Genomic DNA, 47,592 nt, shown 5'->3' on the forward strand with positions numbered 1-47,592 from the left:
GGCACCGGCAATGTCGTGATCAATGGCGTGGGCGCCAATCTGACGACCACGAACTACGCCTATATCACCAAGCAGCTTTCCCTGACGCAGGGCTCCTACACGTTCTATTGGGCTTATGCCGCGCAGGATTACCTTCCCTTTACGGACGGTGTGTTCTTTTCGATCGCGGGCAACGGCCTCAACACGGTCGACCTGCTGGCCCGCAACGGCGCTGCGGGAATCACGGCGGGGTCCACCGGCTACCCCACGAACACCGTCATTCTGCAAAGCTATGGCAGCACGACCTTTATCGCCCAGACCTTCACGATCGCCAGCGACGGCACATATCAACTGGGGTTCGGCGATTTCAACGCGATCGATACCGCGCTCGATCCCATACTCTTCGTGGCATCGAAGCTGGGGACGACCACGGGCACCGTCGTGATCACCAACCCGCCCGCACCTCCCGCCATTCTCGACATCGACACGGCGGTCAGCTATTACAGTTCCACTGATCTGGCCAACAACGCCGTCCACCCGGTCTTCGCTGGCGGAACGCTCAAGATCGTCTCGGGCGGAACGATCGGCAACAATTTCACCGTGCAATCGCTGGGCGGGTCCATCGATACCGATGGCAACGCCATCACCCTGACCGGAACGCTGAGCGGTTCGGGATCGCTGGTGAAGCGGGGCGATGGCACTTTGCTGCTAATGGCCAACAACAGCGGCTTCTCGGGCGATCTCTATGTCAACGGCGGCACCCTGGCACTGGGAGATACCGGTGCCGCGGGGACGGGCGTGATCCACGCCGTGGACCCGACCATCGCCTTTGCCGCAGGCGGCACCTACGCGAACAATGTGTCTCTCGACGTGGCGTCGCCCGCCAGTGCCGACCCGACCGTGTTCCAGAACACGTCCGGGAACGTGGTTACTCTTTCCGGCGCGATCACCACCGGCACGGGCAACAACATCAATGGCGATGCGATCGCCGCCAACCAGCACGTGACCTTTTCAGGCGGGGCTTTCGCGCTGACCAATGCCGGCAACAATTGGACGGGCGATACGACCATCACCAGCGACGCGGCACTCGCCCTTTCCGGCGGAGCGTCGATCGCGCATTCCGCACGTCTGGTGGACAACGGCATTTTTGACATTTCCGCAGCAACCAGTGAGTCGTCGGTTGCCTCGCTGGCGGGCAGCGGCGTCGTCACGCTGGGCGACAATACGCTGACGATCACCAATGCTAACGATAGCTTTGCCGGTGCGATCGCCGGAGCCGGCGGTCTTGTGCTGCAGGCCGGCACGCAAACGCTTGCGGGCATCAACAGCTACACTGGCGGCACCCTCGTCAACGGCGGTACGCTGGCCCTCGCCGGCAACGGCACCCTGGGCGACGCCAGCGGCAGCGCCACCATCAACGCCGACGGCACACTCGATCTTGGGGGTACCACCCAGACCCAGAACGGCGGCGTCACGCTCGCCGGCGGCGCGATTGAGAACGGCACGCTTTCCTCCTCCGGCACCTTCGCCCTGCAGGGCGGCACGGTCAACGCCACACTGGCGGGTACCGGCGGCGTCCAACAGTCCAGCGGCACCACCACGCTGTCCGGCACCAACAGCTACACCGGCGGCACCGTCGTCAACGGCGGTACGCTCGCCCTAACCAGCGACGGTACGCTCGGCGATACGAGCGGCAGCGCCACCATCAACGCCGACGGCACGCTCAATCTTGGGGGTACCAGCCAGACCCAGGACGGCGACGTCACCCTCGCGGGCGGCACGATTGAGGACGGCACCCTCGCCTCCTCCGGTAGCTTCACGCTGCAGGGCGGCACGGTCAACGCCACACTGGCGGGTACCGGCGGCGTCCAACAGTCCAGCGGCACCACCACGCTGTCCGGCACCAACAGCTACACCGGCGGCACCGTCGTCAACGACGGTACGCTGGCGCTGGTGGGCAACGGCACGCTCGGCGATACGAGCGGCAGCACCGTCGTCAACGCCGACGGCACGCTTGACCTTGGCGCTACCAGCCAGACCCAGGACGGCGGCGTCACCCTCGCGGGCGGCACGATTGAGAACGGCACCCTCGCCTCCTCCGGCAGCTTCACGCTGCAGGGCGGCACGGTCAACGCCACACTGGCGGGTACCGGCGGTGTCAACCAGTCCAGCGGCACGACCACGCTATCCGGCGCGAACAGCTACACCGGCGGCACCATTGTGAACGGCGGCACGCTTGCCCTCACCGGCAACGGCACCCTGGGCGATGCCAGCGGCAGCGCCACCATCAACGCCGACGGCACGCTCGACCTCGGCGGCACCAGCCAGACCCAGAACGGCGACGTCACGCTCGCCGGCGGGACGATTCAGAACGGCACGCTTACTTCTTCGGGCACCTTCGCACTGCAAGGCGGCAAGGTTAGTGCTGCTTTGGCCGGCACCGGCAGCGTCAACCAAGCCAGCGGCATCACCACGCTGTCCGGTGCCAACAGCTACACCGGCGGTACCGTCGTCAATGGCGGTACGCTGGCGCTGGCGGGCGACGGCACACTGGGCGACGCGGGCGGCAGCACCACCGTCAACGCCGACGGCACGCTTGACCTTGGCGCTACCAGCCAGACCCAGGACGGCGGCGTCACGCTCGCCGGCGGCACGATTGAGAACGGCACGCTCACCTCCTCGGGCACCTTCGCCCTGCAGGGCGGCACGGTCAGCGCCACGCTGGCCGGCACCGGCGGCGTCAGCCAGTCCAGCGGCACGACCACACTGTCGGGCGCGAACAGCTACACCGGCGGCACCGTCGTCAGCGGCGGCACGCTTGCGCTGGCGGGTTCCGGGGCGGTCGCTTCTTCCTCTCTGACGATCGACGGGACGTTCGATATTTCGGGCATCGCGGATCAGGGGACCAGCGTGGTCGATCTCGAAGGATCGGGCTCGGTCGTGCTGGGAAGCAAGGCGCTGACCGTCTCGGCCGGAACCGGCACCTTTTCGGGCGTCCTATCCGGAGCGGGACAGTTCAGCCTGAGCGGCGGCACGCTGACGCTCACCGGCGCCAACAGCTACAGCGGCGGCACCACGATCGCAGGCGGCACGCTGAAAGGCACCAGCATTTCGCTGCAAGGGCCAATTTTGAACGACGGCGCGCTCGAATTCGTCCAGACGACCGACGGCACGTATGCCGGGTCGATCACCGGAACCGGCACCCTTGCCAAATCGGGCAGCGGCTCGCTCGTCCTGTCGGGAACCAGCGCGATCCAGGGTGCGACCACCGTTTCCGCCGGACGGCTGGCGGTCAATGGCATTTTGGCGACGGGCGGGCTGACCGTGGCCAATGGCGCCGTGCTGAGCGGTTCGGGCACGATCTCCATGGCCGGCAACGGCATTCTGGCGATCGCCGACGGCGCCACGCTGGCGCCGGGCAATTCCCCGGGCACCCTGATCGCGAACGGTTCCGTCACGCTGGCATCGGCGTCCACCATGGCCGTCGATATCGACGGGGCCAGCTGGTCCGCCGGCGGTGGGGCGGGCAGTTATGACCGGCTGGTGGTCAATGGCACGGTGACGCTGGGCGGCACGGTCGTGCCCACGCTGCGCGGGATCACCGGTTCCGCCACGAACAGCTATACGCCGGCGCTGGGCAGCCGCTACACCATCGTCTCGGCAACGGCGGTGCGGGGCACGTTCGACACCGTCATCCAGCCTGCCAGCGGTCTGGCGGCGAACACCCGCTTCGATGCGCTCTACACCGATACCACCGCGCAGCTGATCGTGACTCCCGTGAGCTTCGGCACGCTGGGCGCGAACAGCGGCTGGAACAGCAATACGCGGGCCACGGCCAACGCTCTCGACAGCCTGCGCGGCAATGCCGCGAACGGCGGCCTGTTCAACAGTCTCTATGGGCTTGATGCGGCCGGCTATGAACGGGCCTTCTCGCAGATCAGCGGCCAGATCTATGCCGATGCGCTGCAGGGCTATGCCAGCGCGGCAAATACCGCCCTTGGCACGGTGCGCGATCAACTGAATCAGGGGGGCTATGTCGGAGCGCGCGGCGAGCAGGGCGTCCAGCTGTGGACGCGCTACATCAACAGCCACGAGGCGCCGGGCGACAGCGCGCGGGGCAACGGCAATTCGGCAACGACGCGCGGCTTCATCGCCGGGGCCACGCTGGTCAACACGCCGCGCCTGCGCTTTGGCGTGGCGGGCGGCTACACCCACACCCGGATCAACACCGGACTCGGGGCGGAAGCCAGCGGCACGGGAGCGGTCGGTTACTTCTACGGCCGCTATGCGCCGGCGGCTTTCGTCGATCTCTCCGCGATTGGCGGGTTTGCTTCCGGCACGATGAACACCAGCCGGACCATCGCCACCGCCCGCGAAACCGTGCGGGCCAGCGGAAACGCGCGTGTCACCGTGGCGCAACTGGCGGTCGATGCACGGCTGCGGGCAGTGCAGGCCGGCGGATTTGCGGCCTATGCGCTGGCCGGGGTGCAGCTTGGCAACGCGTCCTCCGGGCAGGTCAGCGAAACTGCATCGAACAGCGCCTTCGCCCTGACCCTGCCCCACAGCGGCTGGAACACGCTGGACAGCCGCATCGGCGGCCAGGTGGTGCAGACGTTCGCGTCCGCCAGGCTTTCCGCTTATGGAACCTGGCTGGCTCAGCTTGCGGATGCGCCAACGGCTTCGCGCAAGGCGGTGCTCGGCGGGGCGGCATGGACGGTGCAAAGCACGGGTCTTGCCAGGAACGGCGTGAGCTATGGCGCCGCCGCCAGCGCAAATCTGGCGCGCAACCTGTCGATCCAGGCCAGCTACGACGGCGTGGACCGTGGCAAGAGCTATCGCAATCACCGGATATCGGCGGGGGTCAGCTTCGCGTTCTGACCCTAGGGTCAGGACCCCTTACTGGCGCGGTCGAAGTTTGAGGCAAAATGGCCCGGCGCAAGGAGGAGGGGCGCAGGAATATGTCGATATTTCAAGTCCCTCCGACGCAGCGCTGGGCCATTTTGGCCAAATCCCTGCGGGACGTCCAAATGNNGAAAGGCGCTTGCAAAGGCAACCAGCCTTCGCGGCGCGCCTTTCGGCCCGATATGTTCGCCATTTGGACGCCTCGATCGCGCCAGTAACGGGTCCTGACCCTAGCGCCGGTGAACCTTGAAGAAATCCCAGATCACCTCGGTGGCATTGATCTGCGTGTAAGGATCGTTCCCGAGCATCCCCCGGCTACGGGTATCGCCCGGCCAGCCATGACCGGCGCTTGCCAGGCTGTAGAACAGCACTTCCGATCCACCGGAGCATCCTAAGGATCGCGCGCCGGTCACATCGCCGCCCGTGGTGACGGCCGGCGCGGCGCGGCAGCCATCCGCATCCCGCCAGAACGCAACGGTGCGCTCCACCGGCAGGAACGGTGCGGATTGGGCGCGTGCAACAAAACTGGTCGGGCTCATGCCCCCGTCATAGCCGACGACATTGTCCTTCCTGCCATGCATGATCAGCATCGGAACCGGCGTCGCCGCCGGTTTTTCATCGCCAAACATCGCCCCGGAAACAACGGCGGCGGCGGCGATCCGGTCTCCGTGCGCGATCGCGAAGCGATGGGTCAGCATCCCGCCGTTGGAAAAGCCGGCCACGTAGATCCGCCGCGTGTCGATACCGCCCTTGCGCGTAATGTCATCGACCACGGCGTTGACGAAGGCCACGTCATCCAGTCCGCTGGTCATGGCCTCGCCACAGCAGCCGCCGGCATTCCAGGTTCCCATGCCCTGCATACGGCCCACGCCATCGGGCGCCGCGACGACCAGCCCCTCGGACCGCGCCTTGTCGGCCCAACGTGGCAGCATCGTACTGCCATTGCCGCCGCCGCCGTGCAGCACGATCACAAGCGGAGCAGGAGTGCCGCCCTTGTGCGCATCGAGCAGCGCATAGCTCCGTTCCCGCCCCGCGAACATCAGCGTCTGGCGCGTGGCGCCATCGACATCCGCAGAGGCTTGCTGTCGCGCCGCGCGCAATTCACGCAGACGTTCGCCAAAGCCGGGGCGTTGCGCAGCGGCGGCGCCGGAAAACAGCGCCATAACCACCAGTCCGCCCGCGATCATCCGATAGCCCGCCATTCGCGTTCTCCTCCTCTCCACCAGCATGTAACCGACGAGTTACACCCCTATCCCGCAGAGTTCAAGGCGGAGCGCCGTCGGGCCGGCAATCAGGGCGCGAGGCCTCGCCAGTAATAGACTGTGGCCCGGACCGAAGACGTGATCCAGGCGAGGAACTGCTCATCCCGAGCCGGATCGCCGTTCTCCATCCAGCGCACATAGGCGTCGAGCAGGAAGGCGGTGACGGATTCGGCCAGGATGCGCACATCGCCCGGCGTGTCGCTGCTTTCCGGCCCCAGGATTGCGGCCTGACGCTCTTCCACACGTCCCACCAGCGCCTGCGTGAGCCGGTCGAAATGAATCCCGAATTCCGGATCGTGCGAGGCGTGCCGCACCAGCAGGCACATCGCGGCGGCATGCGAGCGGGCGACCGCCAGCGTCCGGTGCAATCGCTTGGTCCACCAGTCGACGTCCACGTCGTCGGCGCGCAACAGCGCATCCACGACATCGGACAGCACTTCGTGCACCAGCCGGTCCTTCGATTCGAAGTAGCGATAGAGCACGACCTTCGAGACACCCGCGCCCTGCGCCACCTGATCCATGGTCGTCTGGCGCAGGCCCCGCTCGTTCAGCACCGTCGCCGCCGCGAGCAGCAGCGTCTCCCGCCTGCGGGCACGATGCGCGTCCAGCATTTCCGAATAGCTCTGCGTCATCGCGCCACGTTCTCCCGCCGCCGGCCGGATTGCAACCGGGCATCTCCCCTTCCGTCCCGGCGGCGCAAAGCGCAAGCCTATTTACTCACCCGGAACTAGATGTTACTCATGAGTTACAGAGGTGGCGTCAGGATGAATCGCCACCCGTTTGGAGAGAAGGGGATGGAGATGAAAGGTATGGAGCGGCAGGCGCGTGCGTTGAGGGCGGGAAGCGCGCTGGCCATTCTGGCGATCGCGCTGGTTGGCGCACCGGCTTACGCCGAGGATGCGCCGCAGGACGGTTCCGGCGAAATCTTCGTGGTTGCCCGCAAGCGGGCCGAAACGATCGAATCCGTGCCGGTGTCCGTCGGCGTCCTGTCGGATAGCGATCTCAGCCGCCTCGCGATCAAGGATGTTGCCGACTATACGCGACAGACCCCCGGCGCGATTCTGATCGGTTCCGGCCCTGAATATCTCAACGATATCGCCTTGCGTGGCCAGGGCGGCGGACGGCTGGGCTTCTCGGAATCGAGCACCGGCATCTATCGCGATGGCATCTTCGTGGCCGGCGGCGGTTTCGGCGGTCGCAGCTATAGCCGCATCGATTTTCACGACGTCGAACGGGTCGAGGTTTACCGGGGACCGCAGGGCGCGCTTTACGGACGCAACGCAGTGGGCGGGGCGGTCAATGTCATCAGCCGCAAGCCCGTGCTCGATACCGAGGTACGCGGCAAGGTCGGGTACGATTCGGTCAACGAACTGGATACGTCGTTGACGGTGAACGTGCCGATCGGCGGTACCGCCGCGGTTCGCGTGGGCGGTTACTACGTCAACCAGACCGGCGGGTTCTACAAGGACCAGGTGAGCGGCAAGACCATCGACACGTCACGCGACTGGGGTATTCGCGGCGCGATCGGCGTGGGCATCAAGACCGACAGTACCGCGACGCTGATGGTCGAACATTCCCGCTCCGAAGCGCCCGGGTTCACGGCGCTGGGGCAGAACCAGGTGCTCGATCCCGATCCCTTCGTGCGCACCGGGCTCGACGCGGTGGACCGCGTGACGATCAACCAGACGCAGATGATCGGCGAATTCACGCATGATTTCGGGACGAGCGAACTGACGCTGCTGGCGAATTACAAGGGACGCGATGGCGCCCGATCGGGCGCGGATTTCGACCACTACCTCGGCATCCGGCTGCCTACGGCGCAGTTGTACGACGCGCAGGGAGAGGACTTCAAGCGCTACGGCACCGAAGCGCGCTGGGGATCGACCGGAAAGACGGGCTTCACCTGGCTCGGCGGCGTGGATTTCATGACCTACACGTCGAACGTCTATTCGCTGCGCACCGGCACGGTCACCGGCAGCAACGCGACGGCGATCTCGCTCAAGCGCCAGCTTCGCCGGCAGGAATCCCAGGAAACGCTGGATTCGTATTCGGCCTATGGGCAATTGGGCTTCGATCTGACGAGCCAGTTGAAACTCTCGGTCGAAGCGCGTTTCCAGATCGACCGGAAGAACTTCCGGTTCCGCCAGATCGATCTCGATCCGACGACCAACGAAACCATTCCGCTCACCACCTTCCGGCGGACATGGCACCGGTTCCTGCCCACCGCGTCCCTGACCTACACGGTCAACCCCGATCTCACGTTCTATGGCCGCGTCGCGACAGGCTACCGGCCAGGCGGTTTCAACCAGAGCCCCGCGCAGGGCTTCTTCGACCGCGTTCCCTACAATCCCGAAGACATCACGTCGGGCGAAATCGGCGTGAAAGGCCGCTTCCGGATCGGCAGCGCGGTCTTCCGGAGCCAGCTGGCGGTGTACTACAGCGTGACCCGCAACGTGCAGCAAACCACCACGCTGTCTGCTACCAACCCCGCCTTCACGCTCGAGAACGTCGGCACCGACGACATCTTCGGCGGCGAGTTCGAACTGAGCGGCACCATTCCGCTGGCGGGCGGACAGCTCGTGACCAGCCTGAATGTCTCGGGCGAGCGCGGTCGCTGGCACGACGGGGCCTCGATCATCAACGCGGGCGTGCTCATCGACCTTGCGGGCAAAACCACGCCCCGCACGCGCGATTACATCATCAATCTCAACGCGATGTACGATCATCCGATCGGCGGCGGCATGGACGCGATGTTCACGGCCAGCTACCAGACCGCCGCCGGAGGGTTCGACGATGCCTCGCTCGCCCGGCCCAGCCAGAATTACTCGATGGTGGACCTTTCGGCCGGCATCAGGACGCCCCACTGGACGCTGATGGGGTATGTGAAGAACCTCACCAACGATTTCTACCGGATCGTGTCGGTGGGCGGGAATTCCTACTACAACACGCCGCGCACCTATGGCGCGACGCTTTCGTTCAACTGGTGAGCCGCGCCGTGGCCGGTTTCGACAGGCGGACGACCATGAAGGGGGCGGGCGCCGTTGCGGCGCTCGCTCTCGCCCCCGGCCTCGCCGCGCGTGTCCATCCAACGCGCAACGCCGCCGAATGGCCGGTCTATGGGGCGACCAACGCGGCGACGAAGTATTCGCCGCTCGACCAGATCGACGCCTCGAACGTCGCCACGCTGGAAGTGGCGTGGGAATGGACATCACCGGACGCCACCATCCTGGCGGCGCACCCCGAATTGCAGCCCGGCGAATTCCAGGCAACGCCGATCATGGTCGATGGCCGCCTGTTCACCTCCACGGCGATGAGCCAGGTGGCGGCGATCAATCCCGCTTCGGGACGGACGCTGTGGGTTTACGACCCCGGCACCTGGCGGCACGGCTATCCCACCAGCAAGGGTTTCCAGCATCGTGGCGTGGCCTTCTGGCGCGCGGGGAAAGATGCGCGCGTTCTGATCGCCACGGGCGACAACCGCCTGATCGCGCTCGACGCAGCCAGCGGAACGCCCGTTGCGGGGTTCGGGGAAGAAGGGGAAGTGGACCTGCTCCGCTCCTCGGGAGAGCCGGTTCCCGACGCCCCCGCCCGATTGATCGGCGCAACCTCGCCGCCGGTGATCTGCCGCGACACCGTGATCGTGGGCCAGTACATCAACGACGTGCCGAGCCGTCCGGTCATGCCCGTGGGCGTCATCCAGGGTTTCGACGTGCGCTCGGGGCGCCACAAGTGGACGTTCCGGATGATCCCTCGCGCTGGTGAAGCGGGTGCTGAAACCTGGCGCGAAGGCTCGGCCGAACACACCGGCAACGCCAATGCCTGGGCACCGATGAGCGCGGACGATGATCTCGGCCTCGTCTATGTCCCCGGCACCTGCCCGACCAACAACTTCTTCGGCGGAGACCGGCCCGGCGACAACCTGTTCGGCAACGCGCTGGTGGCCCTCGACGTCGAAACGGGCTTGCGCCGCTGGCACTACCAGCTCGTGCACCACGACATCTGGGACTACGACATTCCCTGCGCCGGCAATCTCATCGACATCATGGTCGAAGGGAAGCGCATCCCCGCCATCGCGCAAGTCACCAAGCAAGGCTTCTGCTTCGTGTTCGATCGCCGCGACGGCAAGCCGGTCTGGCCGATCGAGGAACGGCCGGTGCCGCAATCGACCATCGCGGGCGAACGCACTGCCGCGACGCAGCCCTTCCCCACCAAGCCGCCGCCGTTCGACCGACAGGGCATCGGCGAAGACGACCTGATCGATTTCACCCCGGCGCTGCGTGAGGAGGCCAGGACCATTCTGGCGAAGTATTCCGCCGGGCCACTGTTCACGCCGCTGGGTACGCAGCCGACCATCGTGCTGCCGAGCTGGGTGGGCGGAGCGAACTGGTGGGGCGCCGCCGCCGATCCCGAAACCGGGATGCTCTATGTCCCGTCGCTGACCGCGCCGGTGTCCATGGCGCTGGACGGGGACGGCAAGCGCACCGACGCGGCCGACGGCGACAGCGAGATCGCCGGCCGCGCCAGCGTCGTGCGCGGACCGGGCGGCCTGCCGCTGCTCAAGCCGCCTTATGGCCGCATCACCGCGATCGATCTCAATCGCGGCGCGATCGCGTGGACCCGCGCCAATGCGCCGGGCGCGCGCGACCTGCCGATGTTCCGGCCCTACAATCCCGGCTGGATCGGCACGACCAGCCGCACCGGTCCGCTGCTGACGCGGACGCTGCTGTTCCTGGGCGAAGGCCCGCACAGCCCGGCGCAGTCGCGCAAGATGCTCTGCGCCTACGACAAGGCGACAGGGGCGCTCCGGGCAGAGATCCCGCTGCCCGATCACACGCTGGGGCCGCCAATGACCTACATGGCCGGCGGCCGGCAGTTCATCGTGTGCGGCATGGGCTTCCGCAAGGCGCCGCACAGGCTGGTCGCGCTGGCGCTGCCCTCAACCAGGAAGGAACCATGATGGCCGACCATCTTTCCCGCCGCCAAGCCATGGCCGGTGGCGCCGCGGTGCTGGCCGCGCTGGCTGTGCCGCAACCCGCCCTGGCGACCGGCGCGATCAAGCACTACATCCTGATCGAGCTGCTGCCAGGGGCCGATCAACTGGCGCTCGACCGCTGGTACATGACCTTTCACGCACCCCAGGTGCGGCGGGCCTATCAGGCTTGGCAGCGCGATTACCTCTCGTTTCGCGCCTATCTGCCGCCGGAAGAAGCCGTGCGTCGCTTCCATGTCGCGTTCGGGCGCATGACCGAAATCCACTTCGACAGCATCGACGATTTTCGAGAAAGCCGCCGCAACGGTCTCTATGGCGGCGATCTCGCCTCGTTCACCCCGCCGCCGGGGGGCTGGGCCGGCAACCGGCTGTTCCGCAGCACCACCGCGACGATCCCGGTCAATCCGGACACGCTTTACCTGTCGAAACCCACCCCGCCCAGGGACATGCCCTACCTGCGCTGGATCGTGTTCCTGCGCTATCCGGCCAATGTTCCGACGGCAGACGCGGATGCCTGGTTCGACAAGGTTGCCGCGCCGGAAATCGTGGTGCGGCCGGGTCTGCGGCGGTTCGGTCTGTACCGCGCGGTCAGCGAACGATCGGAATATCCCCGCGTGATGGAACTGTGGTTCGACAGCTATGCCGACTGGCGTGCCGCGTTCCTCGATCCCGAACTCCGGTTCACGCCACCGCCGTGGGGCAGCGCGTTCCCGTTCGCCGACACGCTTTCCATGTTCGTCGGGGAAAATCCCGACATCGATTTCATTCATGACGATCGGGTAGTGCCTTGAATACCTTTGCCGCCGATGCCGTTTCCCACGAGAACGAAAGCCACCTTCTCGATGATCTGCTGCGCCGTATCGCGGCCAGGCATCCACACGCGCCGGCGCTTGGAGAATGCGAGACGGCAATCGATTTCGCCACGCTCGACGGGCGCGTTCACCGCGTCGCCAACGGTCTCGTCGCTTCCGGCAGCGCGGGCGATCGGATCGCCATCGTCGGGCGCAATTCGGCGGAACAAGTCGAGCTGTTGCTGGGCATCGCCCGCGCCGGGCAAGTAGCCCTGCCCGTCAACTGGCGTCTCGCCGCGCCGGAAATCCGGTATATCCTCGGCCATTCCCGCGCGACGCGCGTCTTCGCGGACCGGGAGTTCGCCGGCATAGTGGCGCAGGCGATGGAGGGAAGGCCGGTGCCGCTGATCGTGCTCGACGAGGCGGGGGCGGAGGGTTTCGCGGCCTGGCGTGACCGCCAGCCGGACACGCCGGTCGAGCGCCCGGGAAGCGCCGAAGACGTGGTGCTCCAGATGTACACCAGCGGCACTACCGGACTGCCGAAGGGCGTGATGCTCACCAACGCGAGCGTCATGGCCTCGATCGCCCTGTTCAGCCGCCCGCCGCTCGATCTCGACACGTCCGACGTGATCTATGCCCCCGCTCCGATGTTCCACATCACCGGGATCGGCCCGGTGCTGCGATCGGTTCAGTCGGGTGCGCGGCTGGTGCTGGCCAGCCAGTTCGTGCCGGACGAGGCGGTGCGCGTGATGGCGCGCGAAGGCGTCACCTATACCACGCTCGCCCCCGCGATGATCCAGGCCTGCCTTGCCGCGCCATCGTTCCGCGACGCCGCGCCCACCGCGTTGCGCATGATCGTCTATGGTGGCTCGCCCATTGCCGAATCCGTCCTGCGCGAAGCGCGCGAGCGGATGGGGTGCGCTTTCGCGCAATGCTACGGCCTGACGGAAACCACCGGCCCGGTCACGCTGCTGACGCCGGAGGACCATGCGCCGGGCGCGCAGCGGCTGCTGTCGTGCGGGCGCGCGGCCGACGGAATCGAAATCGCGGTGATCGACGCGGACGGCGCACCCCTCGCGGCCGGGGAGACGGGCGAGATCGTAGTGCGCGGAGACATCGTCATGTCGGGCTACGCCGATGACCCCGAGGCCACCACGCAGACGATCCGCGCGGGATGGCTGAAAACGGGCGACGCCGGTTATCTGGACGACGAAGGCTATCTCTTCATCCGTGATCGCGTGAAGGACATGATCGTTTCCGGCGGCGAAAACGTCTATCCGGTGGAAGTCGAGAACGCGCTGCTTGATCATCCCGCCATCGCGGACGCGGCCGTCATCGGCGTGCCCGATCCACGCTGGGGCGAGGCCGTGCTGGCGATGATCGTGCCCGCCTTCGGACATGCCCTGACCACGGACGAGGTTACCGCCTTCTGCCGCGACCGGATCGCCGGATACAAATGCCCGCGGGAATTCCGTTTCGTCGACATGGTGCCACGCAACGCCGCCGGCAAGATTTTGCGTCGCGAATTGCGCGCGCCCTTCTGGGAAGGCCGGGAAAGACAGGTAGGATGAAAAACGGCGATGACGTCCGTCAAAACTCCCCGCTCGAAGCGGCGGGCACACGGTAATCGGGAAAGGATACAGGCCATGATCTCAGACGGTACTTCACGTTCCCTGCCGCTCACCCGCCGCGCCCTGCTGGGTACGGCGGGCGCTCTGTCGTTCGGCGCGGCGCTACCGGCACGCCTGCTTGCGGCCGACGATCCCGATGCCGGCATTCGCGCCGCGTTCTATTATGCCTTCACGCTGTATGAGTTCGCGCGAAACGAACAGGCGCTGGCCCGATGCGTCGGCGCGCCCGGCACGCTCAACACCATTGTCCGGCGTTCGCAGCTGTCCGACTGGCGTTCCCGCAACGTGACCGCGCCCAACAACGACACGATCTATTCGTCCTGCCTGCTCGACCTGTCGGGTGGTCCGATGGAACTGGCAGCGCCCACCGTGCGTGATCGCTATCTGTCCATCGCCTTCATGAACGCGTTTACCGACAACTTCGCCTATGTGGGCACGCGCGCGACCAACGGGAACGGCGGCCGCTTCTGGATCGCGGGACCGGAATGGCAGGGTACCGCTCCCGACGGCGTGCAGCTGTTCCGGTCGAGCACGAACGATGTCTGGATGCTGGCGCGCATTCTGGTCGACGGGCCTGGCGATCTTCCCGCCGCAGAGGCCGTGCAGCAACAGATCACCATATCGGCCCCGGCGGGCCGCCAACCGCCGCGTGGCTTTACGGTCGCGGCCCAGCCGCAGGCGAACGATGCCGCCAATTTCCTTGCTGTCGTCAACGAGCTGATCCGCCGTTCGCCGGGACGCAAGGGGGAACTCGCGCGCGCCGGGCAGTTCGCCGCCTGGGGCATCGGCACTGAAAAGCAACCCTCCCCTGCCCTGCTCGCAGAATGGACGCGTTTCCTGCCGATCGGGATCAAGGACCTGCGCGAAGGCTTCCTGTTCCGTGATCTGGTCGTCAACGGGTGGAGCTACCAGCCCCGCGGCGTCGGCAATTTCGGCAGCAACGACCGTCTTCGGTCGCTTGTGGCGCTGGGTGGGATCGCGGCGCTCGGGGAACAGGAAGCGATGTACTTTCATGCCAACTTCGATGCGCACGGCGCACGTCTGTCGGGCCAGAACGCCTATCGCTGGAGAGTGCCGCCCGGCGGCGTTCCGGCCAAGGCGTTCTGGTCGCTGACGATGTACGACGCGCAGCCGGACGGCCGCTACTACCTCGTCGAAAATCCGATCGGGCGCTATTCGATCGGCGACCGCACGCCCGATCTCGTGCGCGAACCGGACGGCAGCACGGTGATCTGCATCCAGCGCGAACGCCCCGAGGGTCGCCTTGCCGCGAACTGGCTGCCGGCCCCCGCCGGCCCCATGCGGCTTGCGCTGCGCGCCTATCTGCCGAAAGACGAGCTGATCGACCGCAAATGGCGAGTGCCGCCGCTCGAACAAGTCTGATCTTCAGGCCGTCGCGCCGAGAATCAATGCCTTGCAGGCCGCGATCACCGGCGCAACGAAATCGGGCGACACGCAACGCGCATCGTCGCCTTCGACGTGATGGTAACGGTGCGCGCCGAAGATACCGGCCACGCGCCGGTGCCCCGCCGCAAGGATCGTCGAAAGCTCGCCGGCCGCGCCGGCACTCGCCGGATACGCCATTTCAAGGCCGGGCAGCCCCGCGAACGCCCGCTTCGCCAAGGGCAGGAGGTCAGCGCCAACCGCCAGGAATCGCTGCGGATCCGCGCTGGGCAGCGGCAGCAGCCGCCCTCCGCCCGGTTCATGCCAGTCGCGCGCGGCGACATTGGCGCCAAGATGCAGCCACAGCGCCGTGCGTTCCGGCAGCGGAGCAAGCGCGTCGAGCGCATGTTCCGATCCGAGGTTTTCGTACTCGTGCCCGCTGTTGCACAGGAACAGGAGATCGTGCCGCGGCAGGGCGGCGCCAGCCCAGCGCGCCAGCGCCAGCCACGTGACGAGGCCGGGACCACGTTCTCCGGCGCAGGTCGTCCAGCCTGAACGCGGTGTGGACACGACCAGCGTTCCCGCACCGCCGCGCCGCCATCGGCCAGCGATATTGAACGCCTCCCGGCGACCGGCATCCCCGTCGAGGAAAAGCGTGGCGGCCTCCCCTGCCTGCGCCAGCGCGCGGAACGGTGCAGCCGCCTTGGGTGCAAGGACGGCGGCAGGAACATCGACCATGGCCTTGTTCCCGTCCGCGTTGAGCGCGATGGCCTCTCCGGTGGGGCCATTGGTTACCAGCAGGATCGCGGCGGCACCGGCTGCCGCGACGGCGCGCAACGTCTCGGCGACCGGCCGCGCCAGCGCGCTCGACCATCGCGCATAGGGCAGTTCAACCATGACGATCGCACCGGACAGACCCGATGCCGGCACCAATCCGGGCTCCACGCGCACCAGCTTTCCGGTCTGCCCGGCCCCGCCCGTCGGCGTGACGATGGCAAATGGCAGCACCGCCGCCCGCGCCGCGCCGCTCACCAGTTCCGTGCGCCGCGGGGAGAAGAACGGTACGCTGAACGCCTGCCGTTCGGTCTGCGCGCCGGCCTGTTTCAATTGCTGCTCGATCCACGCGCCGCAGGCGGTATCGCCGGGGCCTCCCGACGCCTTGTTGCCAAAGCCGACGTAGCGGTCGAGGTCCGCTGCGATGGCATCCCGGGTCGGTCCGGCCGGATGTGCCTGGGCAGCAATAGGCAGGGCCGGCGTGAGCGCCATGGCCTTGATGATGGACCTGCGGGTGGAGCGTGTCATGGTGCGGGTGCAGAGCCTGATCGTTCGAGCCGGAAGCCTAGCCGGCTAGCGCGAAACTCAGCAGAAATCGAGCGGCAGGGCGGTAGTTTTCTTGAGCTGCTTCATCACGATGAACGTGCGGACGTTGTCAATCTCCTCCCCGATCAGGAGCTTCGCCGAGAGGAACTCGCTGTAGCTTTCCAGATCATGGGTATAGACCCGCAGCATGAAGTCCATCTCCCCCGTGGTGTAATCGCACGAGATCACTTCGGGCAGCGCTTCGATCCGCGCGCGGAACAGGCGCTCGGCCTCGCCAGTCTGCGAGCGCAGCTTCACCGCGATATAGGCGGAAATGCCCAGATTGAGCTTTGCCGGATCGAGGATCGCGGCGGTGCGTTCGATAAAGCCCTGTTCGCGCAGGCGATGCAACCGCCGCGAACATTGCGAGGGCGAGAGGTGAACGAGCGTGCTCAGTTCGCCAGGCCCCAGATCGCCGCGAATCTGGATGTGCTGCAGGATCTTGCGATCGAACCTGTCCAGCCGTTCCTGCGTCATCATATACTCCTGCCTGCCGCCTCCCGTGCCCAGAGGGCGGCCCTTTCCCGGATCACCAACGGCTTGTCACCCGGGCCAGACTTCGCGGAACAACCGATCGAAATTGCCGCCGATGACCTTTTCGACCACGCGGTCCGGATAGCCGGCCGCGTTGAGATCGGCCGCGATCATCTCCAGCCGGCGCGGGGCGTTGAGATCGGGCACAGTCACCGGGCTGTCCGCCTCGCCCGGCGCCCCTATTCCCGCCTTCTGCCGCGCCTCGGCTGTCTGGCGCACGATGTCCATGTAGGCGGGCGAAATGTCCACCGGGGTAATGCTCTGGTCGCTGCCGATCCCGACATGATCCTCGCCGCAAGTGTCCAGCGCGTGGCGCAAATGCCGGCGGAACAGCGCGCGCGAGGCCGCCACCGGATCGCGGCCGAGGAACGGCATCAGATAGAGGCCCACCACGCCACCCCGGTCGGCCACCGCGCGGAACGCCGTGTCGGGCAGATTGCGCTGGCTGTCGAACACCGCGCGGGCGCCGGTGTGCGAGATCGTGATCGGCCGGGTGGAGGCCTGCGCCGCCTGAATTGCGGTGGAGGGATTGGCGTGCCCCACATCGACCAGCACGCCCAGACTGTTCATGCGCGCCACCGCCTCGCGCCCCAGATCGGTCAGTCCTTCACTTTCCGGAAGCGAACTGCCCGCGCCGAGCGCATTGCGATCGTTGTAGGTCAGCTGCATGATCTTGACCGACATGGCGGCAAAGGCATCGATCAGGCCAAGATCGGTGCCGATCATGCCCATGCCCTGAAAGCCGAAGATCACGCCCAGCTTCCCCTCGCGCTTGGCCCGCGCGATATCGGCATGGTGGCGCACCAGCGTCAGGTAATCCGGATGACGCGCGATCTGGTCCAGCCAGAAGCCGATCTCCTTGACCGTCTCCGCCAGGCTGCCCGGCTTGCCCACGGTCAGGTTGATCGCGGTCATGCCGGAAGCGCGGACATTCTCCAGTTGCGAGGGCGTGAGCGGACCCGGCTTGGGGTAGGGTACGTTCCAGGTATTCGGCGAGGCCAGCGCGTCGATGACGATGGCGCGGCGGTAAAGCGCGCCGATCGCGGGTGGAACGCCGTTCGCCGCAGGTGCGGCGCTCGCCGTTCCGCCAGTGCCCGCGGCCAGCGTCGCCAGCATGCCCAGCGAAAAGGCGCGGCGATCCACCCCCGGCATTCCCTTACTGCCCTTCCGGGACCGGCGGCGGCGCGGGCGGCGCCTCGTCGGTCAATCCCAGTTGCTTCCAGTTGATCAGCGCGTTGTACAGCATCCGGAATTCACCCAGGTTCTGCCAGCGCCAGATCGGATTGGTGGCGAACATCAACACGCGGCCCGAACCATCGGGCACGTTGATGATCGCCGGACGGTCCTTCACCTGATCCGATCCGCGCATGAACCCGCTCTGCACGCCGTCCTTGCCGCCGGGAAATTCCATCAGGATCTGTCCCTTGAGCCTGTCCGGCACGGAAAACAGCGTGCTGGTCGCCCAGCGGACTGGCATCTTCTGGTCCTTGATGTCGGCATCGTAGCCATAGAAGATCGGGCTGGCGGGCTTGGTGACCTTGGCCGTCACCACGGGGCCGGGCGCGTAGAAATTGCCGCTGGCCTTGGTTTCGGACAAATCGTCCACCAGCCCGAAATCGACCGGCACCGCACTGGCATCGCCGGTGGTGATCAGCGTTCCGCCCTGCTCCACGAACTTCTGCAGTTCGGCCAGACCTTCCAGCCCCATGCCGCCGCGCACGTCTTCCGACGATCCGTAATCGCCCGAGAAGCGATAGCGGTCGGTCTTGGTATAGGGCAGCGGCTTGCCCTTCATCGGAATGTCGAAAACGATATCCTTCACCGACCGGCCCTGCATTGGCAGGATGATGACGTCGTAACTGGCGCGCAGGTTGCCCTTGCGGACCTGCTCCTTGTAGATCAGGTCATAGGACACGGCGTGCCGGTCCATCGCATAGCGCAGCCAGCCAACCTTCTCGCTCGATCCCCAGGTGCTGAACACCGCCGTGCGCGGCAGGACGGTGTCATGCGCGGGGGCATTCGGCTGGCCGGACAGCCCGATGGCTTCCAGCCCCAGTTCCTCGACCGCCGGCTTCAGCGCCGCATAGGCGCTGCCATCGACCAGGAACGACCCCGCCGGAACGGTTTTGCCGCCAGACTGGAAGGCCTTTTCGACCACCTTCACCGGCGTGTCCTTCAGCCGGTAGCGCAGCGTGGCCATGTTGACCGAGCCCTGATCGAGCACGGCATACGTGCGCGCACCGCCGCCGCTGATCCGCCCGGTAACGGTGAACTGCGCCAGCGGTGTGACCGGCACCGCCAACGCGGCCTTGTCCGCCACCTCCACAATCCGGGTGTGCGTCATCAGCCCCATGGTCCAGGCGGCGTCGTCGTAGGTCGTCAGGTTCTCGTCCGGATAATCGTTCTGCAGCTTCAGCAGCATCTTGGCGAGCCGGCCGTAGGGCTGGTTGAGCTTGATCACGAGCGAACCGGCCGGGAACGTGCCTTCCTTGACCGTCACCGCCTGGCTGGCGCGGCCGATCTCGATCCCCTGCAACTGGAGAATGTCCGTCACGAACTTGATGCGCGAAGGGTCGGCCTGATCGGCGGGAATGACGTAGGCATAGGGTGCCTTGTCCGCTCCCGCCTGAATCGCGTTGCTGCTTTTCTTGTAGAAGTTCTCTAGGATCACCTGCGGGAACCGCGCGGCCAGGTCGAGCGCGGTCAGGATGCCGGTTTCCATGTAGTTGGTGTTGTTGCGCATCGACCACATCACCTCCTTGTAGGGAGGCAGCGGCCGGAACCAGTCGCGCTTGGTCCAGTCCCCGCCGCGCACGCCCGTCTGCACTTCGGGGGCGACATGGCGGTACATCGTGGTGGCGCCGGCGTTGCCGAAGGTTTCGTACATGCGCAGCATGCCGTTGTGGTTCGACGACATGAAGGCCAGGTAGCCCGGCGTCCAGGCATCGACAAAGCCGTGCGTCCACACGCCGGGCATGCCGTACTTGGTCATCTGCGCCATCTCGAAATTCGAGAACCACGGCAGTTCGCCGAACAGGATCGGATCGAGATCGGGGTTCTGCGGCGCCTGCCCGGAATAGGTGTACATGAACGGCACCGATTCATGCAGTTCGTGCATGATCGGCGGATGCCAGTCGAGATAGTACTTCATCAGGTGACGCGCGCTGACGTCCGAGAAATTGATGTCGCGGTTGTTGTCGTGATAGATGTACTTGCCCCAATAGGGCGGACCACCGGGCTTGTTGCGGTCGTCCTTCTCGTCGATCAGGTTGCGATAGTACCAGTCGACATAGCGATCGCGCCCGTCCGCTTCGAGCACGGGGGTGATCGCGACGACCAGATTGTCGCGGATGCCCTTTATCATCGCGCTGTCTTCGGTGAGCAGGCGATAGGCCAGTTCCATCAGCATTTCCGGCGGGCCGGTCTCCGCGCTGTGGAGGCCGCCGGAGATGTGATAGAAGGGCTTGGTCTGCGCGATCACCGCCGGCGCGTCGGCGGCCGGCAGCTTGCGCGGATCGGCCAGCAGCGCCAGGTTCTTCTTGTAGGTATCGAGGCTGGCTATGTTGTCGGGGGCAGAGATCATGACCACGATGTTCTCGCGGCCTTCCTCGGTCTTGCCGATCTCGATGATCTTCACGCGGTCCGGCGCGGCTTCCGCCAGCTTGCGATAATAGGCGATGATCTGCTCGTAGTAGTGCAGCGTATCGGGCGCGCCGATAGTCTTGCCGAGTACCTGCTTGGGCGAGGGGATCGTCTGCGAGACCGGCAGGTGATCGACCAGCGGGCTCATGAACTCGGGCTTGGTGGTCCACCGCTTCACGTCGGTGGCGTAATCCGGGTCCATCTGCTGCGCCATGGCGGTACCGCTCAGCAGCATGGCCATGGCCATGCCGGCAACAATCGTTCTGTTCTTCACACGTGCTCCCCGAAAATGACGATTACCCGACGCGCCGGTCAGGCATGCTGAAACGCCTCACGCCGCAGGCGCGAGGAAGAGAGGCTGGACAGTCCCTTTGAAAGGCGGCCAACCTTATCGGCGACCGGAACCGACACAACGCCTTTTCTTGCGCCGTGTGCGCGGATTGGCGAAGGATCATGCACGAGCGAAGCATTGTGCAGGCCGAAAATTCCACATTCGACGCGTTCCTCCACCATCTTCCCCCATCGCGCAACCGTCGCGCAGCTTTACCGCGCTTCATGCAATCCGCGTGCATTCTGCGAATCCGGCCCCTTGCATTCTTATTGACGAGAACCCCCTCCTGTTTCACGCTCCCGGCCATAAGAACCTTTGGGGGCCGCGGCAGCGTGCATTTGCACCGTCGCGGAAAAATTGCGGGGAAACAAGGGAGTAGAATCTCCTCCTCTCATATGGGACTCCTGAAATCGGGCAGACAAGCCTGTCGATCGCATCCATTGCATCGGCATGGTGATTTGTCATACGGCGGCGCCTTCGCGCGTCACCGCGTGATGAGGGAACAAGCAAAAGGGAGGTCAAGTGACAAAGAACATGAACCGGGGTTGCACCTCAATCCGCCTAAAGGCCATGCTGCTGGCGGCGGGGAGCGCGACGCTGCTCGCCACGCCGGCCCTGGCGCAGGAAACGCCGCAGGACCGCGGCGGCGATGAAATCGTGGTGACCGCGCTGAAGCGCGAAACCAACCTGCAAGACACGCCGATCGCGATTTCCGCCATCAGCGGCGCAGCGCTTGCCAATTCGGGCGTGCAGAGCATCGCCGATCTGGGCGCGACCACGCCGGGCCTCAACTTCGTCGATGGCGGGCCTTCGCAGCGCCGCGTGGTCATCCGCGGCATCCAGGGTCCGGGCGAGCCGATGATCGGCACCTATTACGACGAAACGCCCGTGACCGGATCGATCGGCGCCAGCAACGACGCCGGCGGATCGACGCCCGAACTGCGCCTGTTCGACGTGCAGCGCGTGGAAGTGCTGCGCGGTCCGCAGGGCACGCTCTATGGTTCGGGTTCGATGGGTGGCACGCTGCGCGTGATCTACAACAAGCCGAACCTGGACACGGTGCAGGCCGGCGTGGACATCAGCGGTTCCAACACGCACCACGGCGGCTGGAACATGGAAGGCAGCGCGATGATCAACGCGCCGATCGTGACCGACAAGGTCGGCCTGCGCGTCGTCGGCTTCTATCGCAACCAGGATGGTTTCATCGACAACACCACGCTGGGCATCAAGAACATCAACAAGCAGGAAAGCTTCGGCGGCCGCGCGCTGCTGCGCCTGAAGCCGACCGAGCGCTGGACGATCGATCTCGCGGCCTACATCAACCGCAGCCGGACCGACACGCCGAGTTGGACCCTGGGCGCCGGCAAGTACATCTCCGATGCCTATACCCGCCAGCCGGTGCGCGACAACGTGGAGCTGTACAGCATCACGTCGAACTATGACCTCGACTTCGCGACGCTGACGGCCACCGGATCGTACATGCACCGCAAGCTGTCGTCGGTTTCCGACGTTTCCCGCTACATCCGCGGGCAGCGCACGCCCGGCCGCTGCTCAGCGCTGGTTGCCGGCGGGGCGGCCTGTTCGCCGACCCAGCTCACAAACTTCTACGCGCTGGTCGATGGGCAGTCGACGTCGGCGCTGTTCCCGCAGCAGGACATGGACACCTGGACCGGCGAAATCCGCCTCAGCTCGAACGGCAAGGGGCCGATCAACTGGACCCTGGGCGGCTTCTATTCGAACCGCCACACCAACGTGGCCAATCCGCAGGTCAATGCCGATCCGCTGAACGGCCAGGTGATCTATCCGCTGCAAATCGCCACGGTGCGCTTCATCGATGACAGGCTGGAACAGATCGCGGGCTTCGGCGAAGTGTCGTGGGATATCACCGATCGCCTCAACCTGACCGGTGGCGCGCGCTATTTCCACTACAACAAGAACATCGTGGGCCAGACGACCGTTCCCTCGATCCTGGTCGGCGCGCGCCTCACGCCGCCCACGGCCGTCACGTCGGGCGAAAGCGGCTGGGTGGTCAAGGCCAACGCATCCTACAAGATCACGCCGGACGTGATGCTCTATGCCGAAGCGGCGCAGGGCTTCCGCCCGGGCGGCGCCAACCAGGTGCTTGGCCTCGACGCCGCGCTGACCGCGTACAATTCGGACAGCCTGTGGAACTACGAAGTGGGCCTCAAGACGGCGTGGTTCGACCGCAAGGTGACGCTCAACGTCGATGCGTTCCAGATCGACTGGAGCGACATGCAGATCACGCTGCGAACGCCCAACGGCGCCTTCTCCTACATCGGCAACGCCGGCAAGGCGAAGGTCAAGGGCATCGAGGCGGAAACCGGCATCCATCCGCTGCCGGGCCTGTCGATTCTGGGCAACTTCTCCTACATCGACGCCAAGCTGACCCAGAACCAGAACACCGGCGTGACCGCCACCTCGGGCCTGAAGGGCGATCGCATCCCCTACGTGCCCAAGATCATGGGCGGTGGTTCGGCGCAGTACAGCTGGCCGCTCAGCGAGTCGCTCTCGGGCTTCCTGCGGGCCGACTTCAACTATGTCGGCAGTTCGTGGTCGGATTTCCGTCCGAACTACGTCTATGCCCGCAAGGTTGACGATTACGCGCTGGTCAACGCCCGCATCGGCATCGAGGAGCCCGACAACAAGTGGGGCGTGTACCTCTTCGTCACCAACCTGTTCGACTCGACCGCGATCACGCGTTCCACGTCGAGCGCCATCGCCGTCGGCCGCACGCTGGTAACCAGCGCCACACCGCGTACGATCGGCGTCAATTTCCGTACCAACTTCTGACCCGGACGGGGCGGCCTTCAGCCGGGAGAAGGCCGCCCCGCTTCCTTTCCCATTTCAAGAGAGCGTCCATGTTCACCATCACCAGAAACCGTCTGGCCGCCACGGCCGCAACCACCGTTTTCGCCCTGTTCACCACCCCGGCCATGGCGAAGGATCTGGTGGTCCACGCCGGGCATCTGATCGACGGGGTCGGCGCGAAGCCGCGCGACAACGTATCAATCCTGATTCACGATGATCGCATCACCGGCGTCCAGGACGGGTTCGTCACGCCCGCCGGCGCGGACGTCATCGATCTTTCGACGGCCACCGTCCTGCCCGGCCTGATCGACATGCACGATCACATCACCTCGGCCTATACCGGCAAGAACCCGATCGCCGAGCGGGTGACGCATTCGGACCTCGATACCGCCTTCGATTCCGTGGGCTTCGCGCGCAAGACGCTGGAAGCCGGCTTTACCTCCGTGCGCGATGTCGGCGGCGAAACCGGCGTTGTCGTCGCGCTGAAGCGCGCCATCGCCGGCGGCAAGATCGCAGGGCCGCGGCTGTGGGTTTCGGGCTATCCGCTCGGCCCCACCGGCGGCCATGGCGATCCGCAGAACGGCATGAGCGCGGAACTCGATTTCCATAGCGAAGGCCGCGTCATCGATGGCCCGGACGAGGCCGCCAAGGTCGTCCGGCGGATGCACCGCGACGGCGTCGATCTCATCAAGATCATGCCCAGCGGCGGCGTGCTGAGCATCGGGGACGATCCCAACAACACGCTGATGACCGACGCGGAGATCAGCGCCGTCGTCAACACCGCGCACAGCCTTGGCATGCGCGTGGCCGCCCATGCCCACGGGCGCGACGCCATCATCCGCGCTTCGGCGCTGGGCGTGGATTCGATCGAGCACGGCTCGTTCGGCGATGCCGAAGCCTATAAGGTGATGAAGGCGCATGGCACTTATCTGGTGCCCACACTGCTGGTCGCCGACACCGTAGTCAAAGTGGCGAAGGCCCACCCGGAATCGCTGAACCCGTCCTCGGCCAAGAAGGCACTGGAAGTCGGCCCGATCACGATCGCCAACCTCGGCAACGCCTACAAGGCAGGCGTGAAGATCGCCTTCGGCACCGATCAGGGCATGGCGCCCCATGGCACCAACGCGCAGGAATTCGCGCTCATGGTCCGCGCCGGCGTGACGCCGATGGATGCGATCAAGGCAGCCACGGTCAACGCCGCCGATCTGCTCAACGCCAGCGCGGACGTCGGATCGGTCCAGGCCAACCGCTACGCCGACCTGATCGCCGTGGCAGGCGATCCGCTGGCGGACGTCACCCAGCTCGAACGCGTGCGCTTCGTGATGAAGGGCGGCGCGGTCGTGAAAGGCTGGACGGACGCCGCGGCAAAGTAAGTGGAGAACGGGCCGGGGTACCGCTGACTCCCCGGCCCATGTGCCCTCTACCCTTGCGCGCGGCGCATTCGCCGCACCGCCGCGTCGAACACCATACGCGCCGCCCCGTTCGCCCCCCCGGTAATGCGCCGCGCATCGGCCGCGCACTTGTCGCGAATGATCCCCGTCAGCGGAATCTGCTCGCCCTGCATCGATTGCGCGAGCAACTGGATCTGCGCGGCCCGCTCCACCGTCCACATCAGCATGAATGTCGACGCGATGTCCGGCCCACAGACAGCGACGCCGTGGTTGCGCAGCGCCAGCACATCGTGCTGCCCGAGCGATTCCAGCATCCGCCCCTTCTCTTCCGGATAGAGCGTGATGCCCTCAAAATCGTGATAGCCGATGCGGCCAGTCAGTTGCGCGCCGTAGAAGGTGTCGTGACTGAACCCCTGCGCCTTGTTGACCACGGCGGAAACCGCCAGCGTGTGCGCGTGGGCCACGCAGTTCACGTCTGGCCGGTGGGCGTGGATCACCCCGTGCAGCGCAAAGCCTGCCGGATTGGCCTTGTAGCCGTTATCTTCCAGCAGGTTGCCATCGGTGTCGACCTTGACGAGGCTTTCCGGCGTGATCTCTTCGTAGGCGAGCCCGAAGGGATTGACGAGGTAGGCGTGAACCGCGCCCGGCACGCGCAGCGAGATATGGTTGAAGATGATCTCGTCCCAGCCGAACCAGGCGACGAGATGATAGAAATCGGTGAGTTCGCGGCGTAACGCCGCTTCGTCCGCGCCAACGGCCATGGTCATGGGTGCTTCTCCGGAAAGCGGGTGCCGGCGCGGAAACGCGCCATATCGACGATCGCCCGGCTGACGGGCAGGTCCATGCCGATCTCGCCCGCCATCTCGAACACCGCATCGGCGATCGATGACAGTTCCAGCGGCCGGCCTTTCAGGTAATCCTCCAGCATCGAGGTGCGGAACGCCCCTGCCAGCCGCCCGCGCCCCAGCATTTCGTCGCGCGTCATCGGCGGGCAGGCGTTGTAGCGCGCAGCGACGCGCCAGGTCTCGTCAAGGATGTTCGACACGATCGGGACCAGCCGCGCATCGGAACACAGATCACCCAATCCCGCCTGCGCCACCACCGACAGCGGGTTCGTCGCCAGATTGAGCGCGGCCTTGGCCCAGACGGCATCGACGATGCGTTCGCTGACCGTCACCTCGATCCCGCACGCGGCCAACATCCGCCCCAGACGCGCAACCCGCGCCCGGCTGTCGCTGCCGATCGCGCCGATGACGAGGTTCTGGCGCTGGGTGACGGTGACATGCGCGGGCGCCTGCATCATCGCCGTCGTATAGACCACGCTGCCCACGATCTGCTCCGGCGCGAACCGCCGCGTCAGCGTGCCGTCGGGATCGACCGCACGCAAAGGCTCTGCTCCGCCCCCCTGCCCGAGCCGGAACCACCACGGAATTCCGTTGACCAGCGGCATGACCAGCGTGTCCCTGCCGATTGCGGCGGGCAATGTTGCGGCCACGCCCGGCAAGTCGGCCGCCTTCACCGCCAGCACCAGTACATCGGCCGGCGCATCGGGAACCCGATCGCTCACCGCCGGATGACCGGTAATCGTCGCGCCCGCCTCCTCGCAGGTTACGCCATCCCGTTCGATCAGCGCAGCCCTCGCCGCGTCGCGCACGACCAGCGTCACGTCCTGCCCGCCATGGGCGAGCCGTGCCGCGATCGCGCTGCCGATCGCCCCCGCGCCGACCACCACGAACGTCATGCCAGCACCGCGCGCAGGGCAGCCGCGAATGCTCCCACCTGATCTTCGCGCAGACCCGCGATGTTGATCCGCCCGGAGGGCACGACATAAACGCCGTGATCGTCGCGCAGCCGCGCGATATCGGCGGGGGCAATCGCCAACGACGAGAAAAAGCCATTTTGCGTCGCCAGCCGGCCCAGGTCGATCAGGCCGATCCGTCCTTCCTGCGCAAGCAAGCCGCGCAATCCGCGCACGCGTTTGCGCATGGCATCCAGTTCGGCGCGCCAGATCGCGGACAATTCTTCCGAATGCAGGATCGTGCGCACCACCGCCGCACCGTGGTCCGGCGGCATCGAATACGTGGCGCGGGCCAGCGCGGTAAGGTTGGACGCCGCCAGTTCGACGCCCTGCCGCCCGCCAACCACGAAAAGCGCGCCCACCCGTTCGCGATAGATGGCGAAATTCTTGGAGCAGGAATACGCGACCAGCGCGCTTGGCACCTCCTCCAACAGGATGCGCAATCCCGCACGGTCCGCCTCCAGGCCCTGCCCCAGCCCATGGTAGGCGGAGTCCACCAGCGGCAGGAGATTGCGCCGCGCCAGTGCCCTGCCGATCGATCGCCATTGCGCTGCGCTGGCGTCGACACCCGTCGGATTATGGCAGCAGCCGTGCAGCACGAACACATCCCTTTCCCGTGCGGCCTCTACCGCCTCCCCGAACGCGGCTTCATCCATGTCCTGCGAGCGCGGATCGAGGTAGCGGAAGCTCCGGACGGCAAGCCCGGCAGCGGCGAACAGGGCGCCATGGTTGGTCCAGCTCGGCGCGCCGAACCACACGGTGCGGTCCGGCTTCTCGCGCGCAAGGAGATCGGCGGCGAGCCGCAGCGCGCCGGTTCCGCCGACGGTCTGGATCGCGGTGACCGCGTGGTCCGCCCGCGCATCGCCCAGCGCCAGCGGCTCCAGCCCCGCCAGAAACGCGCGATCACCTTCGACGCCAAGGTAACTCTTGGTCGGCTGGCCGATCAGCAGCCTGCGTTCGGCTTCCTTAACCGCCCGCATCACGGGGGTCTGTCCGCATTCGTCCCGATAGACGCCGATCCCCAGATCGAGCTTCCGATCGCGGACGTCGGCGGAAAAGGCGGCGCCCATGGCCAGAATCGGATCGTCGGCCTGTCGCGCCAGGGTCATGAAGTGCATGTGCGGGTCCCGTGATGAACGGGCTTCACCCTAGCGGGGGGGCGCGGCAATCGGCTTGCGTAATGGGGGGCGGATGCGCGCAGTATGCAACCGGATTGCGCCTGTACGCCATTTGGAGAAGGCGGCTTGCGTCAGACCGCTGCGCCGTACTCGAAGCACCCTGCCATGTGCGATGATCCCGCAAGCGCCCTCGCGGCCTCGGGTATGCGGTCAGATGTCTTTGAGATCGCTCACGAACTCATAGCGGTCGCCGCGATAGACCGATCGCGTGAATTCCACGATGCGCCCACTGGGCACCCAGGTCTTGCGTTCGATCCGCAGAACTTCCGAATTCTGCCGCACGCACAGAATGCCTGCTTCCGTCGGCGTCGCCAGCGATGCCCGCACGCGTTGCGTGCCGGCCGTCGGCCGGAAGCCATAACGGTCGAGCGCCTGATAGAGGGAATCGCCCAGCGCTTCGAGATCGGGAATGAACTCCGCCGGGACCACGGCATGTTCGATCGCCAGAGGTTCTCCTCCCGCCAGACGGACGCGCCCCAGCCGGGCGACGCGCGCGTTCGCGGCGATTTCGAGGGCGGCAGCCTCTTCCTCGGTCGGCTGCGCATAGCCCTTGTTGATCCAGACAACGCCGGGGTTTTCGCCGCGTGACCGCGTTTCGTCGCTGAAGCTGCTAAGCTTGCCGCCCGGCGTTTCGATGCGGCGGGCGACGAACGTGCCGGAACCCTGCTTGCGGACCAGCACGCCTTCGTCGATCAACTGTTCGATCCCCTTGCGCACGGTGACGCGCGAGAGACCGGCCATTTCGCTGAGATCGCGCTCCGACGGAAGCGCACTGCCCGGATCGATGGCCCCGCTGCTGATGTGTTCGCGCAGGCTGCGGGCCAGTTGCAGGTAGAGCGGCGTTCCTTCCCCGCTGCGTGTCCAGGCAATGTCTTGCATCGTTTGCTCAATCTCGCCTTTCCAGCGCCCTCATGACCTTGCGCAGGTCACCCCCGTTGGCGTCGAGAAGATCCTGCCCTTCCCGTATCGGAACGCCCAGCGCCACGATCGCGCCCAGCCGGATCTCGTTCCCGGCCGCCTCAAGCGCCTGCGCGGCGGCTTCGGCGTCCACCCCGGCGATATCCTGAACCATGCCGCGCCCCCGTTGCAAGAGCTTCGCGTTGGATATGCGCATGGCCACCATGCGCCCTTCGTAGACCAGTCCGCGCCGGATCATGATCGCGGTCGAAAGCAGGTTGAGGACTGCCTTCTGCGCCGTACCGGCCTTCATCCGGGTGGACCCGGCGACGACCTCGCTGCCGGTCACCGCTACGATCGCGTGTTCGGCCTTTTCGGCAAGAACCGAGCCGGCATTGTTGGCGATACCGATGGTCAGCGCGCCCAGCCGACGGGCCTGCTCGATCGCCGCGACAGTGTAGGGCGTGCGCCCGCTGGCGGCGACGCCGATGACGACATCCGCCGGCCCGATCCCTGCCTCGGCAATTTCGGCGCAGCCTGCCTTCGCATCGTCTTCCGCGCCTTCATAGGCTTCGGTCAGCGCGCCGAGACCCCCGGCCATCAGGAACACCATCCGCTCCATCGGCCAGCCGAAGGTGGGGTGCAGTTCCGTGCCATCCTGCACGGCAAGCCGCCCCGATGTGCCTGCGCCGACGAACACCAGCCGCCCCGTCGCGCCGAGGCGCTCAGCCGCCGCTTCCGCCGCGCGGGCGATGGCGTGGGTCTGCGTCTGGATGGCCGCGATCGCCGCCATCTGGCCTTCGAGCATGGCCTCCACCGCTAGGTCCGTCGGCCAGAGATCGAGATCACGGTAGCGCGGATCGAGAGCTTCGGTATTCATGACATCCTTTTCCGCCGGGCGGGGATCAATCTGTTTCGGAAACCGCTGGCCCGCCCGGCCCCGGCACCACGGCACAGACCACGAAGGCCACCAGCGTGCCAATGCAGAGCTGGAAGGGAAACGACAGGCCGAGCAGCGCGGCCGGCAGGCCGATCGCGCGCGCGATCGCGGGTTGCAGCAGCAGCACGGTGAAGAAGCCCACCAGCAGCGATGCGATGACCGATCCGGTCGTTCCCCGCCGCGTGAACAGCGCGGTGAAATAGACGCCGAGCAGGCCCGCGTATGTGAAAACCATGACCTGCAGCGCGAATTCCAGCAGGCCCATGTCCGAATAGCGCTGCCAGTAGAACGAGACGACCGCCATTACGAACATCGCGAAGCCGATCACGCCCATGCCGGCGCGGCCCGCCTGCACGTAGTGGTGTTCGGCCACGGCGCCGCGCCTTGCGCGCCACGGGCGATAGAAATCCTGCACCAGCACCGAGGACATCGCATTGAGCGCGGAATTGGTCGTGGCGACGGCCGCCGCGCAGATGCCCACGGTCACCAGACCACGCAATCCGCCGGGAAGCTGGGTCAGGATGTAATGCATGAAAATGCTGATCTTCTCGCCGCCGAACTCGTTGCCGGCAATCGCCGTGACCCCGCCCATCAGGTCCGGCCGGTCATAGAAGACGTAAAGCAACAGCCCGATGACAATGAACATGCCCACCACCGGAACCGTCGCCAAGACCGAGAGGTAAAGGCTGCGCGCGCCAGTCTTCGCATCCCGACAGGCGAGCAGGCGCTGGGTGGTATCCTGATCCATGCCCGCATTGGCGATGTAGAGCAGCGTCAGGCCCGTCAGGATCGCCAGCATCGAGAACGGGCGCGACGGATCGATCGAGAAATCGAATAGCCGCAGCTTGTCCACGCCTTCGGGCGTATGCGACAGCCCGTGGATGATCTCCGCCGTCGAAGCCGGGATCGACAGGCGCAGGAACACCAGCACCGCGATGGCGGACCCCAGATAGACCACGAACTGGATCAGGTCGTTCCACAGCACCGACTTGAGCCCGCCGACGAAGGTGAACAGCACGCTTGCCACCACCAGCAGCGCGGCCGCGATCATGATGCCCTGCGCCTCGACCGTGCCGGTAATCACCATGGCGAGAGCGATGGCGGCAAGATAGACACGCGCGCCGCCGGCAAAGACGCGGCCGACCAGGAACATCCCGCCGGCCCAGCGCGTCGCCTTCTCGCTGAAACGCAGGGTCAGGAGTTCATAGGCGGTCGTCGCCTTGATCCGGTAAAAGCGCGGGATCAGCACATGGGCGACGAAGATCGCGCCCAGCAAACCGCCGATGTTGCCGCTGAGATAGGTGAGATCGCCGTGATAGCCATAGTCCGGCCCGCCCAGGAAGGTCGCGGCGGACTGCGTGGCGGACAGCACCGAAATCGCCGCGAGCCAGGCCGGCACGTTGCCACCCGCCAGGAAATAGTCGTGTGCCGACGCGGTCTTGCGGGGCGTGAAGATCCATCCTCCCCCGACGAGCAGCAGGAGGTAGCCGGCGATCACCAGCCAGTCTGCCATCGAGAAAGGCAGCGTCATTGCGGAATTCTCCCGTCCTTTGCCCGGCATGCCATGGCCGGGGCCTTGGAAAAAGCCGGCGTCCGGTCAGCAGGGACCGACCGGACGCCGCGAAGGGTGGCAGGGTCTCAGAGATGCGCGGTCAGCGAAAGGCCGATCGTGCGCCCCATGATGTCGTAGGTATCGGGGAACGTGTTGAACACGCCGCCGGTAGAGACCCGCGGCGGATCCTTGTCGAACAGGTTGTAGATACCCGCCGTCAGCGTGATCGCCTTGGTGAACTCATACGAGGCCGACAGGTCGAAGGTGTCCTGCGCCGCCAGCGTTTCCTTCGATCCGGCCGTGCTCGATCGCACCTTACCGATGCGCTGCCAGTCGAACTGGATCACGCCCTTGTCGAACATCCAGCCGAGACCCACGGTGTGACGATAATCGGGCTGGACCAGCGTAGTGCCATCGCTCGAACAGGTCGCGCCGAAGGTACCCTTGCACTGTACCGCCGCCACCGTGGCGTTGGCCTGGATCAGATAGGACGTGACGATGTTGCCCTGATAGCTGAGGCGCATGCCCTTGCCGGGCAGCCAGTCGGGGCGGACGGTGTAATTCGCCGCGATGTCGAACCCGCGCTGCAACAGGCGGCCAAGGTTCTGGTTGTTGACGTAGGCGTCCTTGAAATAGCCGGTCGTCGGATCGCGCGTCACCAGCCCGCAGAGCGGGTTGCTGGCCGAAGGGTTGGTGATGTAGCAGCTCGTGATCGCGGCGATCGGCTGGATCACGCCGACAGCGCCGCGCAGGTCCAGCTCGTACCAGTCGACCGTGACGTTGAGACCCGGCACGAAGGTGGGCGTCAGCACCGCGCCCAGCGTCTTGGTATAGCCGGTCTCCGGCTTGATGTTGGGATTGCCGCCGTAATAGTAGTTGCCGGTCAGGTAGCTGGCGGACATGGAATCCGCCGAACCCACCGCCGGGGCGCCGAAGCGCGCGCACTGCGCGGCGTTGCCGGTGCCGAGCACGCAGGGATCGCCGCCATAGCGCGGCTTGAGGCGATCGACCGTGACCAGGTTGTTGAACGGCAGCGACGAGGTGCTGGCCGCGAACTCGCCGAAGTTCGGCGCGCGCAAAACCCGCTGGTAGGTGCCGCGCAGGCGCAGGTTGGCATCAACTTCCCAGTTGGCTTCCGCCTTCCAGGTGCCGTGGTTGCCGAACAGGTTATAGTGCGAATAGCGATAGGCGCCACCGACGTTCAGCTTGCGGATCAGCGGCAGGTCATGCAGCAGCGGCACGAGCACTTCGCCATAAAGCTCCGCCACATCGAACGAACCCTTGTAGGCCGCCTGCACGCCCTGGCGATAGGTATTGCCGCTGAGCAGCGCGCTGTCCTGCGCGATGGTCGCGTTCTCCTTGCGGTATTCCGCGCCGATCGCGAAGCCGATCGGCCCGGCGGGCAGCGAGAACAGCTCCTCCAGCGTGCCGCTCAGCGTGGCGGCGGTGACGAACTGGTCGCGCTTGCGGTTGAAGCCGTTGATCGAGCTGCCCAGCGCGCCGGCCAGAGCGCTCTGGTTCGGCCCGAAGATGTTCACGGTGTTCACGATCGCGCCGAAGTTGTTCACGCCCGCCGCGTTGGTGACGAGGCCATCGCCGGTAATCAGCGAGTTCTCCGTCGAGCGGCTGTACTGCGCATAGATGTTCCACTTGGTCGAGGCCGTCAGCGGGCCGCGCAGACCGGTCTGGAACTGCAGCGTGTCGCGTTCCGTATGGTACGTGATGAGACCGAGTTCAGCCAGCGAGCGCGAGACGTTGACTTGCGCCGCGCCGTTCACGAACGTCAGCTGGTTGCGGATCTGGTCGGTCAGGAACGGGTTGTTCTGGTTGATCGAGACCACGCGGTTGACCGAGGCAGGCGTTGCGCCCGGCGTGCCGGTCTCTTCGGTGCGGGCGTTGGTGTACATCGCGCGGCCGTAGATTTCGACCTGCGGCGTGATCTCGTACTTGAACAGCGCGGCAACGTTGATGCGCTTCAGCGGCGAAACCAGCGGATAGCTGCCCGAGATGTTCGAGGTGGCCGAAGGCGTGGTCGTGAACGCGCCACCATCGGTAAAGCCGAACTTGCGGCCGCTGGCCACGTCGGTGAAGACGCCGCCGATGCTGGGGATCGTCTGGTTGGGCGTGGTCGCCCAGCTGCGCTGGCTGGCGGTGATCCCGTCACGCTGGGTATAGTCCGCCGCGATCACGATATGGCCGCGATCACCCAGCCCGGCGCCCAGCATCAGCGAGCCGCCGTACTGCGCGCCGCCATGCGTGGCGAGGCGCGCGGCGGAGGTGGCGCGCAGGCCCTCGAAATCGTCGTTGAGGATGAAGTTGACCACGCCGGCCACGGCATCCGCGCCATAAACGGCGGCGGCGCCACCGGTCAGCACGTCCACCCGCTTGATCAGCGAGGCCGGAATCGCGTTCACGTCCACCGAGTTGCGGAAGCTGAACGGCGCGGCACGGGTGCCGTCGATCAGCACCAGCGAACGGCTCTGGCCGAAGTTGCGCAGTTCGAGAACCTGCGCACCGAACGCGTCGCTACCCTGCGAACCCTGGCGGACGCCGCCCGAAAGCTGCGGCAGCTTGGTCGAGAAATCCTCGATCGTCAGCGCCGACTGGAGCTTGATCTTCTCCTCGCTGGTCGAAGCGACGGGGCTGCTCGCGGTGAGGCCGGGCACGGCGATGCGCGTGCCGGTAACGACGATCTCCGCCGCGGCGGGCGCTTCGGCGCCGGCATCCGACGGCGCATCGGCGGACTGCGCGTGCGCAACGCCCGTCCCCTGCACCAGCGCGACGGCGAGAGCGGCCGTAGCCACGGCATGACGATAGGATTTCACCATGGGATTTCCCTTCATTTTCCTGTTTCCCTGAACCCAGTCGCCGTCGCTGCTCTAACAGTGCGACCCGAAGAGTCGGCGGCTTGCTCGGCTGGATTGGCCTTCAAAATGCATACCTGTGCGTGAATGTAAAGTATCGGTATTTAACTGGTACTATTTTTATCATACCACAACAGCGGATGCGGCCTGCGGACGCCACAGCATTCCACCGGTTTGCGGCGCTTTCACGCCGGTCGTGCCGGGATAGGTCAGCGGCAATCCGCGCAGGCTGCGCGCCGCCAGGAACGCCATGGCCTCGGCCTCGACGAAATCGCTGCGCAGTCCCAGATCGCCAGCCGCCCGGCAATCGCCGAGCCGATCGCGCAACCCCCGCATCAGCACGGGATTGTGGCAACCGCCACCGCAAACAATCCAGGCCTTGGGCGGCTCGGGCAGGCTGCGACCGGCCAGCGCCACGGATTCCACCGTGAACGCCGTCAACGTCGCCACCGCGTCTTCCAGCGCCAGATCCGTCAGGCAATCCAGTGAAAAGTCGTAGCGATCCAGCGAGCGGGGGCCTTTGCCCCGGAAGTGTTCGTGCGCCAACAGATCGGCAAGAATCCGCCCATCGACCTGGCCCGCCGCCGCCAGCCTGCCCCCGTCGTCGTAACGGCCCGCGCCGCGCTGCTGCACGACCAGATCGATAAGACCATTGGCGGGACCGGTATCGAAGGCGACCAGTTCCCCGTCCGCGCCGATCCAGGTTACGTTGGCCACGCCACCGAGGTTCAGGAACGCCAGCGGCCCCGAGAGACCCAGCCGCGCCGCCAGCGCGGCGTGGTAGGCAGGCACCAGCGGCGCACCTTCCCCGCCCGCGCGCAAATCGTCCTGCCGCATCTGCGCGACCACGGGCACATCCAGCGCATCGGCCAGCGCCTGCGGATCGCCGACCTGCACCGAAAGCTGGCGGCGCGGCCGGTGCAGCAGAGTTTGCCCATGAAAGCCTACAAGGTCAGGCTTCCGCCCCGCCTGTTCGATCACCGCACGGCCCGCGCGCAGATAGCCTGCGTCAATCACCGCCCCCGCCTCCGCGAACGAGGACGGCACGCTGCCATGCCCATCCCACGCCAGCGCATCATGCGTCGCCCGCACCACAACGGCGCGCTCATCATCGGAGAACGGAACCAGCAAGCATGGCCCGTACCCATCAATCCGTTCGCCATCGGTTTCCACCAGCGCGACATCGACGCCATCGAGCGAGGTCCCGCTCATGTATCCCATCACCAGCATCAGTCCGTTTCCTCCCAGCGGCAGACGACGAGGCTCGCGTCGTCGTGCGGTTTGACGCGCGCGAAGCGACGCAAGGAGCCCGGCGCGCGTTCCAGCGCCCGCAGCGCATCGATCCAGCGCCGCCATTCGTCGGCGCTGCGGATGGCCAGAAAATCGGCCGGGCCGGCCACGTCAAACAGTTCGGCAAGGCGCAGAAAACCGTCGCTTGCGATGGCGAAGCGCTGGCCGGCACGCAGCGGAATCCGTGCCTGCCAGACATGGTCGGCCGCCGCCGGTTCGGTGCCGAGCACCCAGTATCCGCCATCCCGGTTCATCAGTCGGCGATTGGCGACAAGGCCCGGCATCAGCCGCTCCTTGAGCGCATCCGGGGTGATCGCGGGGTTTTCCGCCAGAACCCCGCGCAACGCGGCCAAGGTGCGTCCTTCGATCGCATCCAGCGCTGCGCTGCCCCAGAGCCGCGCCGCGCCGTCCGCATCGGCCGCCACCACGCGGCAGTCGGCCAGGGTGGTGATCTCCGCCATGCCATCCACCGCCCGCACCATGGCGAACGCCGCGGAGGGCAACTCGTAATGCCCTTCCGGTTCGCGCACGCGCTGGCGCAGCAGGGCTTCGCCACACTGCGCCATGACCGTGCGCAGCACATCGGCCGTGGGCATCACCGGATCCGTGCGCAGGACGTCGGCAAGGAACCGACTCGCCGTTTGCGCCAGCCATGCCGCGTCACTTGGTTCTTCCAGCAGCGAGGCGCCAATTCCGGTCGCGCCGTCGATCACCCAGGCGGCGCCTCCGCAATGCCCCACAATATCCTCGTTGACCGCGCCTTGGTGATCGGTGGCCGCTATCTCGATCCTGAGCATGCACACGCCTCCCTAAGCCCCACGCGGACCACACCGCTCCGCCGCCGCATCGCGGCTTCGCCAAATCGGTATCATCATTTTTGAAAACGACAAAACCAATTTAATGCCACTTGAGGTAAATCACCCTGAATGGTATCTCACGCGCCATGACCTCGACTCCCCATACCATCGAGACGCTCGCTCCGGGCGCAACGCGGATGGCCGCAGAAGCGCTGTCCGCGCCGGCATTGTGCGCGCGGCAGCTTCAGCTTAATACCAATCTGGTCCGCGACGCCGGCCAGCGCCTGCGCGCGCTCGCCCCACCCTTCGCGGCGACGCTGGCGCGCGGCAGCTCCGATCAGGCCGCCGCCTTCGCCAAGTTCCTGCTGGAAACGAAAGCCGGCATACCCACGGTCAGCCACGCCCCGTCGACCGGTTCGCTCTATCGCGCGACCTCGGCCCATTTCCGCGACGTGCCGCTGATCGCGATCTCGCAATCGGGCCGCAGCCCCGATCTGCTCGCCGCCGCCGATGACGCGCGCGCGCGGGGTGCGGTGGTCATCGCCGTGGTCAACGATGCCGCCTCCCCCCTCGCCAACCTCGCCGAGATAGTCGTTCCCGTCCACGCCGGCCCCGAAACCAGCGTGGCGGCGACCAAGAGCTTCCTTTGTACGCTCGTCGCGCTCACCCATCTTGTCGCCGAGTGGAGCCAGGACGCGGCCCTGCTGGAAGCGCTGCCCCAGACGGGACGCGTGCTCGAACAGGCCGCCGCGGCCGACTGGACCGCCGCCGTCGCGCCGTTGAGGGACGCGAGCGAGATGCTCGTGCTGGGCCGTGGCCCCAGCCTGCCCGTCGCTGGCGAAGCCGCGCTCAAGCTGAAGGAGACATCGAACCTTCATGCCGAGGCCTTCAGCAGCGCCGAAGTGGCGCATGGCCCGATGACGCTGGTGGGCGCGGGCGATCCGGTGCTGGTCCTCGCCCCGCTCGATATTGCCCGGACCGGCCTTCGCGCGCGACTGGAGGATTTCGCGGCGCGGGGCGCGAACGTGATCGCCGCCGGCTTGCCCGAAGACGTGGCGCCCGCGAGCCTCGTCCTGCCGATGGACACGCAGGTCCACCCCGTGCTGGGCGCTATCGCGCAGATCCAGAGCTTCTACGGCCTGGCCAATGCGCTTTCGCTGGCGCGGGGGTGCGATCCCGATAGCCCTCCGCATCTCAACAAGGTAACGCGCACGCTATGACGCTGACGGCACTTACCGGCGCGAGCATCGTTCTGGCCGACGCGATTGCCGAAGGGCAGGCGCTGTTGCTCGATGGCGACCGCATTGCCGGCCTTGCTGCGGCGGATGCCCTGCCGGCCGGCTGCGCCCGCCGTGACCTTGGCGGTGGCTGGCTGCTGCCGGGCTTCATCGACGTGCAGGTCAACGGCGGCGGCGACGTGTTGTTCAACGATCACCCCTCGGTCGAGGGCATCCGCGCCATCGCCGCCGCCCATCGTCGCTTCGGCACGACCGGGCTGCTGCCAACGCTGATCAGCGACTATGCCGGCGTGGTCGAAGCCGCCATCGCGGCGGGCGAGGCGGCGCTGGCCGACCGGGTGCCGGGTGTGCTCGGCATTCACATCGAAGGCCCGCATCTCAACCCCGCGAAGAAGGGCATCCACGACAAGGCGCGCTTCACGGCGGTCGATGCGGAAGTCATCGCGCGGCTGGCGCAGCCCACCCTTGGACGGCGCGTGGTGACGCTGGCGCCCGAACTCGCCCCTGCGGGAACCGTGCGGACACTGACCGATGCGGGCGTGCTGGTGTGCGCGGGGCACAGCCTTGCGGACTACGACCAGACCCGCGCCGCGCTGGAAGAGGGACTGGCGGGTTTCACCCATCTGTTCAATGCCATGACGCAGTTTCTCAGCCGCGAACCCGGCATGGTCGGCGCGGCGCTGGAAGATCGCGCCAGCCATTTCGGGCTGATCGTCGACGGCCTCCATGTCCATCCCGCGGCGCTGCGCGTGGCGCTGCGCGCGCGCGGGGGCGACGGGGCGATGCTGGTGACCGATGCGATGCCCCCGGTCGGCGGCACGCAAAACCGGTTCACGCTGATGGGCCAGGACATCGCGGTGGTCGACGGCACCTGCCGGGGGCCGGACGGCACGCTCGCCGGATCGGCGCTGACCATGGTGCAGGCGCTCTGCAACACGATGGACATGCTCGGCTGCGACATCGTGACCGCATCGCGCATGGCGAGCGGCAATCCCGCGCGATTCCTGCGGCTCGACCACGAAACCGGCGCCATCGCGCCGGGCTTGCGCGCCGATCTCGTCCACCTGGATGCGTCGCGCTCGGTTACCGCCACCTGGATCGCCGGCGCACGCGCGGATCACCGCGCATGATGCCCGAACTGGGCCTGATCGAAGGCCGCTTCGGGCGCATCTGGACCGAGGCGGAGCGCGGCCATGTCGTGCAGACGCTCGCGGCGGCGGGCTATGGCTTCTACCATTACGGCCCGAAGGCCGACCGCGCATTGCGCCGCGCCTGGCGTGAGCGCCACGACCCCGAACAGACCGCTATGCTTGGTCGCCTCTCCGCCCACGTTCGCGCGGCGGGGATGCGGTTCGGCATCGCGCTGACGCCGATCGGCTCCACGCACCCGTTCGACGACGAGGCTCGCGCTGCGCTCGCTCGGCGGGTGGCGGACCTTGACGCCATCGGCATCGACGACCTTGCCGTGCTGTTCGACGACCTGCGCGGCGACATGCCGGACCTTGCCGCGCGGCAGGCGGACGTGGTCAACTTCTGCGCGGGCCTGACCCGGGCGACGCGGGTCTATACCTGCCCCACCTACTATTCGGACGACCCGGTGCTTGATCTGGTGTTCGGCGACCGGCCCGCCGGCTATCTCGCTGAACTGGGACGGCGGCTCGATCCGGCGGTCCGGGTTTACTGGACCGGCGAGGAGGTCTGCTCGCGGGCTATCGACCCCGCCCATGTGGAGCGCGTGGCGCAGGAACTGGGGCGTCCGGTCTGCCTGTGGGACAACTATCCGGTCAACGACGGCGCGCGCATGTCACGCTTTCTCCATCTGCGCGCGTTCACCGGCCGGTCCGCCGCTATCGCTCCGCACGTTTCGGGCCACGCGATCAACCCCGCGATCCAGGCGCATCTCGGCTGCATTCCCGCCCTGACGCTGGCTGCGGCTTACCGGCAGGGCGAAGCCTACGCCTATGGCGCGGCGTTCGCTGAGGCCGCGCGGCAGGTGCTGGGCGCGGCGTTCGCGCAGATGCTGCAACAGGATCTTCCGGCGCTTCAGGACGTTGGCCTTGAACGGCTGGGATCGCGCGGCGAGCGCCTGCGGGCACGCTATGCGTCGATCGACCATCCCGCCGCGCGCGAGATTCTTCGCTGGCTGGACGGCGACGACCTGATGACCGACGACGAAGTCCAGACCCAATAGGACCAGACAACGGCGCCATGACAGGAAAACGCGACACGGAACTGCTGGAGCGGCTGCGCGAGGCGGTGGGGCAGCGTCATGTGCTGACGTCCGCGCGCGCCACGGCGCGCTATCGCCAGGGCTATCGCACCGGCAGCGGGCCGGCGCTTGCCGTGGTGCAGCCGGGTAGCCTGGTCGAGCTTTGGAAGGTCGCGCAGGCCTGCGTCGCGGCTGACGTCTCGATCATCATGCAGGCTTCGAACACCGGGCTGACCGGCGGCTCCACGCCCGATGGCGCGGATTATCCCGGCGGGCTCGTCATCATCAGCACCACACGCCTTTCCGCGCTGCATGTCATCCGCGATGGCGCGCAAGTGCTATGCCTGCCGGGCACAACGCTGCACCGTCTGGAGCAGGCGCTGCGCCCCTTTGGGCGCGAGCCGCATTCGGTGATCGGCTCCTCCTGCCTCGGCGCCTCGGTCGTGGGCGGCGTCTGCAACAACTCGGGCGGGTCGCTCGTGCGGCGCGGGCCGGCCTATACCGAGCTGGCGCTGTACGCGCAGGTCCGGCCCGACGGCACGCTGGCGCTGGTCAACCACCTCGGCATCGCGCTGGGGGACGATCCCGAAACGATGCTTGCCCGGCTGGACGCGGGGGCCTTCGCGGAAGCCGACATCGATCCCGCCCTCGACCGCCGGGCGCACGACCATCGCTATGCCGAGCATGTGCGCGATGTCGACAGCATGAACCCGGCGCGGTTCAATGCCGATCCGCGCTGCCTGTTCGAAAGCGCCGGCAGCGCGGGCAAGCTGATCGTCTTCGCCGTCCGGCTCGACACGTTCGCGCGCGAGGAAGACACCGCCACCTTCTACATCGGCGCAGCTTCGCCCGAACCGCTCACCGAACTGCGCCGGACGATGCTGCGCGATTTCGCGCAGCCGCCGATCGCCGGGGAATACATGCACCAGACCGCGTTCGACGTGGCCGACCGCTATGGCCGCGACATGTTCTTCGCGATCGAGCGGCTCGGCACGGACCGGCTGCCCGCGCTCTTTGCCGCCAAGGGCCGGTTCGATGCGCTGTTCGGCAACGGCCTGAGCGACCGAGTGATGCAGTGGGCCAGCCGGTTCGTGCCCGATCCCCTGCCCGCACGGATGCGCGCCTTCCGCGATCGCTTCGCGCACCACCTGATCCTCAAGGTCTCGCGCGATCAGGCAGAGGTCACGCGCGGGCTGCTTGCCCGCCTGTTTCCCAGTGATGAGAACGGCGATCATTTCGAATGCACGCCGGCGGAAAGCGCCAAAGCCTTCCTGCACCGCTTCGTCGCCGCCGGCGCGGCCGTCCGCTATCGCGCGGTGCATCGGCGCGAGGTGGAGGATATCGTCGCGCTCGACGTCGCGCTGCCCCGCAACACCCGCGAATGGCGCGAAAGACTGCCGCAGGACCTCGCCGACAAGACGATTCACGCGCTCTATTACGGGCACTTCTTCTGCCAAGTGTTCCATCAGGACTACATCGTGCGCAAGGGCACCGATCCGCTGGCGTTCGAACATGCGCTGTGGGCGCTGCTGGACGCGCGCGGGGCGCAGTATCCGGCCGAACACAACGTCGGCCATCTCTACGTCGCGCGGCCCGAGCTGGAACACTTCTACCGCAGCATCGATCCGCGCAACCAGCTGAACCCCGGCATCGGCCACACCGCCCGCGGCCGCGGCTGGACCGCAACGGCAACCCCTGGAGAACACCGGCCATGACCTATTTCCTCGGCATCGACGCCGGCGGCAGCAATTGCCGCGCGCGCCTGATCGATGCGGCCGGCGCCACCATCGGCGAAGGCCGTTCGGGCACCGCCAATGCGCGCATCGGCATCGACGCGCTCTATGACACCTTGAAGGATACCGCCGACCAGGCGGTGGCGCAGGCCGGCCTTGCCCCGCCACAGCGGGCGCAGGTCCGCGCCGGCATGGGCATTGCCGGCATTACGCGCCCCGGCGTGCGCGAAGCGCTTGGTGAACTGGATTTCGGCTTCTCCTCGGTCGCCTATGCCACCGACGCGCAGATCGCCAACCTTGGCGCGCATGGCGGCGAAGACGGGGCGATCCTGATCATCGGCACCGGCAGCGCCGCCCAGTTGCGCGTGCATGGCGAGGATTTCACCATCGGCGGCTACGGCTTTCCCATTTCCGACGAGGGCAGCGGCGCGGCGCTTGGCCTGTCCGCCATGCGCCACGCTCTGCGCGCGCTCGACGGGCGCACCCGCCGCACGCCGCTGAGCGCCGCCGTGACCGAGCGCTTCAACCACGACACGGCACAGGCGATCGCGTGGATGGATCAGGCCACGCCACGCGACTATGGCACCTTTGCGCCGCTGGTGATGGACTATGCCGAAGCCGACGACGCCATCGCCCGCTCGATCGTGGAAGACGCGGCCGCGCATATCGAGCGCTTCATCGAGACGATCTTCGAGCGCGGCGCCACGCGCTGCACGCTGGTGGGCGGACTCGCCCCCCGCATGAAGCCCTGGCTGCGTTCCCGCACCGTCGAACGCCTGAGCGATCCGCTCGGCGATTCCCTCGATGGCGCGCTCCGCCTCGCCGGTTATCGCGGACCGGCCTGACCCCGACGGGCGGCCCGGATACTAGCCGTCAGCGCCCGATCAGTCCCAGTGCGTGACGGATGAACGCGTCGCGGTCCGTGACCCACCGCGCCTGGGGCGGCAGTGCCGGATCGACCAACGTCCAGCCCTGCGGCGCATAGACCTGCGCCAGCGTTCCCCTGGTGTTGAACGCCATGGAGACCATGCGCTGCTGCGCCAGCGTCGTCTGGCTGTTGCCTTCCATCGCCACGCCATCGGGCGCGAGATGCGTTCCTTGCGGGCGCAGCGCGATCGCATAAGGCTCCGTCCGGAAGCTCTGGACCGTGGTGTTGAGAAAAATCGACAGATAGACCTTGTCCAGCGCCTGTCCGACGACAGCCGCTTTCGTGGGCGGCATCCGCCATGCGGGATCGGCCAGCAGGCTCCACGGGTAATTCTCCGGCGCGCCATACCGCAGTTCGGTACGCAGATCGACGAGTCCTTCGCGCGGTGCCTGCGCCGGCGCGATCCGGTTCAGCCGCAGCCCGTTCGACCACGTGAAACCAAAGGCGCTGACATCCAGCAGCGGCATGGCCGACGGCGTGGAACCGACGGGTCGGTTCGATACCGCTACGTTCTCGTAGATGCGCAGATAAGCCTTGTCCTTGATCTGGTGGCCGCTGGCGAGGTTCTGCCACGCGCGCTGGCCCTGCCAGCTCGAACGGACGAAATGCGAAACCAGCGTACCGTTGATATAGGTACTGTGTTCCTGATCGCTGTTGGTGCCGACGTTGCCGGCAATCTCGCTGTCCTCGACATAGAGCATGGTCTGGCCGCTGGGGACGAAGATCGCGTTCTTGCCGCCGTAGATCTTCGAGCGCCGGATAACAGCGGTGAACAGGCCGGGCCGATGCCCGTCGAAGGCTTCGAGATAGACCGCGCCGACCGGCTGGATCGCGCCGGGGAAGTCCAGTTCGACATCGCGCATTTCGAAATGCAGCCGCTGCTGGCCGATGTCGTAGAGGTGAAGGCCGACGGACGCCCACTCGTTCCCCGACCGGAACGTGACGCGACGCCCAGGGACCGACGAGCGCAGGATATACTGCGTTCCGCGCAGATCGCCCGCGACCTGCGGCACCACCGGCGCGAACGGATAGACGCACGGTTGCCCCGCGCCATCTAGCGCTTCGTAAACGAGTTCGTAGCCCCCTTCGATGCGCCCGCCGAAATCGTCAACGCTCCGTCCGGCATAGACTTCACGGCCGGCGGCGCGCGAGGCATCGCATTTCACCAGCAGCCGGACGGCGGGGCGGCGCAAGCCCTCCATCGGCATGTAGAACGGATAGGCGCGGTCCGCCTGCTCCGGCGGCAGCGGCGCCGCCGAGGGCAGCGGTGGCGCATCCTGCGCGCCAGCCAGCGTTTCCGGCATCGAGACATCGGCATAGCGCAGGCTTTGCCCGGCGCCCGCCCCCGCCCCGGACAGCAAGGGCAGCGCCAGCACCGGCAGGGCCAGAATCGTCAGCAGTTTGACCCTTGCAGGCACGCGCACCGGTTGCTCCCTGTTTCACGCGAAAGAACCACCCTCCTAGACGGAAGGGCGTTAAGGCGAAGTATCGATGCGGCCGGTCAATGCCATGGCTCCCAGGGTCGGCCCCGAACATGCTCCGGATCGGTGGAAACCGCCTGTTCGAATTCAACCGAACTTAACGATTGTGACCAATAAACTTCGCCTCCTAAGCAGCGCCAGGCAAGGTGAAGGATCGCCATGCCCCGACAAGCGTTGCGTTGCCGCAGGTTATGGACCGCAGATGAGCTTGGTGGATACGACGGATGGACAGGCTCTACGCAAGGCGCAGGTCGAAGCCAGCCTGAAACTGGCGCGGACGGCCGTCATCGGCGGCATCGTAAACGCAATCATCGTAGCGACCGTCCTGTGGTCCTCGGTCTCCCACGCGGCCATCGCGTTCTGGACCTTGCTGGTCCTGGGGCAAGGCCTCGTCCGGATTCTGCACGCGCGCCGCCTGGCAAAGAACGATTACGAGGATTTGTCCCCGTCAAAGGATGGCCGCTTCATCGAGCTACTTGCCAGCCTGAACGGCGTTGCCTGGGGCTTTTCCATGGCGATTGGCGGCTTTGACGCCACGCCTGGCGTATTCACGCTGCTGGCCATGCTCACCGGCGGCATGATGGGAGCCGCGGTCATCAGCTATGGCCCGCTTCCACGGGCGGCGTTTGCCTACATGATCCCGCTGACGATCGGCTCGATCGCCGGATGGCTGCTTTCCGGCAATCCCCTGGCGATGACGGGCACGCTGCTGATCCTGTGCTACGCCGCCGTCCTGTCCCGCTCGATCAAGGGCACCGAAAAGGTCTTTGCCGAAAAGGTCGCGCGCGAGCAGGCGCTTCGGGAAAGCGCGGAAACCGTGCAGCTCCTGCTCAAGGACTACGAGGCGCAAAGCGCCGACTGGCTCTGGTCGATCGACCGGGAGGGGATGATCCTAGCCCCGACGGATCGCTTCGTCGAAGCCAGCGGGCGTGACCGGGAAACACTTGAAGGGCACGCCCTGCTCTCGCTGTTCGACGCAGGGCACGAGCACGAACGGCTCGTCGAGATGCTTCGGAAACGGCAGGCTTTCCGCGATCTGACCGTGCAGATCACCGTGGGCGACGAAACGTGCTGGTGGCGGCTTTCCGCCCAGCCACGCGCCGGCGGCCGCATGCAGGGCGTCGCCTCCGACGTGACGGCGGAAATGCGGGCGGAAGCACGGGTCAGCTACATGGCGCACTATTGCGGCCTGACCGACCTCGCCAACCGCTTCCTGTTCAACGAGACGCTGGGCCGCGCGGTCAAGCGGCTGCACGAAGAGGAACGGACGGCCGTCCTGTGCCTCGATCTCGACCAGTTCAAATCGGTGAACGATACGCTGGGGCATCCCATCGGCGATCGCCTGCTGTGCGAAGTCGCGCGCCGCATCGAGGCCTGCGTACAGGAAAAGGCCATGGTGGCCCGCCTAGGAGGCGACGAATTCGCCGTCCTGATCGAGCGGGTGAAATCGCCAGACGAGGTGGAAGCCTGCGCCGCCCGGATCATCGATGCGGTCGACCAGCCGTTCATCCTCGACGGGATGCAGGTGATGACGTCGACCAGCATCGGCATTGCCTTCGCCACCGTGGCCGACAGCGATCCCACCGAAGTCATGAAGCGTGCCGACCTGGCGCTGTACAGCGCGAAGACAAACGGCCGGAACCGCTTCGCCCATTTCCAGATTGGCATGGACGAAGCGGCCCGCGAACGGCGCGATCTGGAAATGGACCTGCGCGCGGCGCTGGTGCGCAACGAGTTCACGCTGCACTACCAGCCGCTCGTCAACATCTCGTCGGGAGACGTGGTGGGCTACGAGGCCCTGATCCGCTGGCAGCATCCCACGCGCGGGCTGATCATGCCCAACGCCTTCATCCCGCTGGCCGAGGAAACCGGGCTGATCGTGCAGGTGGGCGAATGGGTGATCCGCCAGGCGACGGCGCAGCTCGCGCTATGGCCCGCCGACCTGCGCATCTCGGTCAATCTTTCACCCGCGCAGATGCGCAGCGCGAACCTGATCCCCACCGTGGTCAACGCGCTGGCCAGCGCGGGGATCGACGCCGGTCGGCTGGAGCTTGAAATCACCGAAACCGTGCTGATGCAGGACAGCGAAGCCAACGTATCGACGCTGTACAAGCTGCGCGAGATTGGCGTGCGCATCGCGCTCGACGATTTCGGAACGGGCTATTCCTCGCTCAACTATCTGCGCAGCTTTCCCTTCGACAAGATCAAGATCGACCGGTGCTTTGTGGAATCACTCGATCACAACGCCGAATCGCGCGCCATCATCCAGGCCATCACCGGGCTGGCGGGCAGCCTGGGCATGGACACCACGGCGGAAGGCGTCGAGACCGACGCACAGCTTCAGGCGCTGCGCGACAAGGGGTGCACCGAGATCCAGGGCTTCCTCATCTCCCAGGCGATCGATCCGGATGGCATCGGGCAGGGAACCCGTCCCGCTGCGCAGCAGGGCGGCAGCGATGGCGCGCCTGCCGAAACGCAAGACGACGACGCGGAAAACCGAAACCGCGCAGCCTGATAGGTCCTATCCGTTCGTCCGGCGCGGCACGCCATAGCCCAGCCCTTCCAGCCGGGCCATCGCGGGGGCTCGAAACAGTGCGGGATTGGCCAGATAATCGTCGATCATCCCGATCGTGTCGAACCCCCAGAAAAGTTCCGCGCCCACTTCCACCGTCGGCACGCCGAAGACGCCCCGCGCGATGGCCGCCTCGGTATTGGCGCGCAGACGGTCCTTTACCGTGGGCGCGGCGAGTACCGCCGCCACGCGGTCCAGCCCCAGCGCGCGGCCGAACGCTTCCAGATTGGCCGGATCGCCGAGATCGAGGCCATCGCGGAACACCGCATCGAACAGGGCGTCCACCGCATCCACCCGCGCATCGAGCGCGACCAGCAGGCGCAGCGCCTCGATCGAGCGGAACGGATGCACATCGGGGAAGCGGAACGGAATGCCGTGGCGATCGGCAAGCCACTGGCACATGCGGTAGATCTGGATGCGCTTGGGCGGCACTTCGGCTGGCCCCAGTTGCCCCCAGTGCTGAAGCAGGCCGCCCAGCAGAACGGGTTCGGGCCGCAACGCGAGCGTAGCGTTCCGGCGCAACTGCTTCCACATCAGGTACGCGAACGGCGACACCAGATCGAAATAGAACGTGGCGGGCGTGGTCGCGGGTGGGAACGCGGACATGGCCGGAAGCCTCCTTCGCGGCGATCATGTCGCCTCGCGAGCCATCCGGCAATGTCGGTGGGCAGAAAACCGTAGCGGCCTATCCGTGCGCCCGCTCGCCATAGAGCCGGGCCGCGCGCATCAGGCAGGCGGCCGTGAGGACGGGGGTGACCGCGATGATCAGCATCGAATGCCGGATCGCCATGTCGCCATAGCGCGGCGTCAGCAGATCGGTGACGAAGCCGACGGCGCTTGGCCCCACGACATTGCCGATGAAGCTGGCGCCGAACAGCAGCAGCGCGATGGCCAGCGCGCGCTGGCGCTCGGGCACGATGTTGACCGTGGCGGCGTAGACCGGCCCTTGGTGGATCAGGGTGACGAAGCTGGTCAACGCGAAGGCGGCAAACCAGACGGCGCGGTCCGAACCGAGCAGGAACACCGCTTCCGCCGGGCCGGCGAGCAGGCAGGCCAGCGCCGGCACGGCCAGCCGCCAGCGGATGCGGCTG

At 66.5% G+C, this 47,592-nt stretch carries 32 protein-coding genes and 1 pseudogene; 14 read left to right on the forward strand and 19 right to left on the reverse strand.

Features of this window, described 5'->3' with window-relative positions:
• Positions 1-4,857: beta strand repeat-containing protein (locus tag B3547_RS00865; RefSeq protein WP_292959610.1), on the forward strand; the 4,857-nt coding region annotated here is incomplete at its 5' end.
• Between the two features lie 254 nt (positions 4,858-5,111).
• Here B3547_RS00865 and B3547_RS00870 read toward each other — a convergent pair.
• Positions 5,112-6,083, reverse strand: coding sequence for an alpha/beta hydrolase family esterase (locus tag B3547_RS00870; protein WP_292959611.1), 972 nt, complete (start codon positions 6,081-6,083; stop codon positions 5,112-5,114).
• A gap of 89 nt (positions 6,084-6,172) precedes the next feature.
• Entirely contained in the window at positions 6,173-6,775 is a 603-nt protein-coding gene (locus B3547_RS00875; protein ID WP_124810424.1) for a TetR/AcrR family transcriptional regulator, read from the reverse strand.
• Between the two features lie 168 nt (positions 6,776-6,943).
• Between B3547_RS00875 and B3547_RS00880 the strand changes: the two genes are divergently transcribed.
• From B3547_RS00880 to B3547_RS00900, 5 genes are all read left to right on the forward strand, one after another.
• Positions 6,944-9,130, forward strand: coding sequence for a TonB-dependent receptor (locus B3547_RS00880; protein WP_292959612.1), 2,187 nt, complete (start codon positions 6,944-6,946; stop codon positions 9,128-9,130).
• Between the two features lie 35 nt (positions 9,131-9,165).
• Complete coding sequence (locus B3547_RS00885; protein ID WP_292959613.1) at positions 9,166-11,100, forward strand: PQQ-binding-like beta-propeller repeat protein; 1,935 nt, start codon at positions 9,166-9,168, stop codon at positions 11,098-11,100.
• Positions 11,097-11,924, forward strand: a complete 828-nt coding sequence (locus B3547_RS00890; RefSeq protein WP_292959614.1) for a hypothetical protein — start codon at positions 11,097-11,099, stop codon at positions 11,922-11,924. The genes B3547_RS00885 and B3547_RS00890 overlap by 4 nt, the downstream gene beginning before the upstream one ends.
• Positions 11,921-13,495 (forward strand): long-chain-fatty-acid--CoA ligase, encoded by a 1,575-nt coding sequence (locus B3547_RS00895; RefSeq protein WP_292959615.1) that lies wholly within the window; start codon positions 11,921-11,923, stop codon positions 13,493-13,495. The genes B3547_RS00890 and B3547_RS00895 overlap by 4 nt, the downstream gene beginning before the upstream one ends.
• A gap of 75 nt (positions 13,496-13,570) precedes the next feature.
• Complete coding sequence (locus B3547_RS00900; RefSeq protein WP_292959616.1) at positions 13,571-14,938, forward strand: DUF1254 domain-containing protein; 1,368 nt, start codon at positions 13,571-13,573, stop codon at positions 14,936-14,938.
• 3 nt (positions 14,939-14,941) lie between these two features.
• On the opposite strand, the gene B3547_RS00905 is transcribed toward B3547_RS00900, so the two are convergent.
• The 5 genes from B3547_RS00905 to B3547_RS00925 form a co-directional block, all read right to left on the reverse strand.
• Positions 14,942-16,240, reverse strand: a complete 1,299-nt coding sequence (locus B3547_RS00905; protein WP_292959617.1) for a hypothetical protein — start codon at positions 16,238-16,240, stop codon at positions 14,942-14,944.
• Between the two features lie 57 nt (positions 16,241-16,297).
• Entirely contained in the window at positions 16,298-16,777 is a 480-nt protein-coding gene (locus B3547_RS00910; protein WP_125953580.1) for an Lrp/AsnC family transcriptional regulator, read from the reverse strand.
• A gap of 63 nt (positions 16,778-16,840) precedes the next feature.
• Complete coding sequence (locus B3547_RS00915) at positions 16,841-17,974, reverse strand: dipeptidase (RefSeq protein WP_292959618.1); 1,134 nt, start codon at positions 17,972-17,974, stop codon at positions 16,841-16,843.
• Between the two features lie 13 nt (positions 17,975-17,987).
• Positions 17,988-20,747: a M14 family zinc carboxypeptidase gene (locus B3547_RS00920; RefSeq protein WP_292959619.1), complete on the reverse strand. Its 2,760-nt coding sequence runs from the start codon at positions 20,745-20,747 to the stop codon at positions 17,988-17,990.
• A gap of 38 nt (positions 20,748-20,785) precedes the next feature.
• Positions 20,786-20,986: a hypothetical protein gene (locus B3547_RS00925; RefSeq protein ID WP_292959620.1), complete on the reverse strand. Its 201-nt coding sequence runs from the start codon at positions 20,984-20,986 to the stop codon at positions 20,786-20,788.
• Between the two features lie 340 nt (positions 20,987-21,326).
• Between B3547_RS00925 and B3547_RS00930 the strand changes: the two genes are divergently transcribed.
• Both B3547_RS00930 and B3547_RS00935 read left to right on the forward strand, forming a co-directional pair.
• Positions 21,327-23,615, forward strand: a complete 2,289-nt coding sequence (locus B3547_RS00930; protein ID WP_292959621.1) for a TonB-dependent receptor — start codon at positions 21,327-21,329, stop codon at positions 23,613-23,615.
• 68 nt (positions 23,616-23,683) lie between these two features.
• Positions 23,684-25,006 (forward strand): metal-dependent hydrolase family protein, encoded by a 1,323-nt coding sequence (locus tag B3547_RS00935; RefSeq protein WP_414690474.1) that lies wholly within the window; start codon positions 23,684-23,686, stop codon positions 25,004-25,006.
• A gap of 47 nt (positions 25,007-25,053) precedes the next feature.
• Here B3547_RS00935 and B3547_RS00940 read toward each other — a convergent pair whose 3' ends face one another.
• From B3547_RS00940 to B3547_RS00980, 9 genes are all read right to left on the reverse strand, one after another.
• Positions 25,054-25,791: a class II aldolase/adducin family protein gene (locus B3547_RS00940; RefSeq protein WP_292959622.1), complete on the reverse strand. Its 738-nt coding sequence runs from the start codon at positions 25,789-25,791 to the stop codon at positions 25,054-25,056.
• Positions 25,788-26,765 (reverse strand): ketopantoate reductase family protein, encoded by a 978-nt coding sequence (locus B3547_RS00945; protein ID WP_292959623.1) that lies wholly within the window; start codon positions 26,763-26,765, stop codon positions 25,788-25,790. The genes B3547_RS00940 and B3547_RS00945 overlap by 4 nt, the downstream gene beginning before the upstream one ends.
• A complete protein-coding gene (locus tag B3547_RS00950; RefSeq protein ID WP_292959624.1) occupies positions 26,762-27,940 on the reverse strand; it encodes an aromatic amino acid transaminase in 1,179 nt (392 codons plus the stop codon). Before B3547_RS00950 ends, B3547_RS00945 begins: the two co-directional genes overlap by 4 nt.
• A 210-nt stretch (positions 27,941-28,150) precedes the next feature.
• Positions 28,151-28,879 carry a GntR family transcriptional regulator gene (locus tag B3547_RS00955; RefSeq protein WP_124808256.1) on the reverse strand — a complete coding sequence of 243 codons (729 nt, stop codon included), beginning with the start codon at positions 28,877-28,879 and terminating at the stop codon, positions 28,151-28,153.
• A 7-nt stretch (positions 28,880-28,886) separates the two neighbouring features.
• Positions 28,887-29,777: an N-acetylmuramic acid 6-phosphate etherase gene (locus B3547_RS00960; RefSeq protein WP_292959625.1), complete on the reverse strand. Its 891-nt coding sequence runs from the start codon at positions 29,775-29,777 to the stop codon at positions 28,887-28,889.
• Positions 29,778-29,802: 25 nt separating this feature from the next.
• Entirely contained in the window at positions 29,803-31,368 is a 1,566-nt protein-coding gene (locus B3547_RS00965) for a sodium:solute symporter (RefSeq protein ID WP_292959626.1), read from the reverse strand.
• Positions 31,369-31,475: 107 nt separating this feature from the next.
• Positions 31,476-34,232 carry a TonB-dependent receptor domain-containing protein gene (locus B3547_RS00970; protein ID WP_292959627.1) on the reverse strand — a complete coding sequence of 919 codons (2,757 nt, stop codon included), beginning with the start codon at positions 34,230-34,232 and terminating at the stop codon, positions 31,476-31,478.
• Between the two features lie 144 nt (positions 34,233-34,376).
• Positions 34,377-35,483, reverse strand: coding sequence for an anhydro-N-acetylmuramic acid kinase (locus tag B3547_RS00975; RefSeq protein ID WP_292959628.1), 1,107 nt, complete (start codon positions 35,481-35,483; stop codon positions 34,377-34,379).
• Entirely contained in the window at positions 35,483-36,340 is an 858-nt protein-coding gene (locus B3547_RS00980; protein ID WP_292959629.1) for a protein phosphatase 2C domain-containing protein, read from the reverse strand. Before B3547_RS00980 ends, B3547_RS00975 begins: the two co-directional genes overlap by 1 nt.
• 146 nt (positions 36,341-36,486) lie before the next feature.
• Here B3547_RS00980 and B3547_RS00985 point away from each other — a divergent pair, with 146 nt between their 5' ends.
• Genes B3547_RS00985 through B3547_RS01005 form a run of 5 tightly spaced genes read left to right on the forward strand, consistent with a single transcriptional unit; the run spans position 36,487 to position 42,365 of the window.
• Entirely contained in the window at positions 36,487-37,560 is a 1,074-nt protein-coding gene (locus tag B3547_RS00985) for an SIS domain-containing protein (protein ID WP_292959630.1), read from the forward strand.
• Positions 37,557-38,708, forward strand: coding sequence for an N-acetylglucosamine-6-phosphate deacetylase (gene nagA, locus B3547_RS00990; protein WP_292959631.1), 1,152 nt, complete (start codon positions 37,557-37,559; stop codon positions 38,706-38,708). Before B3547_RS00985 ends, nagA begins: the two co-directional genes overlap by 4 nt.
• A complete protein-coding gene (locus B3547_RS00995; RefSeq protein ID WP_292959632.1) occupies positions 38,705-39,769 on the forward strand; it encodes a beta-N-acetylglucosaminidase domain-containing protein in 1,065 nt (354 codons plus the stop codon). Before nagA ends, B3547_RS00995 begins: the two co-directional genes overlap by 4 nt.
• Before the next feature lie 17 nt (positions 39,770-39,786).
• Positions 39,787-41,502, forward strand: coding sequence for a D-lactate dehydrogenase (gene dld, locus B3547_RS01000; RefSeq protein WP_292959633.1), 1,716 nt, complete (start codon positions 39,787-39,789; stop codon positions 41,500-41,502).
• The gene (locus tag B3547_RS01005) at positions 41,499-42,365 is read left to right on the forward strand and encodes a BadF/BadG/BcrA/BcrD ATPase family protein (RefSeq protein ID WP_292959634.1); all 867 of its coding nucleotides are present in this window, start codon (positions 41,499-41,501) and stop codon (positions 42,363-42,365) included. The genes dld and B3547_RS01005 overlap by 4 nt, the downstream gene beginning before the upstream one ends.
• A 28-nt stretch (positions 42,366-42,393) precedes the next feature.
• Here the strand turns inward: B3547_RS01005 and B3547_RS01010 are convergent, their stop codons facing one another.
• A complete protein-coding gene (locus B3547_RS01010) occupies positions 42,394-43,872 on the reverse strand; it encodes a hypothetical protein (protein WP_292959635.1) in 1,479 nt (492 codons plus the stop codon).
• A gap of 259 nt (positions 43,873-44,131) precedes the next feature.
• On the opposite strand from B3547_RS01010, the gene B3547_RS01015 reads away from it, so the two are divergent.
• Positions 44,132-46,444: a putative bifunctional diguanylate cyclase/phosphodiesterase gene (locus B3547_RS01015; protein WP_292959636.1), complete on the forward strand. Its 2,313-nt coding sequence runs from the start codon at positions 44,132-44,134 to the stop codon at positions 46,442-46,444.
• Positions 46,445-46,450: 6 nt separating this feature from the next.
• Here B3547_RS01015 and B3547_RS01020 read toward each other — a convergent pair whose 3' ends face one another.
• A complete protein-coding gene (locus tag B3547_RS01020; protein WP_292959637.1) occupies positions 46,451-47,107 on the reverse strand; it encodes a 2-hydroxychromene-2-carboxylate isomerase in 657 nt (218 codons plus the stop codon).
• A 79-nt stretch (positions 47,108-47,186) separates the two neighbouring features.
• Positions 47,187-47,592 (reverse strand): annotated as a pseudogene (locus B3547_RS01025) (hypothetical protein); the annotation flags it as partial.

The sequence above is a fragment of the Novosphingobium sp. UBA1939 genome (assembly GCF_002336885.1).
Taxonomy (GTDB): domain Bacteria; phylum Pseudomonadota; class Alphaproteobacteria; order Sphingomonadales; family Sphingomonadaceae; genus Novosphingobium.

What these genes read in the sequence shown, in the direction of transcription:
- B3547_RS00870 (WP_292959611.1), bottom strand. Translation starts at nt 6,083, where the DNA reads ATGGCGGGCTATCGGATGATCGCGGGCGGACTGGTGGTTATGGCGCTG.
- B3547_RS00875 (WP_124810424.1), bottom strand. Translation starts at nt 6,775, where the DNA reads ATGACGCAGAGCTATTCGGAAATGCTGGACGCGCATCGTGCCCGCAGG.
- B3547_RS00880 (WP_292959612.1), top strand. Translation starts at nt 6,944, where the DNA reads ATGAAAGGTATGGAGCGGCAGGCGCGTGCGTTGAGGGCGGGAAGCGCG.
- B3547_RS00885 (WP_292959613.1), top strand. Translation starts at nt 9,166, where the DNA reads ATGAAGGGGGCGGGCGCCGTTGCGGCGCTCGCTCTCGCCCCCGGCCTC.
- B3547_RS00890 (WP_292959614.1), top strand. Translation starts at nt 11,097, where the DNA reads ATGATGGCCGACCATCTTTCCCGCCGCCAAGCCATGGCCGGTGGCGCC.
- B3547_RS00900 (WP_292959616.1), top strand. Translation starts at nt 13,571, where the DNA reads ATGATCTCAGACGGTACTTCACGTTCCCTGCCGCTCACCCGCCGCGCC.
- B3547_RS00905 (WP_292959617.1), bottom strand. Translation starts at nt 16,240, where the DNA reads ATGACACGCTCCACCCGCAGGTCCATCATCAAGGCCATGGCGCTCACG.
- B3547_RS00910 (WP_125953580.1), bottom strand. Translation starts at nt 16,777, where the DNA reads ATGATGACGCAGGAACGGCTGGACAGGTTCGATCGCAAGATCCTGCAG.
- B3547_RS00925 (WP_292959620.1), bottom strand. Translation starts at nt 20,986, where the DNA reads ATGGTGGAGGAACGCGTCGAATGTGGAATTTTCGGCCTGCACAATGCT.
- B3547_RS00935 (WP_414690474.1), top strand. Translation starts at nt 23,684, where the DNA reads ATGTTCACCATCACCAGAAACCGTCTGGCCGCCACGGCCGCAACCACC.
- B3547_RS00940 (WP_292959622.1), bottom strand. Translation starts at nt 25,791, where the DNA reads ATGACCATGGCCGTTGGCGCGGACGAAGCGGCGTTACGCCGCGAACTC.
- B3547_RS00945 (WP_292959623.1), bottom strand. Translation starts at nt 26,765, where the DNA reads ATGACGTTCGTGGTGGTCGGCGCGGGGGCGATCGGCAGCGCGATCGCG.
- B3547_RS00950 (WP_292959624.1), bottom strand. Translation starts at nt 27,940, where the DNA reads ATGCACTTCATGACCCTGGCGCGACAGGCCGACGATCCGATTCTGGCC.
- B3547_RS00955 (WP_124808256.1), bottom strand. Translation starts at nt 28,879, where the DNA reads ATGCAAGACATTGCCTGGACACGCAGCGGGGAAGGAACGCCGCTCTAC.
- B3547_RS00960 (WP_292959625.1), bottom strand. Translation starts at nt 29,777, where the DNA reads ATGAATACCGAAGCTCTCGATCCGCGCTACCGTGATCTCGATCTCTGG.
- B3547_RS00965 (WP_292959626.1), bottom strand. Translation starts at nt 31,368, where the DNA reads ATGACGCTGCCTTTCTCGATGGCAGACTGGCTGGTGATCGCCGGCTAC.
- B3547_RS00970 (WP_292959627.1), bottom strand. Translation starts at nt 34,232, where the DNA reads ATGAAGGGAAATCCCATGGTGAAATCCTATCGTCATGCCGTGGCTACG.
- B3547_RS00975 (WP_292959628.1), bottom strand. Translation starts at nt 35,483, where the DNA reads ATGCTGGTGATGGGATACATGAGCGGGACCTCGCTCGATGGCGTCGAT.
- B3547_RS00980 (WP_292959629.1), bottom strand. Translation starts at nt 36,340, where the DNA reads ATGCTCAGGATCGAGATAGCGGCCACCGATCACCAAGGCGCGGTCAAC.
- B3547_RS00985 (WP_292959630.1), top strand. Translation starts at nt 36,487, where the DNA reads ATGACCTCGACTCCCCATACCATCGAGACGCTCGCTCCGGGCGCAACG.
- nagA (WP_292959631.1), top strand. Translation starts at nt 37,557, where the DNA reads ATGACGCTGACGGCACTTACCGGCGCGAGCATCGTTCTGGCCGACGCG.
- B3547_RS00995 (WP_292959632.1), top strand. Translation starts at nt 38,705, where the DNA reads ATGATGCCCGAACTGGGCCTGATCGAAGGCCGCTTCGGGCGCATCTGG.
- dld (WP_292959633.1), top strand. Translation starts at nt 39,787, where the DNA reads ATGACAGGAAAACGCGACACGGAACTGCTGGAGCGGCTGCGCGAGGCG.
- B3547_RS01005 (WP_292959634.1), top strand. Translation starts at nt 41,499, where the DNA reads ATGACCTATTTCCTCGGCATCGACGCCGGCGGCAGCAATTGCCGCGCG.
- B3547_RS01015 (WP_292959636.1), top strand. Translation starts at nt 44,132, where the DNA reads ATGAGCTTGGTGGATACGACGGATGGACAGGCTCTACGCAAGGCGCAG.
- B3547_RS01020 (WP_292959637.1), bottom strand. Translation starts at nt 47,107, where the DNA reads ATGTCCGCGTTCCCACCCGCGACCACGCCCGCCACGTTCTATTTCGAT.